The organism is Vogesella indigofera (genome assembly GCF_003633895.1).
In the GTDB taxonomy this organism is placed as follows: domain Bacteria; phylum Pseudomonadota; class Gammaproteobacteria; order Burkholderiales; family Chromobacteriaceae; genus Vogesella; species Vogesella indigofera.
Window position 1 is genome coordinate 1 of sequence record NZ_RBID01000019.1, and the last position, 56,011, is coordinate 56,011.

52 protein-coding genes, 2 rRNA genes, 1 other RNA gene and 2 riboswitches (1 of these 57 cut by a window edge) are annotated in these 56,011 nt (G+C 67.1%); of the genes, 36 read left to right on the top strand and 19 right to left on the bottom strand.

Going from position 1 to position 56,011, the window contains the following annotated elements:
* The 8 genes from rrf (C8E02_RS17845) to C8E02_RS15500 form a co-directional block, all read left to right on the top strand.
* Positions 1–90 (top strand): 5S ribosomal RNA (rrf, locus tag C8E02_RS17845); the annotation flags it as partial.
* Positions 91–164: 74 nt separating this feature from the next.
* Positions 165–278: ribosomal RNA gene (gene rrf / locus C8E02_RS15470) — 5S ribosomal RNA — on the top strand.
* 165 nt (positions 279–443) lie between these two features.
* A complete protein-coding gene (rfaE2, locus tag C8E02_RS15475; protein WP_120812569.1) occupies positions 444–941 on the top strand; it encodes a D-glycero-beta-D-manno-heptose 1-phosphate adenylyltransferase in 498 nt (165 codons plus the stop codon).
* A complete protein-coding gene (locus C8E02_RS15480; protein ID WP_120812238.1) occupies positions 938–1,903 on the top strand; it encodes a biotin--[acetyl-CoA-carboxylase] ligase in 966 nt (321 codons plus the stop codon). The genes rfaE2 and C8E02_RS15480 overlap by 4 nt, the downstream gene beginning before the upstream one ends.
* Positions 1,900–2,616: a type III pantothenate kinase gene (locus tag C8E02_RS15485; protein ID WP_120812241.1), complete on the top strand. Its 717-nt coding sequence runs from the start codon at positions 1,900–1,902 to the stop codon at positions 2,614–2,616. The genes C8E02_RS15480 and C8E02_RS15485 overlap by 4 nt, the downstream gene beginning before the upstream one ends.
* Positions 2,613–3,443 carry an SPOR domain-containing protein gene (locus C8E02_RS15490; protein ID WP_120812245.1) on the top strand — a complete coding sequence of 277 codons (831 nt, stop codon included), beginning with the start codon at positions 2,613–2,615 and terminating at the stop codon, positions 3,441–3,443. Before C8E02_RS15485 ends, C8E02_RS15490 begins: the two co-directional genes overlap by 4 nt.
* 49 nt (positions 3,444–3,492) lie before the next feature.
* Positions 3,493–4,299: a YoaK family protein gene (locus C8E02_RS15495; RefSeq protein ID WP_120812248.1), complete on the top strand. Its 807-nt coding sequence runs from the start codon at positions 3,493–3,495 to the stop codon at positions 4,297–4,299.
* 97 nt (positions 4,300–4,396) lie between these two features.
* A complete protein-coding gene (locus tag C8E02_RS15500) occupies positions 4,397–6,358 on the top strand; it encodes a PhoX family protein (RefSeq protein ID WP_120812251.1) in 1,962 nt (653 codons plus the stop codon).
* A gap of 127 nt (positions 6,359–6,485) precedes the next feature.
* On the opposite strand, the gene C8E02_RS15505 is transcribed toward C8E02_RS15500, so the two are convergent.
* Positions 6,486–7,400 (bottom strand): M48 family metallopeptidase, encoded by a 915-nt coding sequence (locus C8E02_RS15505; protein ID WP_120812253.1) that lies wholly within the window; start codon positions 7,398–7,400, stop codon positions 6,486–6,488.
* Complete coding sequence (locus C8E02_RS15510) at positions 7,394–8,500, bottom strand: YjgN family protein (RefSeq protein WP_120812256.1); 1,107 nt, start codon at positions 8,498–8,500, stop codon at positions 7,394–7,396. Before C8E02_RS15510 ends, C8E02_RS15505 begins: the two co-directional genes overlap by 7 nt.
* Positions 8,501–8,676: 176 nt before the next feature.
* Between C8E02_RS15510 and speB the strand changes: the two genes are divergently transcribed.
* Positions 8,677–9,645, top strand: coding sequence for an agmatinase (speB, locus tag C8E02_RS15515; protein ID WP_120812258.1), 969 nt, complete (start codon positions 8,677–8,679; stop codon positions 9,643–9,645).
* An 84-nt stretch (positions 9,646–9,729) separates the two neighbouring features.
* Here speB and C8E02_RS15520 read toward each other — a convergent pair whose 3' ends face one another.
* The 3 genes from C8E02_RS15520 to cobT form a co-directional block, all read right to left on the bottom strand.
* Entirely contained in the window at positions 9,730–10,533 is an 804-nt protein-coding gene (locus C8E02_RS15520) for an adenosylcobinamide-GDP ribazoletransferase (RefSeq protein WP_120812261.1), read from the bottom strand.
* A gap of 70 nt (positions 10,534–10,603) precedes the next feature.
* Entirely contained in the window at positions 10,604–11,212 is a 609-nt protein-coding gene (locus C8E02_RS15525) for a histidine phosphatase family protein (RefSeq protein ID WP_120812263.1), read from the bottom strand.
* The gene (cobT, locus tag C8E02_RS15530; RefSeq protein ID WP_120812266.1) at positions 11,209–12,249 is read right to left on the bottom strand and encodes a nicotinate-nucleotide--dimethylbenzimidazole phosphoribosyltransferase; all 1,041 of its coding nucleotides are present in this window, start codon (positions 12,247–12,249) and stop codon (positions 11,209–11,211) included. Before cobT ends, C8E02_RS15525 begins: the two co-directional genes overlap by 4 nt.
* A 116-nt stretch (positions 12,250–12,365) precedes the next feature.
* Positions 12,366–12,573, top strand: a riboswitch (cobalamin riboswitch).
* A 169-nt stretch (positions 12,574–12,742) separates the two neighbouring features.
* On the opposite strand from cobT, the gene C8E02_RS15535 reads away from it, so the two are divergent.
* The 8 genes from C8E02_RS15535 to C8E02_RS15565 all read left to right on the top strand — a co-directional run bounded on the left by C8E02_RS15535 (position 12,743) and on the right by C8E02_RS15565 (position 20,006).
* Entirely contained in the window at positions 12,743–14,716 is a 1,974-nt protein-coding gene (locus C8E02_RS15535; protein ID WP_120812268.1) for a TonB-dependent receptor, read from the top strand.
* 141 nt (positions 14,717–14,857) lie between these two features.
* Positions 14,858–15,067: riboswitch (cobalamin riboswitch) on the top strand.
* A gap of 126 nt (positions 15,068–15,193) precedes the next feature.
* A complete protein-coding gene (locus tag C8E02_RS15540) occupies positions 15,194–17,035 on the top strand; it encodes a TonB-dependent receptor domain-containing protein (protein ID WP_120812271.1) in 1,842 nt (613 codons plus the stop codon).
* An 86-nt stretch (positions 17,036–17,121) separates the two neighbouring features.
* Positions 17,122–17,655, top strand: coding sequence for a bifunctional adenosylcobinamide kinase/adenosylcobinamide-phosphate guanylyltransferase (cobU, locus tag C8E02_RS15545; protein WP_120812273.1), 534 nt, complete (start codon positions 17,122–17,124; stop codon positions 17,653–17,655).
* Positions 17,652–18,518, top strand: a complete 867-nt coding sequence (locus tag C8E02_RS15550) for a cobalamin-binding protein (protein WP_245961176.1) — start codon at positions 17,652–17,654, stop codon at positions 18,516–18,518. The genes cobU and C8E02_RS15550 overlap by 4 nt, the downstream gene beginning before the upstream one ends.
* A gap of 157 nt (positions 18,519–18,675) precedes the next feature.
* Complete coding sequence (locus C8E02_RS15555; protein WP_120812280.1) at positions 18,676–18,879, top strand: hypothetical protein; 204 nt, start codon at positions 18,676–18,678, stop codon at positions 18,877–18,879.
* Positions 18,876–19,190 (top strand): cell division protein ZapA, encoded by a 315-nt coding sequence (locus C8E02_RS15560; RefSeq protein WP_047968000.1) that lies wholly within the window; start codon positions 18,876–18,878, stop codon positions 19,188–19,190. The genes C8E02_RS15555 and C8E02_RS15560 overlap by 4 nt, the downstream gene beginning before the upstream one ends.
* A gap of 14 nt (positions 19,191–19,204) precedes the next feature.
* Positions 19,205–19,388, top strand: a non-coding RNA gene (ssrS, locus tag C8E02_RS17850) — 6S RNA.
* Between the two features lie 12 nt (positions 19,389–19,400).
* Positions 19,401–20,006, top strand: a complete 606-nt coding sequence (locus tag C8E02_RS15565; protein WP_120812283.1) for a 5-formyltetrahydrofolate cyclo-ligase — start codon at positions 19,401–19,403, stop codon at positions 20,004–20,006.
* A gap of 30 nt (positions 20,007–20,036) precedes the next feature.
* On the opposite strand, the gene C8E02_RS15570 is transcribed toward C8E02_RS15565, so the two are convergent.
* Positions 20,037–20,216: a hypothetical protein gene (locus C8E02_RS15570; protein ID WP_047967998.1), complete on the bottom strand. Its 180-nt coding sequence runs from the start codon at positions 20,214–20,216 to the stop codon at positions 20,037–20,039.
* A 90-nt stretch (positions 20,217–20,306) separates the two neighbouring features.
* On the opposite strand from C8E02_RS15570, the gene C8E02_RS15575 reads away from it, so the two are divergent.
* The 5 genes from C8E02_RS15575 (at position 20,307) to holA (ending at position 25,918) form a co-directional block, all read left to right on the top strand.
* On the top strand, positions 20,307–20,765 hold the full coding sequence (locus C8E02_RS15575; protein ID WP_120812286.1) for an EVE domain-containing protein: 459 nt from the start codon (positions 20,307–20,309) through the stop codon (positions 20,763–20,765).
* Positions 20,765–21,577, top strand: coding sequence for a sulfite exporter TauE/SafE family protein (locus C8E02_RS15580; protein ID WP_120812289.1), 813 nt, complete (start codon positions 20,765–20,767; stop codon positions 21,575–21,577). The genes C8E02_RS15575 and C8E02_RS15580 overlap by 1 nt, the downstream gene beginning before the upstream one ends.
* A 126-nt stretch (positions 21,578–21,703) precedes the next feature.
* Positions 21,704–24,319: a leucine--tRNA ligase gene (leuS, locus tag C8E02_RS15585; protein WP_120812292.1), complete on the top strand. Its 2,616-nt coding sequence runs from the start codon at positions 21,704–21,706 to the stop codon at positions 24,317–24,319.
* 89 nt (positions 24,320–24,408) lie between these two features.
* Positions 24,409–24,927 (top strand): LPS-assembly lipoprotein LptE, encoded by a 519-nt coding sequence (locus tag C8E02_RS15590; RefSeq protein ID WP_120812294.1) that lies wholly within the window; start codon positions 24,409–24,411, stop codon positions 24,925–24,927.
* Positions 24,908–25,918, top strand: a complete 1,011-nt coding sequence (gene holA / locus C8E02_RS15595; RefSeq protein WP_120812297.1) for a DNA polymerase III subunit delta — start codon at positions 24,908–24,910, stop codon at positions 25,916–25,918. The genes C8E02_RS15590 and holA overlap by 20 nt, the downstream gene beginning before the upstream one ends.
* A gap of 71 nt (positions 25,919–25,989) precedes the next feature.
* Here the strand turns inward: holA and C8E02_RS15600 are convergent, their stop codons facing one another.
* The 10 genes from C8E02_RS15600 to C8E02_RS15645 form a co-directional block, all read right to left on the bottom strand.
* Positions 25,990–26,664, bottom strand: a complete 675-nt coding sequence (locus tag C8E02_RS15600; protein ID WP_120812300.1) for a lytic transglycosylase domain-containing protein — start codon at positions 26,662–26,664, stop codon at positions 25,990–25,992.
* Between the two features lie 235 nt (positions 26,665–26,899).
* Positions 26,900–27,412, bottom strand: a complete 513-nt coding sequence (locus tag C8E02_RS15605) for a YcnI family copper-binding membrane protein (protein WP_047967991.1) — start codon at positions 27,410–27,412, stop codon at positions 26,900–26,902.
* A 130-nt stretch (positions 27,413–27,542) separates the two neighbouring features.
* Complete coding sequence (gene rlmH, locus C8E02_RS15610) at positions 27,543–28,013, bottom strand: 23S rRNA (pseudouridine(1915)-N(3))-methyltransferase RlmH (RefSeq protein ID WP_120812302.1); 471 nt, start codon at positions 28,011–28,013, stop codon at positions 27,543–27,545.
* 84 nt (positions 28,014–28,097) lie between these two features.
* Positions 28,098–28,475: a ribosome silencing factor gene (gene rsfS / locus C8E02_RS15615; protein WP_047967989.1), complete on the bottom strand. Its 378-nt coding sequence runs from the start codon at positions 28,473–28,475 to the stop codon at positions 28,098–28,100.
* 140 nt (positions 28,476–28,615) lie between these two features.
* Entirely contained in the window at positions 28,616–29,278 is a 663-nt protein-coding gene (gene nadD, locus C8E02_RS15620; RefSeq protein ID WP_120812305.1) for a nicotinate-nucleotide adenylyltransferase, read from the bottom strand.
* Entirely contained in the window at positions 29,259–29,825 is a 567-nt protein-coding gene (locus C8E02_RS15625) for a beta-class carbonic anhydrase (RefSeq protein WP_047967987.1), read from the bottom strand. Before C8E02_RS15625 ends, nadD begins: the two co-directional genes overlap by 20 nt.
* A gap of 125 nt (positions 29,826–29,950) precedes the next feature.
* Entirely contained in the window at positions 29,951–30,415 is a 465-nt protein-coding gene (locus tag C8E02_RS15630) for a GNAT family N-acetyltransferase (protein WP_047967986.1), read from the bottom strand.
* Between the two features lie 5 nt (positions 30,416–30,420).
* Positions 30,421–31,782 (bottom strand): acetyl-CoA carboxylase biotin carboxylase subunit, encoded by a 1,362-nt coding sequence (gene accC / locus C8E02_RS15635; RefSeq protein WP_120812310.1) that lies wholly within the window; start codon positions 31,780–31,782, stop codon positions 30,421–30,423.
* A 138-nt stretch (positions 31,783–31,920) separates the two neighbouring features.
* Positions 31,921–32,913 carry a DUF2804 domain-containing protein gene (locus C8E02_RS15640; protein ID WP_120812313.1) on the bottom strand — a complete coding sequence of 331 codons (993 nt, stop codon included), beginning with the start codon at positions 32,911–32,913 and terminating at the stop codon, positions 31,921–31,923.
* Positions 32,914–32,960: 47 nt separating this feature from the next.
* Entirely contained in the window at positions 32,961–33,821 is an 861-nt protein-coding gene (locus tag C8E02_RS15645; RefSeq protein WP_120812316.1) for an MBL fold metallo-hydrolase, read from the bottom strand.
* Between the two features lie 119 nt (positions 33,822–33,940).
* Between C8E02_RS15645 and C8E02_RS15650 the strand changes: the two genes are divergently transcribed.
* The 11 genes from C8E02_RS15650 to C8E02_RS15695 all read left to right on the top strand — a co-directional run bounded on the left by C8E02_RS15650 (position 33,941) and on the right by C8E02_RS15695 (position 48,717).
* Positions 33,941–34,264 (top strand): ArsR/SmtB family transcription factor, encoded by a 324-nt coding sequence (locus C8E02_RS15650; protein WP_047967982.1) that lies wholly within the window; start codon positions 33,941–33,943, stop codon positions 34,262–34,264.
* A 15-nt stretch (positions 34,265–34,279) separates the two neighbouring features.
* Positions 34,280–34,711, top strand: a complete 432-nt coding sequence (locus tag C8E02_RS15655; protein WP_120812319.1) for a YeeE/YedE family protein — start codon at positions 34,280–34,282, stop codon at positions 34,709–34,711.
* A 10-nt stretch (positions 34,712–34,721) separates the two neighbouring features.
* Positions 34,722–35,165 (top strand): DUF6691 family protein, encoded by a 444-nt coding sequence (locus tag C8E02_RS15660; RefSeq protein ID WP_120812322.1) that lies wholly within the window; start codon positions 34,722–34,724, stop codon positions 35,163–35,165.
* Positions 35,162–36,868 carry a SulP family inorganic anion transporter gene (locus C8E02_RS15665; protein WP_120812324.1) on the top strand — a complete coding sequence of 569 codons (1,707 nt, stop codon included), beginning with the start codon at positions 35,162–35,164 and terminating at the stop codon, positions 36,866–36,868. Before C8E02_RS15660 ends, C8E02_RS15665 begins: the two co-directional genes overlap by 4 nt.
* A 50-nt stretch (positions 36,869–36,918) precedes the next feature.
* Entirely contained in the window at positions 36,919–38,367 is a 1,449-nt protein-coding gene (locus C8E02_RS15670; protein WP_120812327.1) for a M48 family metalloprotease, read from the top strand.
* A gap of 347 nt (positions 38,368–38,714) precedes the next feature.
* Complete coding sequence (gene aceE, locus C8E02_RS15675) at positions 38,715–41,378, top strand: pyruvate dehydrogenase (acetyl-transferring), homodimeric type (RefSeq protein ID WP_120812330.1); 2,664 nt, start codon at positions 38,715–38,717, stop codon at positions 41,376–41,378.
* A 197-nt stretch (positions 41,379–41,575) separates the two neighbouring features.
* A complete protein-coding gene (aceF, locus tag C8E02_RS15680; RefSeq protein ID WP_120812332.1) occupies positions 41,576–43,264 on the top strand; it encodes a dihydrolipoyllysine-residue acetyltransferase in 1,689 nt (562 codons plus the stop codon).
* A 107-nt stretch (positions 43,265–43,371) separates the two neighbouring features.
* The gene (lpdA, locus tag C8E02_RS15685; RefSeq protein ID WP_120812335.1) at positions 43,372–45,168 is read left to right on the top strand and encodes a dihydrolipoyl dehydrogenase; all 1,797 of its coding nucleotides are present in this window, start codon (positions 43,372–43,374) and stop codon (positions 45,166–45,168) included.
* A gap of 172 nt (positions 45,169–45,340) precedes the next feature.
* A complete protein-coding gene (locus C8E02_RS15690) occupies positions 45,341–45,748 on the top strand; it encodes a hypothetical protein (protein ID WP_147424509.1) in 408 nt (135 codons plus the stop codon).
* Positions 45,749–46,433: 685 nt separating this feature from the next.
* Positions 46,434–46,811, top strand: a complete 378-nt coding sequence (locus C8E02_RS17285) for a hypothetical protein (protein ID WP_147424510.1) — start codon at positions 46,434–46,436, stop codon at positions 46,809–46,811.
* 382 nt (positions 46,812–47,193) lie between these two features.
* On the top strand, positions 47,194–48,717 hold the full coding sequence (locus C8E02_RS15695; RefSeq protein ID WP_120812340.1) for a cryptochrome/photolyase family protein: 1,524 nt from the start codon (positions 47,194–47,196) through the stop codon (positions 48,715–48,717).
* A gap of 110 nt (positions 48,718–48,827) precedes the next feature.
* Here the strand turns inward: C8E02_RS15695 and trxC are convergent, their stop codons facing one another.
* Both trxC and C8E02_RS15705 read right to left on the bottom strand, forming a co-directional pair.
* Positions 48,828–49,280 (bottom strand): thioredoxin TrxC, encoded by a 453-nt coding sequence (trxC, locus tag C8E02_RS15700; protein ID WP_120812343.1) that lies wholly within the window; start codon positions 49,278–49,280, stop codon positions 48,828–48,830.
* A gap of 204 nt (positions 49,281–49,484) precedes the next feature.
* Positions 49,485–50,255 carry a class I SAM-dependent methyltransferase gene (locus tag C8E02_RS15705; protein ID WP_120812346.1) on the bottom strand — a complete coding sequence of 257 codons (771 nt, stop codon included), beginning with the start codon at positions 50,253–50,255 and terminating at the stop codon, positions 49,485–49,487.
* A 224-nt stretch (positions 50,256–50,479) separates the two neighbouring features.
* Here C8E02_RS15705 and C8E02_RS15710 point away from each other — a divergent pair, with 224 nt between their 5' ends.
* The gene (locus C8E02_RS15710; RefSeq protein ID WP_245961177.1) at positions 50,480–51,328 is read left to right on the top strand and encodes a DMT family transporter; all 849 of its coding nucleotides are present in this window, start codon (positions 50,480–50,482) and stop codon (positions 51,326–51,328) included.
* Here the strand turns inward: C8E02_RS15710 and C8E02_RS15715 are convergent.
* Positions 51,325–51,717, bottom strand: coding sequence for a VOC family protein (locus C8E02_RS15715; RefSeq protein WP_120812348.1), 393 nt, complete (start codon positions 51,715–51,717; stop codon positions 51,325–51,327). The two genes, C8E02_RS15710 and C8E02_RS15715, sit on opposite strands and share 4 nt — an antisense overlap.
* A gap of 173 nt (positions 51,718–51,890) precedes the next feature.
* On the opposite strand from C8E02_RS15715, the gene C8E02_RS15720 reads away from it, so the two are divergent.
* Together C8E02_RS15720 and C8E02_RS15725 are read left to right on the top strand one after the other, a co-directional pair.
* Complete coding sequence (locus C8E02_RS15720) at positions 51,891–53,606, top strand: autotransporter assembly complex protein TamA (protein ID WP_120812351.1); 1,716 nt, start codon at positions 51,891–51,893, stop codon at positions 53,604–53,606.
* 104 nt (positions 53,607–53,710) lie between these two features.
* On the top strand, positions 53,711–56,011 hold the 5' portion of the coding sequence (locus tag C8E02_RS15725; protein ID WP_120812353.1) for a translocation/assembly module TamB domain-containing protein. It continues 1,437 nt past the right edge of the window; the window shows 2,301 of its 3,738 coding nt (coding positions 1–2,301); its start codon is at positions 53,711–53,713; its stop codon lies beyond the right edge, outside the window.

The following is a 56,011-nucleotide window of genomic DNA, read 5'->3' on the forward strand; positions in this document are numbered from 1 at the left end:
CCCACGCCTTCCCATTCCGAACAGGACCGTGAAACGCCTTAGCGCCGATGATAGTGCAGATACCTGTGTGAAAGTAGGACACCGCCAGACGCCCCATTCAGATGCCCTGACCTGATGGTCAGGGCATTGGTTTACCCGCCGAATGCCGGTAAACGACCAGTTTTTCTGGTGACCATAGCGAAGTAGTACCACGCCTTCCCATTCCGAACAGGACCGTGAAATACTTTAGCGCCGATGATAGTGCCCATTGCGGGTGTGAAAGTAGGACATTGCCAGAGCCCCATTAGCGCTGCGGAACATTCCGCGGCGCACAGAAAAGCCCAGACCCCGTGTCTGGGCTTTTTGCATGGCATTGGCGCTGCGGCAAGCGTGGCGGCAATGGTATCCTTGCCGCTTATCGTATGGTGTGCCGCGTGTCGTCGTGGCCGCAGCAAAGGAACCGCATGGCTTACCCGACTCCGCAGTTTGAAGAAAAAATCTGTCCCGCCGCGCAACTGGCCGCAAGGTTGGCCGCACTGCCGCGCCCGATCGTGTTTACCAATGGCTGTTTCGATATCCTGCACCGCGGCCATGTGACCTATCTGGCGCAGGCGCGCGCGCTCGGCGGTAGCCTGATCGTGGGGCTGAATAGCGATGCCTCGGTGAAGCGGCAGGGCAAGGGTGACGACCGCCCAATCAACAACGAGCTGAACCGCGCTGCGGTGCTGGCGGCACTGGAAAGCGTCAGCCTGGTGACCTGGTTCGACAGCGACACCCCGGCCGAGCTGATCGAATTGGTACAGCCGGATGTGCTGGTCAAGGGCGGCGACTGGACGGTGGACAAGATCGTCGGCAGCGCCGAAACGCTGGCCCGTGGCGGCGAGGTGCACTCCATTCCCTTCCTGTTCGATACCTCGACCACCGCCACCATCAAGAAAATCCGGACCGTGGACGGCCAATGAAAGACCTGGCGTTTTCGGTGTTGCGTACCCTGGCCGACGGCCGTTTCCACTCCGGTGAGGCGATGGCGCAGCAGCTCGGCTGTTCGCGCACCCTGGTGTGGCAGGCGGTGCACCATCTGGAGAACGAGTTCGGCCTGACCGTGTTCAGCGTGCGCGGCCAGGGTTACCGCCTGCCGGCGCCATTTTCGCTGCTGGAGGTGGCTGCGGTGCGCGCCGGGCTGGACGAGCGTGCGGCCAACGTGTTCACGCTGGCGCTGGCCGACGAGATCGACTCCTCCAATACCCAGCTCACCACGCGCGCTGCGCAGGGCGCGCCGCACGGCCTGGTGCTGGCGGCAGAGCGGCAGACCGCCGGTCGCGGTCGGCTGGGGCGGCGCTGGCAGATGCGGCTCGGTGCCGGGCTGACATTTTCCTTGCTGTGGCGCTTTGATCGCGGCCTGTCCGGTCTGGCCGGGCTATCGCTGGTGGTCGGCATTGCCATCGTGCGTGCCTTGCGCGAATTCGGCGTGCCGGTGGCGCTGAAATGGCCGAACGACGTGCTGCTCGACGGCCGCAAGCTGGCCGGTATCCTGATCGAATTGTCCGGCGATGCGCTGGGACCGGCGGCGGTGGTGATCGGCATCGGCCTCAATGTGGCGGCGCCGGGCGAGGTGGACCAGCCGGTGGCCAATCTCGCCGACGCCGGCTGCAAGGTTGGCCGCAATGCGCTGCTGGCGGCGCTGCTCAACCAGCTGGCACAGGTGCTGAGCCAGTTCGACAGTGACGGTTTTGCCGCCTTCCGCGACGAGTGGCACCAGCTGGCAGCCTTCATCGGCCAGCCGGTGCGCCTCAGCTTCAGTCATGGCGAGCCGGCCGATGGTGTTGCCGTCGGTGTCGACGACAGCGGGGCGTTGCTGGTCGACAGCGCGGCCGGCCGCCGCGTGTTTCACGTCGGCGAAGTCAGCCTGCGAGCGGCGCCATGAAGCTGCTGATCGATGCCGGCAACACCCGCGTCAAGTGGGCGCTGTGGGACGGCAGGCAGCTGCAGCAGCAGGGCGCGGTGGCGCACGCCGACATCGCCAGCCTGGCCGCACCGTGGGCGGCGCTGCCGCTGAGCGCGGTGCTGGCCGCCAGCGTGGCGCACGCCGCGGTGCGGCAGGCGATCGAGGCGGCTTCGCCGCTGCCGGTGCAGTGGCAGCGCGCGCAGGCGACGGCGTTGGGGGTACGCAATCACTACCGCAATGTGGCGGAGCAGGGCGCCGACCGCTGGCTGGCGGTGCTGGGCGCGCGCCAGCGCTATCCGGCTCAGGACGTGGTGATCGCCAGCGCCGGCACCGCGCTGACGGTGGAGGCGCTGACCGCCGAGGGCGACTATCTGGGCGGCCTGATCCTGCCCGGCTACCGGCTGATGCTGGCCAGCCTGGCGCAGAATACCGCCAATCTCGACCGGGCCGCCGGCCTGGCCTGCGCCTTCCCGCAGGGTACCGAGGATGCGCTGGCCTCCGGCACCATCGACGCGCTGTGCGGCGCCATCCAGCGCCTGCAGCAAAGGTTGGCCGCACACACTGGGCGGTCGCCGCTGCTGCTGCTCACCGGCGGCGATGCCGCTTTGTTGCAGCCGCACCTCCCGCCGGACACGCGGATGGTGGATAATCTCGTCATCTATGGATTAGCAAGCGTGGCAGACGGCTCATGAAGTGGTTTCTCGTAATCGTGGTGGTACTGAACGTGCTGGTCGGCCTCTATGGCGTGCTGAAGCAGAAACCGGTCGCCGACATCGGCGCGCAGGACATCAATGCGGCGCAGCTGACCATCCTGCCGGCCAGCTGGAGTCCGGCGTCTACACCGCTGGCACAGCCGGAAGCCAGCGCCGTCACCGCGCTGCCCGACAATCTCGACGCCAGCGTCGCTACCCCGGCGGCGGCACTGCCGGCAACCCTCGCCAGCCAGCCAGCCGTACAGAAGCCGGTCATGCCGAAGCCGGCGGCACCGCTCAAGACCGACACGCCGACCGTGGCCAAGGTTGAGCTCACGCCGGCGGCCAAACCGGTCGCGGCCGGGCAGTGCCTGGCGTGGGGCGCGCTGGACGCCAAGCAGTTGGCACGGGTGCAGGGCGGGCTGCCGGCGCTGAAGCTGGCCACCGCGCCGCAAAGCAGCGTCAAGGAAGAGGCGCGCGGCTCCGGCCGGGTGTGGGTGTTCTACCCGCCGCTGGCGACCAAGGCGGAAACGCAGACGCTGGTGGCGGAGCTGAAGGGCAAGGGTTTCGACAGCTACATCGTCAAGACCGAGGGCGAGTTCAGCGGCCACCTGTCGTTGGGCCTGTTCTCGAAAGAGGCGGCGGCGCAGGCACTGGTCACGCGGCTGAAGGCCGCCGGCTACGACAAGGCCAGGGTCGATGCCCGCAGCGAGCGCAGCCAGCTCACCACCCTCAGCTTCCGCGCGCTGGACGCGGCCCAGGCCGACAAGCTGCGTGCGCTGCAGCAGCGGCTGCTGCCCGGCATCCCGCTGCGCGCCTGCAGCTGATCGCGAACCCGAGGCAGACCGTGCGGTCTGCCTTTTTCTTTGGCCCGCCATGCATCGACAACACTTTTCCCGGCTGCTGGACCAGCGCGTCGCCACCCGCAGCCTGTACCGCGAGCCGCTGACCTGGTTGCTGGGCGGCGCGATGGCCTTCATCGCCGGCGCGCTCAATGCCGGCGGCTTTCTCGCGGTGCAGCGCTACACCTCGCACGTGTCCGGCGTGGTGTCGTCGATGGCGGACCACCTGGTGCTGGGCGACGTGTCGGCAACGTTGGCCGCACTGGCCGCGCTGCTGGCCTTCATCGCCGGCGCCGCCCACGCCGCGTGGCTGATCAACTGGGCGCGGCGGCAGCGCCTGCGCAGCGGCTACGGCGTGTCGCTGATCGAGGAGTCGCTGTTGCTGCTGCTGTTCGGCGTGTCCGGCGCCGCGCTGGCGATCGCGCCCGCGTTCTTCGCGCCGCCGATCGTGCTGCTGCTGTGCTTCATCATGGGCATGCACAACACCATCGTCACCAAGCTGTCCGGCGGCCTGCTGCGCTCCACCCACATGACCGGCATCGCCACCGACATCGGCATCGAGCTGGCTCGCGCCAGCTATTTCAACCGCGACCGCAGCAGCAAGGTGGCGCAGGTGCACGCCAACCGCGAACGGCTGCAGATCTACCTGCTGATCCTCGGCGCCTTCTTCGTCGGCGGCCTGGTCGGTGCGCTCGGCTTCAGCTACCTCGGCTACGGCTTCAGCGTGCCGCTGGCGCTGTTCCTGTTCGTGCTCGGACTGCGCCCGCTGTGGTACGACCTGCGTCTGCGCTGGCGCTGGTGGCGCCATAGCCGCAGCGCCGTGCCGCGTGAAAAGACATGAAACCGTCATCGAAGTGACATGGTTTCGTGATCTGGCTGTCACGGGACTGCCTTAAGGTAGGCGCGGTCAACAAACGCATGCCGCCACGAGGTTTATCATGTCCGACAGCTACAAATACAAACAATACGGTGTCGATGACACCTCCAACACCTGTGCCAACCCGGCGTTGTCCGAGGTGCTGGAAGCCCGCTTCTCCCGCCGCAGCCTGCTGCAGGGCACCGGTGCCCTCGGTGTGGCCGGCGTGCTGTCGGGCAGTTTCGCCACCCTGGCCGAAGCCGCCAGCGTGCCGTTCGCCAAGAAGACGCCGCTGCTGGGCTTCAAGTCCATCCCGTTCTCCAGTGACGACCGCGTGGTGGTGCCGGAAGGCTACAGCGCCGACGTGCTGTACGCCTGGGGCGACCCGGTCGGCATCAAGGGCAATATGCCGGCGTTCAAGCAGGACGCGTCCAACAGCGCCGCCGAGCAGGCGGTACAGGCCGGCATGCACCACGACGGCATGAGCTACTTCCCGCTGCCGCTGGCCGCGACCGGCTCCAAGCACGGCCTGCTGGCGATGAACCACGAATACACCGACGACGGCCTGCTGCACGTCGACGGCATGAAAAAATGGAATGCCGACAAGGTGCTGAAATCGCAGCACGCGCACGGCGTGTCGGTGATCGAGGTGGAAGACACCGGCAAGGGCTGGCGCGTGGTACGGCCGTCGAAGTACGCGCGCCGCATCCATGCCAATACCCCGATCGCGATCAGCGGCCCGGCGCGCGGCCACAAGCTGATGCAGACCGAGGCCGACCCGCAGGGCGTGGAAATCCTCGGCACGCTGAACAACTGCGCCAACGGCCAGACGCCGTGGGGCACCTACCTCACCTGCGAAGAGAACTGGGACGGCTACTTCGTCAACGACTCCGGCACCCTGTCCGCCAACGAGAAGCGCTACGGCATCAACAACAAGGGCGCCGGCTACAACTGGGCGGTGGAAGACTTCCGCTTCGACCTGCAGCTGAACCCGAACGAAGCCAACCGCTTCGGCTGGGTAGTGGAGATCGACCCTTTCGACGCCAGCGCCAAGCCGGTGAAGCACACCGCGCTCGGCCGCTTCAAGCATGAAGGCGCCACCGTCACCATCGCGCCGTCCGGCCACGCCGTGGTGTACATGGGCGACGACCAGCGCTTCGAATACATCTACAAGTTCGTATCCAGGAACAAGTACAACGCCAAGAACCGCAAGGCCAATATGGGCCTGCTGTCGGAAGGCACGCTGTACGTGGCGCGCTTCAATGCCGACGGCGCCGGCGAATGGCTGCCGCTGGTGCACGGCCAGAACGGGCTGACCGCCGAGAACGGCTTTGCCGACCAGGGCGAAGTGGTGATCATGGCGCGCCTGGCCGCCGACAAGGTTGGCGCCACCAAGATGGACCGTCCGGAATGGATTGCGGTCGATCCGCGTCGTCCGGGCAGTGTGTACTGCACGCTGACCAACAACAGCGACCGCGGCAAGGACGGCAAGCCGGGGGCCGATGCGGCCAACCCGCGCAATGGCAACCTGTTCGGCCACATCATGCACTGGCAGGAAAACGGCAGCGATGCCGCCGCCCTGGGCTTCAAGTGGGACATCTTCGTGCTGGCCGGCCGCCCCGACGCCGCCAAGGCAGAACACGTCGGCAACATCAAGGGCGACGCCTTCGGCAGCCCGGACGGCCTGAAATTCGACCACAACGGCGTACTGTGGGTACAGACCGACGTGTCCACCTCCACGGTGAACATGAAGGAGTACCAGGACATGGGCAATAACCAGATGGTGGCGGTGGTGCCGGAAACCGGCGAATTCCGCCGCTTCCTGGTCGGCCCGAAAGGCTGCGAGATCACCGGCCTCGCGTTCACCCCGGACATGAAGACCATGTTCGTCAACATCCAGCACCCGGGCGAGCCGGATTCCGAGCGCAACGACCCGGCCAAGCCGACCGCGATCTCGCGCTGGCCGGACGGCGCCAACGCCGGCCGCCCGCGTGCCGGCACGGTGGTGGTGCGCAAGCTGAACGGCGGCGTGATCGGCAGCTAAACCGCTGGCACCGCAGCGAAGGACAACAGCCCCGCGACTGCGGGGCTGTTTTTTTGCGGCCAACGTTGGCCGCAGTGCTGTCGGCGAGGTGTCATCCCCGTCAGCCTGCCCGCCAGGCGCGGGGCGTTCAGTCCGGCAGCGGCGGGCAACGCACGCCGTCCGGCTGGCTGCGCGCGGAGGTGTCCGGATGGCTGGCAAACCAGCTGCCGGGGCTGTTTTCGTCGTCGGTGGTCTGCGGGTGGGTGGCGGCTTCGATGCGTTGCAGGCTGTAACCCAGCAGGCAGGGTGACAGGCCGTGTGCCCGCAGGCGGGCGTAGGCAAAGCGGTCGGCTTCGCGCTCGTGGGCGCGCGAATAGTCGGCATTGGCCAGCGAGACCGGCAGCACCAGCAGCTCGTCATTGCGCTGGATCAGCGCCAGCAACTGGTCGGTGACGACGATCGTGCCGCCGGGCAGGGCAAAGGCATTGGGGCCGATGACTGCCGCGTCGCGCAGCAGCAGGCGGTAGCGGTAGCGGCTGTCGGGCAGCAGCACCTGCAGTTGTTGCTGCAGCCGCGCACGCCGCGCACGCCGTGCCTCGCCGTGGCGGCTGGGGCCGATGGCACCGCTCTGGTCCAGCCACTGCAGGGTGCTGTCCGCCAGCGCCTGCTCTACCGCTACCGGCACCAGCGGCGCCAGCGCCCCGGCGGCCAGCGGCAGCAGATGGCGATAGCCCAGCCACAGGGCTGCGATGGCCAGCAGCGCCAGCCCGGCCAGCGCGCGCCAGCTTTGTTGCAGCCAGTGGCCGCTGCGGTCGCCCCAGGACAGCCCGCCGATCAGGCGGCGGATGGCGATGCGGTCGGCCACCTCCAGCGTGCCGCCATCCGGCAGCTGCACGGTGTCCGGCAGATCGGCGACGCCGGCTTCCAGCCGGATATCGGCCAGGCGATAACGGTATTGCCGGCCATCGCGCAGCAGCAGCAGCTCGTCGTCGATGCGGCCAACGTTGGCCGCCTGCGCCTGCGGCGTTTTGCCGTCGCGCCATAAGGCCTTGATCGTCACCATCCCAGATCCAGCGCCATCAGCTCGGCCAGTTCGTCGCCACGGGCGTCGTCCTGCCGGTTAAGCGGGGTATGCAGCGGCAGTGCCGACAGGTCGCTGCTGCTGAGCAGGGACAGCGACTGCAGCTGAAGGCGGAGGGTACGGATGCGTATCCACGGCCAGGCCAGGCCCAGGCTGAGCAACAGGGCCAGCGTATTGGAAAAGTGCAGCCCCAGCATCTGGCGGGTGGGCAGCGACCAGACCAGGCGTGCTTCCAGTGTCGCCAGCTGCAGCGTAGTGTGGTTGATCAGCACGCGGCTGATCGCCATGCGCGCATAGCCCAGTGTGGCCATCGTCCACAGCGCCGCCAGCATACTGAAGAAGACGATGTCCAGTTGCGTCAGCGCCGCCCGGCCAAACTGCACGGCAATGCCGTGTGCGAAACCGCTGAGCGTGGCCACCTGCCAGATGATCCCTCCGATAATGCCGGCTCCCAGCAGATAGCAGATTGCGGCCAACGTGCTCCCCAGCGCCGCGCGATAGAGCGCGCCGGCGCAGGGCTGCAGCTGCAGCCTGGCCTGCCCCAGCGTGCTGTGTCCGGCGATAAACCGCTGCTTGATCTGCGTCGCCCACGGCCACGCCAGACCGAGGCTCAGGATCAGTAGCGCCCAGCTTTTGGCAAAGGCTTTATAGCTGTCGGCGCTGCTGCCGCTAAAACGGAAGCGCATCTGGTTCCAGCTGGTGTTGGCCAGCCGGAAACGCAGCGCCTGCACCCCCAGCCACGGTGCGGCGGCAATGGCGAGCAGCGCGATGGCCGCGTGCAGCAGCGGCAGGCTTTCGGAAAACGTCCACGCCGCCAGCGCCAGCAGCATGATGAGGCGGCCTTTCAGGATGGCGATCGGCTTGCCGTGGTAATCAAAGCGCCCGCCATCCAGCGTGGTGTGGCCGAGCAGGTATTTCTGGGTGCGGACTTTCGCCCACGCCGAGTAAATCCCCAGCGTGACGATGGTGAGCACCACATTGACCAGCCACAGCCGGTAGTACGCGCGCGTGGTGGCGGTGAAGGCAAACGGCAGCACGTATTTGCCGCCTGGCGGGGCCGGATGATGATCGCGTTGATTCATTGAGAACGTCTCTCGCTAAGTAGTTAATTCCACGGCAAAACTTGCTCTGTCTCCAGACACGCGGCACACTGCGCGCTGCGCACCGCGGGGTGCGCCAGCCTCAAACCGTCGGCTGTACAGATGGACGGTAATCGTCGTGGCGCGTCGCCGCGGCGTGCTCTTCTTGCGGAGCGAACATGTCTGACGATCAAATCAAGGGCGACGGCGCCATTCGCCGCCAGAGCCTGTACGGCTCCTCCATCGAAAATACCTACGCCGGCGTGCTGTCCTTCATGCGCCGCAACTACACGCGCAACCTCGACGGCGTCGATGTGGCGGTGTCCGGCATTCCGCTGGACCTGTCGGTGACCTACCGCTCCGGCGCGCGCCAGGGGCCGCAGGCGATCCGTGCCGCCAGCGTGCAGCTGGCCGAGCTGAAGCCCTACCCGTGGGGCTTCGACCCGTTCGACGACCTGGCGGTGATCGACTACGGCGACTGCTGGTTCGACGCGCACAACCCGCTGACCATCAAGCCGTCCATCATCGAACACGCGCGCACCATCCTCGCCTCCGGCGCCAAGATGCTGACCTTCGGCGGCGACCACTTCGTCACCTACCCGCTGTTGATCGCGCACGCCGAGAAGTACGGTAAGCCATTGGCATTATTGCACTTCGACGCGCACTGCGATACCTGGCCCGACGACGAGCCGGATTCGCTCAACCACGGCACCATGTTCTACAAGGCGGTGAAGGAAGGTCTGATCGATCCGGCCAAGTCGGTACAGGTCGGCATCCGCACCTGGAACGACGATTTCATGGGCCTCAACGTGCTGGGCGCGCCGTGGGTGCACGACAACGGCGTCGATGCCACCATCGCCGAGATCAAGAAAACCATCGGCGATGCACCGGTGTACGTCACCTTCGACATCGACTGTCTCGACCCGGCGTTTGCACCGGGCACCGGCACCCCGGTACCGGGCGGTCTCACCACCGCGCAGGCGCTGAAGATCATCCGCAACCTGGGCGACCTCAACATCGTCGGCATGGACGTGGTGGAAGTGGCGCCGAGCTACGACCAGAGCGAAATCACCGCCATCGCCGCCGCGCACATCGCCTGTGACATGCTGTGCCTGCTGCGCAACAAGAAGGTGGCCGGCACGCTGTAAGCCGTCCGCCTGCGGCCAACGTTGGCCGCAAACAAAAACCGCGCCGTGTGCAGACAGGGCGCGGTTTTTTCATGGGGAGCCGGTTCAGTGTGGGACGAGCAACAGCAGCAACAGCAGGCTTTCGCACAGCTCGATGCCGGCGCCGAGGCAGTCGCCGGTCATGCCGCCCAGTTTCTTTTTTAGGTACGCCCACCACCACAGCCCGGCCAGCGGTGCCAGCAGCAGCGCCGGCGCCAGCCACCACGAGGCCACGGCCAGCAGAGCGGCGCTCAGCCAGAACGATGGCCAGTGCGTGCGCCAGGCAAAGCGTTCGCCGCTGCCGGCAGCGAGGCTGGGCAGCGTTGCCGACCATGCCACGGTAAACAGCCGTGCCCACGCCGGCACCAGCAGCAGCGGTGCAAGGTTGGCCGCAAGCCCGGACAGGTAGCCCGGGTAAGCCGCAGGCGCATCCGGGAAATAAAGCGCACCTTGGGAAACCCCCGCCTCCGCCAGTGCAAACTTGACTACCAGCATCAGCAGCACCAGCTTGGCGATCAGCTGCATCGCCATGCTCATCACGCCGAAGCTGCCCAGGTGCGGGTCTTTCAGTACTTCCAGGAAGCGCTCGCGCGAACGGTGCGCCGCGCCCTGCGCATCGGCGAGGTCGGCGAGACCGTCCAGATGCAGGCCGCCGGTGACCCACAGCCAGGCCAGCAGGCCCAGCAGCGCGCCCAGCCACGGGTCGAGCAGGCTGCCGGCCAGCACCGCCAGCCACACCACGGCGCCGACCAGCAGCCCGACCGGCGCAAACCAGCGCGCGGCGTCGGCCAGCCACGCCGGGTCGAAGGTTTTCAGCTGCGGCGTGGGCAGGCGGGTGAGGAACTGCACGGCGAGGATCAGTGAGCGCATGGTCGGGTCGCAGAGGGGTGACAGGGGCTGTTGTGGATAACTTCCGGAAATGGGCGTGGCTGTGGATAACTTAGTTGCCGCCGTGATCCGGCGCTTCCAGCCGCGTGAGGTAGGCCGGATGGCCCTCCAGCATCGACAGCTGCGCGAAGCCGCCGCGCTGCACCGCCATCAGCCGTGCCACGTTGAAGTCGGTGCCCAGCAGCTCGGCCAGCAGCACGTTGATCACGCCGCCGTGGCTGACCAGCACGCGGTGGCTGCCGCGCGCCTGCTGCATCCAGTCGGCAAAGCCGGTCAGCACCCGGGTGCGGAACGCATCGAACGATTCGCCGCCCTCCGGCGTCAGCAGTCCGCGCGCCAGCAGTGTCTGCCAGTCCGGCGTGGTGGCGGCGATGTCGGCCAGCGGCCGGTTTTCCCAAGCGCCGAAGTGGCACTCGGCCAGCAGCGGTGCCACCTGTAGCGGCACGCCGCAGGCCAGTGCCTGTTGCACCGCGAATTCGCGACAGCGCAAGAGCGGCGAGGTGGCCATGCTGGTCACCGGCGCGTGACGCACGATGCGCTGCCAGCTGGCGGCCATGTCGGCGGCGCCGCGCTCGGTCAGCGGCAGGTCGGTGTGACCGATCAGCCGCCCCTGATGGTCGATGTCGCCGTGGCGCAGCAGGGTGAGGGTGTAGGGGTTCATGCCGGCTCCGATTTGCCGGCGACGCCGGCCTCGGCAAAGGTGGCCATGCCGGCGTGCAGTGCGATCGCCTGTTGCAGCAGCGGGATCACTGTCGCCGCGCCGGAGCCTTCGCCGAGGCGGAAACCGAGGTCGAGCAGCGGCGTCAGCCCCAGGGCCGTCAGCGCCAGCTGGTGGCCGGTTTCCTGCGAGCAGTGGCTGGCCAGCAGCCATGGTGCGATGTCGGCATCGATGGCCTGTGCCGCCAGCGCGGCGGCGGTGCTGATGAAACCATCCAGCAGCAACGGCACGCCCTGCGCCGCGCCTTCCAGATAGAAGCCGGCGATGGCGGCGATTTCCAGGCCGCCCAGTTCGGCCAGCAACGCGCGGCCGTCCAGCTTGGCCGCCGCCACGCGCGCCAGCGCGTCGGCCACCACCTGCCGCTTCAGCGCCAGGCCGGCGTCGTCGACACCGGTGCCGCGCCCGACGATGCTGTCCACACTGTGGCCAGTCAGGCGGCAGATCAGCGCCGCTGACGGCGTGGTGTTGCCGATGCCCATGTCGCCGGCGATCAGCAGCGTCGCGCCGCTGGCGATGGCACGCCGTGCCGCGTCGCGGCCAACGGCTAGCGCCTGCTGCACTTCGTCGGCGCTCATCGCCGCCTCGCGGCGGATATTGCCGCTGCCGGCGCGCACCCTGGCGTGCACGACGGGCAGGCCGTCAAGCTTGGCCGCGACGCCGGCGTCGACCACCTCCAGCCGCGCCTGGTTGACGCGCGCCAGCACGCTGATCGCCGCGCCGCCGTGCACGAAGTTGGCCACCATCGCGCCGGTCACTTCCTGTGGATAGGCCGACACCCCCTCGGCGCAGACGCCGTGGTCGCCGGCAAACACGGTGATCGCCGGCGACAGCGGCAGCGGCACCTCGCGCCCCTGCAGCGCGGCCAGCCGGCAGGCCAGGCTCTCCAGCTGGCCGAGGCTGCCGGCGGGTTTGGTCAGTTGCTGCTGGCGGGCCTGGGCGGCGGCGAGGGCGGACAGATCGGGGGGAGGAATGCGCGACATGATGGCTCCTGATACGAATGGGGCAGACCTTACGGCAGCGGCGGCCGTGCTGGCAACCGTCTTGAGCGGGAATAAGCAAATTGCCGCGGCGACGGGCGGGCGGCGGCGGGGACGGGTATAATCCTGCCCCTGCAGGTGTCCGGCCCGTCAACGACGAGCCGGGTGAAACGGGAAGCCGGTGCAAGTCCGGCGCTGCCCCCGCAACGGTAAGGCCTGATCGCGCGCCGCGCGATCCAGGAGCAACAATCGCCACTGTCCATCAGGACGGGAAGGCGTTGCCCCGCAAGGCCGAGCCCGGAGACCGGCCTGCAACGTGCCCGTGCGGCCGGAAGCGTGTCAGCGACACCCCGGCGGCACCGGGTGCTGCGACGTGGCGGAATCGCGTCGTGCTGGAGCATCGCGGGGAGGCGATCCGACAGAACGTTGGCCGCAATGGTCGGTGTATGTCCTTATTTCTCCGCACTCCCTTTATCTCACCCCGGAGTGTGTATTCATGTTCAAGAGCAAACCGTTGGCCGCGCTGGTCGCGCTGGCCTGTAGCCCGCTGGCCTTGGCCGCGACCCCCGTGACCCAGCTGGATGAAGTGGTGGTCACCGCCAGCCGCAGCCCGGACAAGGTCAGCGACCTGCCGGTCAACGTGTCCGTTATTAGTGCCGCCGACATTGCCAACAGCACCGCGCGTACGGTGCAGGACCTGTTGTCGACGCTGGCTGGTGTACACGTATTTAACAACACCGGCTCCGCCGACAGCGCGATGGTCGACCTGCGCGGCTTCGGCATGACCGGCATCAGCAACACGCTGATCCTGATCGACGGCGTCAAGCAAAACACCAATGATCTGCTCGCGCCGAACCTGGGTGTGGTGCCGCTGAGCGAGATCGAGCGCATTGAGGTGGTACGCGGCAGTGGCGCGGTGGCCTACGGCGGCGGCGCTACCGGTGGCGTGGTCAACATCATCACCCGCAGCGGTTTCAAGGCCGCCAACGGCGTGCAGGCCACGCTGACTGCCGGCAGCTACAACCTGAAAAAGCTGGATCTGTCCGGCCACCTCAGCGGCCAGCAGGTGGCGCTGGATGCCTTTGTGAAGTCACTGAGCAGCGACAATTACCGTGCCAACAGTGCCGAGCGCAACGACAGTGCCGGCCTGACGGCCACCGTGCGCCACCAGGGCGGCGACGTGCGCCTCTATGCGCGCAGCAGCAACCAGGATTTGCGCATGCCGGGTGCCCGTAGCGTCAACCCGGCCACCGGCGTCGACGAGTTCGGCAATGATCCGCGCGGCACCAGCAAGCCGAACGACTACATGGACATCAAGACCGATGCCTTTGGCGTGCAGGCGCGCCAGTCGCTGGGCGAAGGCATGCTGTCGCTGGACGTGGCCACGCGCGCGAAGCAGTCGCAGTCCGAGGCTTCCGGCTGGCTGGAGCAGCGCGATCTGGACGAACAGTCGGCCAGTTTGCGTTACGAGCAGGAGCTGGGTCGTCACCGGCTGGTGTTCGGCGTCGATACGCTGCAGAGCGATATGGACGTGAATAACGGCAGCCCCGCGACGCTGTCGACCCGCATCCGCCAGCGTCATGTCGGTGGTTTTGCCGACGTGCTGCTGCGCCCGCAGGCCGGCACCGCGATCAGCATTGGTGGTCGTACGCAGCGCATCGAGGATAGCGCCGCTGATTTCACCGGCTTTGCCAACAGCTACCGCACCAACAAGGAGCTGCACGCCTGGCAGCTGGGCGCTCGTCAGGCGCTGACCGGCCAGCTGGAGGCGTATGCCAAGGTTGGCCGCAGCTTCCGTCTGGCCAATGCCGACGAGCAGGCTTATGTGTCCTCGCCATTGCTGCCGCAGACCTCGCAGGACAAGGAAATCGGCCTGGACTGGAAGCAGGGGGGGCAGGCGCTGCGCGCGGCGTGGTTCCGTTACGACCTGACCAATGAAATCCACTTCAACAAGCTGGTCGGTTTCTTTGGCAGCAACGTCAATCTGGCGCGGACCCGTCGTCAAGGCCTGGAACTGGAAGGGCGCAGTCAGCTGGCGGCCAACCTCGAGCTGAGCGGCAACCTGACCTGGCAGCAGGCGACCTTCCGTCAGGGTGCGGCGGGTGGCGTCGAGCTGGCCGGCAACGAGGTGCCGATGGTGCCGCAGCAGCTGGCCACGCTGGGCCTGAGCTGGCTGCCGCAGGAGGCCAGCCGCATCGGCCTGCAGCTGCAGTATGTCGGTAAGCAGCGGCTGGACAACGACCAGGCGAACCAGTTCGACAAGCAGCTGGATGCCTATACCGTACTCAACGCCAAGTTCAGCCACCGCTACAGCAAGCAGCTGAGCGTGGCACTGGACGTCAACAACCTGTTTGACCGCCACTATGCCACTTACGGTATCCGCTCCGGTGCCACCGGCAGCAGTGGTTCCTACAATCTGTACCCGGCCGCCGGCCGCAACGTGCAGGCTTCGCTGACGGTCAACTACTAAGCCGTTCACGGCCGGCCGCCGCCCCGGCTGGCTAGATCCGCCCCTGTCGCCGCCCTCGTCGGGAGGCAACGGGGGCTTTTTCATGCCGTTGCCCGCAGGCGAAGGCTGGTGGCGGTAAATTGCATGTGCAGTGCACGCAGGTATAATCCCGCCCCTGCAGGTGTCCGGCGTGCCCCAAGCGCGCCGGGTGAAACTGGGAAGCCGGTGCAATTCCGGCGCTGCCCCCGCAACGGTAAGGTCTGGGCGCGCATGGCGCGCCCCAGGTGCAACACTCGCCACTGTCCCGCAGGGACGGGAAGGCGTTGCCCCGCATGACCAAGCCCGGAGACCGGCCTGCAACAGACGCGGCGGAATCGCGTCTTGCTGGAGCATCGCGGGGAGGCGAGCTGACAGTTCGCCTGCCGCAACGGCCGGCGCGCGTGTCTTTTGGTCCTGATTTCTCCGCACTCCCTTTTTCTCATCCCGGAGTGTGTATTCATGTTTGACAACAAAACCCTGGCCGCGCTGCTGGCGCTGGCCGCCGGCCATGCCGCCGTGGCCGCCAATCCCGTCACCACTGGCGAGACCGTGGTGGTCACCGCCACCCGCAGCGCGATCCCGCTCAGCCGCGTGCTGGCCGACGTTACCGTGCTCGGTCGCGAGGAAATCGAGCAATCCGGCAGCCTGAGCCTGCCGGAGCTGCTCAGCCGCCAGCCGGGGGTGGAAGCCTACAGCAACGGCGGCGAGGGCAAGTCCGCCACCCTGCTGCTGCGCGGCACCAAGGCCGATCACGTGCTGGTACTGGTCGACGGCATGCGCATCGCCTCGGTCACCACCGGCGCTACCGCGCTGGAACACCTGCCATTGGCGGCGATTGAAAAGATCGAGATCCTGCGCGGCCCGGCCTCCAGCCTGTATGGTGCCGACGCCATCGGCGGTGTGATCCAGATCTTCACCAAGCGCGGCGAAGGCGGGCCGGCAATGAGCTTCCATGCCGGCATCGGTGCCGAACACAAGCGCAGCAGCGGCGCCGGGCTGTCCGGCAAGGCCGGCAACACTGCCTTCAACCTCGCGCTGGAGCACAACCGTACCGACGGCATTTCCTCGCGCAGCTTCCAGCCGGGCAAGTACAACCCCGACCGTGACGGCTATGAGAACACCACCTATCTCGCCAGCGTGCAGCACGAGCTGGCCGCCGGCCACAGCCTGGGGCTGAACCTGTACCAGACCGAGGCCAGCAGCGCCTACGACGCCACCGTCAACAAGGCGGACGAGCTGCGTTCGCGCCTGCAGGGGCACAGCATCGAGCTGAAAAACCAGCTGCGGGCCAACTGGCAGAGTACCTTGCGCTACGCCGAGACCAATGACCGGCAGCACACCTTTACCAAGGGCAACTTCAGCAAGCCGTCCGCGATTGCCGCTACCCGCCAGCAGGAATGGCAGTGGCAGCACGACGTGCAGTGGCAGGGCGTCGGCCAGTTCAGCCTCGGCGCGGTGCGCACCGAGCAGCAGATCGAGACCCTGAACAGCTTCAACGGCACCCGCCGCAACGTGGATTCGCTGTTTGTCGCCTACCAGGGCAGCTTCGGCGCACACCGGCTGCAGGGCAGCCTGCGCCACGACGACAACTCGCAGTTCGGCGACAAGGCCACCGGCCAGCTCGGCTACGGCTACGCGCTGACGCCGCAGTGGCTGCTCGGCGCCGCCTACGGCACCGCGTTCAAGGCACCGACCTTCAACCAGCTGTACTGGAGCGGCTCCGGCGCCAGCTATCACGGCAATCCGGCCCTGCGCCCGGAAGAGGCGCGCAACCGCGAGCTGTCTCTGAAGTGGCGGCAGCAGGGTGACTACTTCAGCGTGATCGCGTTCGATAACCGGATCGACAACCTGATCGCCAGCAAATCGGCGACCGACGGGCTGCAGGTCAATATCGACGAGGCGCGCATCACCGGCCAGACGCTGGAAGCCGGCCGCAGCTGGGGCGATTTCAGCCTCGCCGGCAGCATTACCTCGCAGCGGCCGCGCAGCCAGCCCTCCGGCAAGCTACTGGCACGCCACGCCAAGCTGTTCGGCGCGCTGACGGCCGGCTGGCAGCTGGACCGCACCCGCCTCAGCGCGGAATGGCGCGCCAGTGGCCGCCGCTACGACGATGCAGACAACAGCGCCGACAAGGTGCTGGGTGGCTACGGCGTGCTCAATCTCGGCGCCGACTACCAGCTCGACAAGCACTGGCAGCTGAACACGCGACTGAGCAACGTCGCCGACAAGGACTATCAGACGGTACAGAACTACAATCAGCCTCGCCGCGGCTGGTTCGTCGGCGTACGCTACGCCCAGTAAGCCCGTCGGGCGCCGCCCCGGTGTGTAACGCAACACGACCGCCCGCCAGCCGGGCAGGTCGTTTTTGATTTCCAGCAGGAGCGAGCATGACCACGCATCTGATCACCGGCGGCGCCCGCAGCGGCAAGAGCCGTTATGCCGAGCAGCTGGCGCTGGCCCACGACGGGCCGGTGCTGTACGTCGCCACCGCCGAGCGGCGCGACGACGACAGCTTTGCCGCGCGCATTGCGCATCATCGCGAACGCCGTCCGGCAGCCTGGGGGCTGCACGAGGCCGGGCCGGGGCTGGCGGCGGTGATCGCGGCAGAGGGGGCGGCCGGCAGCCTGCTGCTGGTCGACTGTCTCGGCATGTGGCTGATGCGCTTTTTCGACGCCGACGGCCAGTTCCAGGTCGATGCCTGGCAGCGCGAACGCGCCGCGCTGCTGGATGCCTTGGCCGCGACACCGGCCGCGGTGCTGCTGGTCAGCAACGAGATCGGCTGGGGCGTGGTGCCGCTCGGCGCCGAGACCCGCCACTTCGTCGACGAGCTGGGGCGGCTGAACCAGGATATCGCCGCGCTGTGCCGGCGGGTGACGCTGGTGGCGTGCGGCCAACCTTTGTCGCTGAAGGCGCCGGCGTGAGGCTGGCGGCCTGCGCGCTGCTTGCCGCTTGGGCGCTGCCGGCCGCCGCGCAGCTGTCGGTGACCGACGGGCTGGGGCAGACGGTGACGCTGGCGGTGCCGGCGCGGCGCATCGTGGTGCTGGTGCCGCACGCGGTGGAAACGCTGTACGCGATCGGCGCCGCGGCGCAGATCGTGGCGGTGGTCGAGCACAGCGACCAGCCGCCGGCCGCCAGGCAGCTGCCGCGCGTCGGCAGTTACAGCGGCATCAGCCTGGAGGCCATCCTGCGGCTGCGTCCCGAGCTGGTGGTGGCATGGCGCGACGGCGGCCATCCGCGCGAGCTGGCGCGGCTGCGCGCGCTGGGCATTCCGCTGTATGTCAGTGCGCCGCAGGACGTGGCCGGTATCGCCCGCGAGATGCGCGCGCTGGGCACCCTCAGCGGCCAGCAGCGCGGTGCGGCGCAACAGGCGGCGCGCTTCGAGCAGCAATTTGCCAGCCTGCGGCAGCGCTACGCGTCGGCGCGGCCGGTGGCGACCTTTGTGCAGGTCGGTGACACGCCCTTGTTCAGCGTCAGCCGCCTCAGCTTTGTTGATAGCCTGGTGCGGTTGTGCGGTGGCCGCAACGTGTTTGCCGATGCCGCGGTGCCGGCGCCGCAGGTCAGCGTCGAGGCGGTGCTGGCGCGCCGGCCGCAGCTGATCCTGGCGTTCGAGGAACGGCAGCTGGCGTACTGGCAACGTTGGCCGCAACTGCCGGCGGTGGCGCTGGGCAACCTGTCGCTGCTGGCCGAGGACAGCATCAGCCGTCCCGGCCCGCGGCTGGCCGACGGCGCCCGCCAGCTGTGCCGCCAGATCGACGCCGCGCGGCAGCGTTTGCCGGCGGGCTGAGGCCGGCGTGGCCAATTTGCCGCGCCGCGGCATATTTTGCTGACATCGGCGCGCGGCAGGACGTAAAATTTGGCGGTCGCTGCGCCGGGCGCCCGTGCCGGGCGACGGCGGCAGACCCGGTTTGACGCCTCCACTACCCTTGGCTATCCTCGCCGTTATGGAACAAGAACTCGATTATCTGGAAGGCCGTGTGGTGGCGCTGATTGTGCGCATCCACGAGCTGGAAAACCAGAATGGCCGCTTCGCCGAGGTGCTGGCGCAGACCATGAAGGAAAATGCCGAAATGAAATTCGCGCTGGAGGAAACCCGCCACCGCGTTGCCGCGCTGATGACGCGCCTGCCGCAGGAGGATGCCGAATGAGCGAGATCGTACAGGTAGATGTGACCCTGCTCGGGCGCCAGTTCACCATCGGCACGCCGCTGGAAGAGCGCGACACGCTGGAGCAGGCGGTACGGCTGCTGGCGGACAAGATCCAGGCGATCCAGAGCGGCGGCCGCATCGTCGACGCCGACAAGATCGCGATCATGGCCGCGCTCAACATCGCCCACGACCTGCTGAAAGTAAAAGTCGGCGATGGTGGCTTGGAGATGGCGACAATCAGGCGTAAAATACAACACATGAGCGAGGCCGCTGACGAGGCGTTACGCCAGAGCCAGCAAAACCTGTTCTAAACGAATATCCGTTCAATCCCCTGCGGTGTTCGAGACGGCCCATAATTCCTTTGTACCAATGCGTTCGCTTTTGGTTGTCAGCATGAGTAGCAGGTGTGTCGCGTCCCTTTGCGGATGTGCCCGAAGCTACTGGCCGGCGACCCCCCCTGGAAACAGGGTACAAGCGAATTCGGCCCGATCGACTCTCGCGGGGGACTCCCCCTTCCGCCCATGACATCCTCTGCTGCCGCTGACAAGGCGCGTTTGCGCCGCGAGATTCGCCAGGCGCGCAAAGCCATTCCTGCCGCACAACGCCATCACGCCGAAAAGGCGATCAGTTACCATGCCCGCCGTTTTTTCCGCCATGGCCGCCGCATTGGCGCCTATGTCGCCACCGGCTCGGAGCTGGGGCTGGACGCGCTGATGGCGCGCGCGCTGGCGCACGGCTGCCGCGTGGCGCTGCCGGCGTTGCCGCTGCGCGGGCGCAAGATGCTGTTTTCGGTGCTGGATGCGCGCGGGCGCTGGTATCACAACCGCTACGGCATTCCGGAATTCGACGGCGCCAACTGGCGGGCCCGCGATCTGGAGATCCTGTTCGTGCCGCTGCTGGCGGTGGACGAGCAGGGTTATCGCATGGGGCAGGGCGGGGGTTTTTACGACACCACGCTGGCCTATCTCAACGGTTTCCGCCGCTGGCGGCGGCCGTTGCTGGTCGGCGTCGCCTTCGACTGCCAGCGGGTGGCGGCGGTGCCGAAAGAGGCGTGGGACGTGCAGCTGGATTACCTGCTGACCGAGTCCGGCCTGATCCGTTACCGGCGCCTGGCGGCGCCGGCGTAATGCGGCCGGCGGTTGCCGGCGCGGTGCTGCTTAGCGGCAGTTGCCTTTCTTGGCCTGGCCCGGCGGGCAGAACGAACCGCTGCCGCGATGGCCGTCGCCGATCTCGATTTCCAGCGGCTTGATTTCGATCGGCTTCACCGACACGCGCGGGCCGCTGATGGTACAGGCGGCAAGTAGTAGCGTCAGGCTGGCAAGCAGGACTGTTTTCATGACGTTGTCTCTTCTGGATGGTGGGAGGAAGGGAAGGTCGCATTATATGACATCGCGCCCGGTGGCGAGCACCGGCCACGGAGGACAGGCATGGCGTACTGGTTGATGAAGTCGGAGCCGGACGAGGTGGGCATCGACCACCTCGCGGCCAACCCCGAGCGCGTGTTCGAGTGGACCGGGGTGCGCAATTACCAGGCGCGCAATTTCATGCGCGACCAGATGCAGCCGGGTGACCAGCTGCTGTTCTGGCATTCGTCCTGCCCGCAACCGGGCATTGCCGGCATCGCCGAGGTGGTCGGCGCCGCGCACGCCGATTCCAGCCAGTTCGATCCCGCCAGCCCGTATTTCGATCCCAAATCCAGCCCCGAGCAGCCGCGCTGGCAGTGCGTCGACGTGCGCTTCGTGCGCAAGACCGCGCTGCTGTCGCCGGCCGCCTTGCGCCAGCATCCGGCGCTGCTGGAGATGACGGTGTTGCAACGCGGCAACCGGCTGTCGATCACGCCGGTCACGCCGCAACAATGGCATTACCTGATGGAGAACCTGCTCTGATGTTGTCGTTGACGCTGATTGCGGTATTGCTGGTCTGCGGCGTGGTCGCCGGCTTTCTCGCCGGCCTGCTCGGGGTCGGCGGCGGGCTGGTGATCGTGCCGGTGGTGGTCGGCGTGCTGGAGGCCGCCGGCCTCGGCGGCAACTACGTGCAGCATCTGGCGGTGGGAACCTCGCTGGCGGTGATGGTGTTCACCAGCGTGGCCAGCGTGCGCGCGCACCACAAGAAGGGTGCGGTGAACTGGGCCATCGTGCGCGGCATGGCGCCGGCGATGATGGTCGGCACCTTTGTCGGCAGCCTGCTGGCCGGCTGGATTCCCAGCAACGGCCTGCGCTGGTTCTTCGTGATCTACGCCTACGTGATCGGTGCGCAGATGTTCTTCGGCGCGGCACCGGCCGCCAGCCGCGAGCTGCCGGGTATCGCCGGCCAGAGCGCCGCCGGCGGCGTGATCGGCATGGTGTCGAGCTGGGTCGGCATCGGCGGCGGTTCGATGAGCGTGCCGTTCATGGGCTGGTGCAATGTGCGCATGCATACCGCCATCGCCACCAGCGCCGCGCTGGGCTGGCCGATCGCGGTGTCCGGCGCACTGGGTTACGTGGCGGCCGGCTGGCAGACGCCGGGGCTGCCGTGGGGCGCGTTCGGCTTCATCTACCTGCCGGCGATGCTGGCGCTGATGCTGATGACGGTGCTGTGCGCGCCGCTGGGCGCACGTGCCGCCCACGCGCTGCCGGTGGCCAAGCTGAAAAAGGGCTTTGCGCTGCTGATGGTGGTGATGGCCAGCGAGATGCTGCTCGGCCTGCTGCGCCAGGGCTAGGCGCCTTTCAAAGACCCTAGGCCGCGCTGCGGCCAACCTTTTCCGTGCAGCGCTTCGCGGCGATGGCAACTCGCCGCTATAATGTTGCGATTGAATTTTCACGCTTTTTTGCGCCTAGAGATCTCCATGCAAGAACAATACAGCCCGCGCGAGCTTGAAGCCGCCGCCCAACAGAAGTGGCAGGCCACCGCCGCCTTCAAAGCCGTCGAAGACACCACCCGCCCGAAATACTACGCGCTGTCGATGTTCCCGTACCCGTCCGGCAAGCTGCACATGGGCCACGTGCGCAACTACACCATCACCGACGTGCTGGCGCGCTTCAAGCGGGCGCAGGGCTTCAACGTGCTGCAGCCGATGGGCTGGGACGCCTTCGGCCTGCCGGCGGAAAACGCGGCGATGAAGAACGGCGGCGCGCCGGCGGCGTGGACCTACGCCAACATCGAGTACATGAAAAAGCAGCTGGACAGCCTCGGCTTTGCGCTGGACTGGGATCGCGAGCTGGCCACCTGCAAGCCCGACTACTACCGCTGGGAGCAGTGGCTGTTCACCCGCCTGTTCCAGAAGGGCATCATCTACAAGAAAAACGGCGTGGTGAACTGGGACCCGGTCGACCAGACCGTGCTGGCCAACGAGCAGGTGGTCGACGGCCGCGGCTGGCGCTCCGGCGCGCTGGTGGAAAAGCGCGAAATCCCGATGTACTACTTTGCCATCACCAAGTACGCCGACGAGCTGCTGAATGATCTGGACAAGCTGGACGGCTGGCCGGAACAGGTGAAAACCATGCAGCGCAACTGGATCGGCAAGAGCTTCGGCTCCGACGTGTCCTTTGCCTACGACACGGACAGCATCGGCCACGACGGCGTGATGAAGGTGTACACCACCCGTCCGGACACGCTGATGGGCGCCACCTATGTCGCCGTCGCCGCCGAGCATCCGCTGGCGACGCAGGCCGCTGCGGCCAACCCGGCGCTGCAGGCGTTCATCGCCGAGTGCAAGGCCGGCTCGGTGGCCGAGGCCGACGTGGCCAAGATGGAGAAGAAGGGCGTCGATACCGGCTTGTTCGTCATCCATCCGCTGACCGGCGCCAAGCTGCCGGTATGGATCGCCAACTACGTGCTGTGGGGCTACGGCGAAGGCGCGGTGATGGCCGTACCGGCGCACGACGAGCGCGATTTCGAGTTTGCCAACAAGTACCGCCTGCCGATCACCCAGGTGTACGCCCCGGCTGCCGGCGACGACAATTTCGACGCCACCACCTGGCAAGACTGGTACGGCGCCAAGGAAGGCCTGAAAACCGTGGGCAGCGGCAAGTACGACGGTCTGGACTTTGCCGCCGCCTTTGACGCCATCGTCACCGATCTGGAAGCCAAGTCCGCCGGCGCCAAGAAAACCCAGTACCGGCTGCGCGACTGGGGCATCAGCCGCCAGCGCTACTGGGGCTGCCCGATCCCGATCATCCACTGCCCGTGCTGCGGCGACGTGCCGGTACCGGCCGAGCAGCTGCCGGTGGTATTGCCGGAAAACGTGATTCCCGATGGCGCCGGTTCGCCGCTCGCCAAGATGCCGGAATTCTACGAAACCACTTGCCCGACTTGCGGCGGCGCGGCCAAGCGCGAAACCGACACCATGGACACCTTCGTGGAGTCCAGCTGGTACTACGCGCGCTACGCCAGCCCGCAGTGCGACACCGCGATGCTGGACAAGCATGCGGCCAACTACTGGCTGCAGGTCGACCAGTACGTCGGCGGCATCGAACACGCCATCCTGCACCTGTTGTACGCGCGCTTCTTCCACAAGCTGATGCGCGACGAAGGCCTGGTGGACAGCGACGAGCCGTTCAAGAGCCTGCTGACCCAGGGCATGGTGATCTGCGAGACCTTCTACCGCGACCTGCCCAATGGCAGCAAGGACTGGATCGCGCCGCAAGACGTGGTGCTGGAACGCGACGCCAAGGGCAAGATCGTGGGCGCGACCCACCGCGTGGATGGCCAGCCGGTGACGGTCGGCGGCATCGAGAAGATGTCCAAGTCCAAGAACAACGGCGTCGATCCGCAGGAATTCATCGAAAACTACGGCGCCGATACCGCGCGCCTGTTCATGATGTTTGCCGCACCGCCGGAGCAGAGCCTGGAGTGGTCCGACGCCGGCGTGGAGGGCGCGTTCCGCTTCCTGAAGCGGCTGTGGAAGCTTAGCCGCGAGCACGTGGCCGCCGGCATCAGCACCGCTTACGCCGGTGGCGAGCTAAACGCCAGCCAGAAAGAACTGCGCTTCAAGCTGCACAGCACCATCCAGAAGGTAGCCGACGACTACGGCCGCCGTCTGCAGTTCAACACCGCCATCGCCGCGGTGATGGAGCTGCTCAACACCTTTGACAAGGCCGATACCAGCGGTGACGTTGGCCGCGCCGTGGCGCAGGAAGTGCTGGAAGCGGTCACCGTGCTGCTGTCGCCTATCGTGCCGCACATCACCGAGGCGATCTGGAGCGAACTGCGTCCGGGCACCGAGCTGCTGGCGCAGGCCTGGCCGCAGGTGGACGAGAGCGCGCTGGTGAAGAGCGAGATCGAGCTGATGGTGCAGGTGTGCGGCAAGCTGCGCGGCAGCGTCACCGTCGCTGCCGACGCCGGCAAGGACCAGATCGAAGCCGCGGCGCTGGCGCACGACAACGTGATCAAGTTCATGGAAGGCAAGCCGGCCAAGAAGATCATCGTGGTGCCGGGCCGCCTGGTGAACATCGTCGTTTAATCCTGCTAGCAATACGCCGTAACGCAACAAGGCGGCTGACGGTATGCCCGTCAGCCGCCTTGTCACCGCGGCGCACACCGGAGTGTCGTATGAACCGACTGATCAAGAGCACGCTGCTGGCCGGCGCCCTGCTGGCGCTGAGCGCGTGCGGCTTTCACCTGCGCGGGCTGTCGGCGCCGCTGACGCCGCTGCCGTTTGCCAGCATCGCCATCCTGCAGGCCGGCAATCTCGCCGAGCCGCTGCAAAGCGCCTTGCAGCGCGATGGTCGCGTGCAGCTGCAAAGCCGTGCCGCCGACGCCGAGGTGGTACTGACCATCGACAGCACCGCCAATGCCAAGGACATCCTGACCATCAACCGTGGCGGCAAGGTCAACGAATACCTGCTCACCTACCGTGTCGAGGCCAGCGTGCAGCGCAAGGGCGACGAGCTGCCCCTGCCGCTGACGGTGGTGGTGCGCCGCGAGCTGAGCTACAGCGATAGCGCCGTGCTGGGCAAGGAGCGCGAGGAAGCGCTGTTGCTGGAAGACATGCGCCGCGATGCCGCCGAGCAGCTGATGCACCGTCTCGCCTACCTGCCGAAACCGGGCAATGCCAGCATTAAGCCCTGACGCCTTTATCACGCAGCTGGCGCGCACGCTGGCGCCGCTGTACGTGATCCACGGCGAGGAAGCGCTGCTGGCGCTGGAGGCCGCCGACGCGCTGCGTAGCCGCGCACGACAGGCCGGCTATGCCGAGCGCGAGGTGCTGACGGTGGAGGGCGCGCATTTCGACTGGTCGCAGCTGACTGACGCGATGAGCAGCGTGTCGCTGTTTGCCAGCCTCAAGCTGCTGGAAATCCGCATTCCCGGCGGCAAGCCCGGGGTGGAGGGCGGCGAGGCGCTGCAAAGGTTGGCCGCCAGCCCACCGCCGGACACCATCACCCTGCTGCAACTGCCCAAGCTGGACCGCAGCCAGCAGAAGAGCAAGTGGTTTGCCGCGCTGGAAAAGAGCGCGGTGATCACCGAGGCCAAGCCGGTGGGCCGCCACGAGCTGCCGGCGTGGATCGCGCGGCGGCTGCAGCGCCAGGGTCAGACCCTGGGCCATGACGCGGCCAGCTTCTTTGCCGACCGGGTGGAGGGCAACCTGCTGGCGGCGAAGCAGGAAATCGACAAGCTGGCGCTGCTGTACCCGCAGGGTGAGCTGAGCCTGGCCGACATCCGCGACGCGGTGGCCAACGTGGCGCGTTTCGACGTGTTCCATCTGTCGGAAAGCTGGCTGGCCGGCGACGTGGCGCGTGCCGCGCGCATGCTGGACGGGCTGGAGGCGGAAGGCGAGGCGCCGGTGCTGGTGTTGTGGTCGTTCACCGAGGACGTGCGCATGCTGATCAAGCTCGGCCGCGGCCTGAAGGACGGCCGTGGCGTGCGCGACATGGCGGGTGAATTGCGGCTGTGGGGTGACAAGCAGCGGCTGGCGGAGCCGGCGCTGAAACGCATCGGCGGCGTGCGGCTGATGCAGGCGCTGACCGAGTGTGCGCGCATCGACCGCCAGATCAAGGGCGTGGCGCAGGGCGACGCCTGGCACAGCCTGAAACGGCTGGCCGCCAGCCTCGCCGCACGCTGAGTCGCAATGCGCCGGCCAAACAAAAGCCCCTGTCCGCGGACAGGGGCTTTTGTTTGTGGCGGCTGGCCGCGTTACAGCGGGAACAGCGGCGGCGGCAGGATCAGCTGGAAGCGCGGCTGGCGCGAGGGCACCAGCGGCTGGCCGGCGCGCGACTCGTAGGACGCCAGCACCTTGGCCACGTATTCGCGGGTCTCGCGATACGGCGGGATGGTGTTGCGGTATTTGCCGACCGCACCCTCGCCGGCGTTGTAGGCGGCGATCACCAGCGTCATGTCCTGCTTGAAGTGGCCCTGCAGGAAGCGCAGGTAACGCGCGCCACCGCGCAGGCTCTGCAGCGGGTCCGCCGGATTGCGCACGCCGAAACGGGCGGCGGTGTCCGGCATCAGCTGCATCAGTCCCTGCGCGCCCTTGGGCGAGGTCGCCACCGGGTTGTAGCCGGATTCGACGGTGACAATGGCGTGCAGCAGCTGCGGGTCCAGCTTGTGCTCGCGCGCCACCTGATTGATCAGTTTGTTGAACAGCGCCGCCTGTTGCCGGTTGTAGGCCGGGGTCTTGACGGCCGGCACCGCGTCACCGCGTGACTCGGGCGCCGGCGGCGGTTCCGGCAGGGCATCGAAGCTGAGGGTGGCGCCGAGACCGGGGCGCACCGCGTCGGCGAGGAAATCATCGGTAGGCAGGGGACCGAGTGCCAGCACCGGGCTTGTGGCCAGCAGCAGCACGATGGTCAGTAACAGGCGGTTCGTCATGATGTAAAGAACTCAGGCTCAGGGTGAAGGAGCGATACCTTCATGTTACTGAGTGAAGTGGCCATTTTCCAGTTGCGTCGTCACCGGCGTAGTGGTCTTTTTTATGTCAATGACGTATGTCGAGCAGGGGCAGGGCGATGCCCGGGATCGGCTGTCCTTAGATTTGTTGTAAAAGTGTTTAAATTAAATGCGACAAATCGCGGCGACCGCTCGCCGCCGCCGCGCTTGTTAAGCGTTAGTGCACGTGTGCCGCCGCTGGCGCCGGCTGCAGCTTGACGCCGGTGGCGGGAAACTCGCCGTTGCCGCCGTCCTGCGGCAGCTGCTGCCAGCGGATTTCCTGGGTGCCGCACTGCTGGATCACCTTGAACCAGGCGGTTTCGCCGGCGCGGTCGGGCAGGGTGCCGCGGAACACGAATTCGTCGTAGAAATCGTCGCGCAGCTGGCCGCCGGACCACACGATCTCGCGCACGTCCTCACGCACCGTCTGGCCGTGGTTGTCGAATGGCGTCACCGCGGCGCGCACCGTCTGCAGCTGCCAGCCGGCTTTGGGCATCGGCTTGGCGAGGCGGAAGCCGTCCGGCAGTTGCACGCGCACGCTGGTGGTGGCGCTGCCGTTGCAGCCGTGCGGCAGGCGCAGTACGCCCTTGTAGCTGCTGCCGGCGACGGCGTCGCGGCTTTCCAGGGTGACGTGGGCGAGGGTGGTGCCGCTGGCAAGCAGCAGGCCGAGGGCGAGGAGCAGGGATTTCATGGTCGGTCCGGTATGGGGAAACAGGACGCCAGTCTAGGCGCGGCCGGCGCAGGCGGGAATGCGGCAAAATGTCGCAGCCTGGCGGCCGGCGGCGTGAGGCTGCGGCCAGGCTTGGCCGCAACCGGTGCGCTTATTCGCGGTGGTAGGGGTGGTTGTTGAGGATGGAGTAGGCGCGGTACAGCTGCTCGGCCAGCAGCACGCGCACCATGCCGTGCGGCAGCGTCATCGCCGACAGCTGCAGCATGATGTCGGCGCGGGCTTTCAGTTCTTGCGACAGCCCGTCGGCACCGCCGATGACGATGCAGATGTCGTCGCCGCCGGCCATCCATTCCTTCATCGCGCCAGCCAGCTGCACCGAGGTCCAGTTCTTGCCGCGCTCGTCGAGGATCAGCAGTTTGCTGCGAGGCGGGATGGCCGCCACGATGCGCTCGTGCTCGGCGGCGATGCCTTTCTCGGCGGTGACGCCGCCGCCGCGCTTCTCCGGCTTGATCTCTTTCAGCTCGAAGCTGATGTCGCGGCCAAAGCGCTTGGCGTAGTCGTTGAACGCTTCGTCCACCCAGCGCGGCATCTTGGTGCCGACGGCCAGCAGGGTAATTTTCATGGCAGGGCTACAGGGGCAAAAGGTTGGCCGCAAAGCACAACGCACCGCCTGGGCGGTGCGCTTGCGATCACGGCAGGGCGGGGATTACTCCGCTGCGGTGGCATCCCATGGACGACCGCCGACCGGCACGAACGACGGCTTCTGGCCGCCCCACAGTGCCTCGATGTCGTAGTAGTCGCGTACCGCCGGCAGCATCACGTGGATGACCACGTCGCCGGCATCGACCAGTACCCACTCGCCGCTTTCGTGGCCTTCGGTGCCGACCAGCTCGATGCCGGCGGCCTTCAGGTCCACGGCCACGTTGTTGGCCAGCGCCTTCACCTGACGGTTGGAGTCGCCGGTGGCGACGATCAGGTGCGAGAACAGCGAGGTCAGCTTGCTGGTGTCCAGCGAGACGATGTTTTTACCTTTAACGTCTTCCAGCGCGTTGATGGCCAGTTTGACGATTTCTTGAACTTCCATGTGCATCCTTGTGATTCGGTGTCAGGGGACGTGGCGACGCGTCAGCGCCCGGCGTGGCCAGAGGTTCCGCAAAAGAGCAAACGGCCGGCAACCGCCGGCCAGTGCAAATCCTGCTTGCCGCCGCGTGTTGCGCTGCCCGGCTAGCGGTAGAGCCGGTGCTGGCGGATATAGGCCAGCACCGCCGCTGGCAGCAGCGCGCTGCAGTCCTGCCCCGCCGCCAGTTGCTGGCGGATGTCGGTGGCAGAGAGGGTGATGGGCGGCAAGTCCAAGGCGCGGATTGTACCGGAAGGCGTTCGATTTGAAAAATCAGATACTTGCCGCGCCTGCCACAGGGTGGCGACGGCCGGATCGAGCCTGGCCGCAACAAAGCCGGGACGGATGGCGACGGCGAGGTTGGCCAGCTGCAGCAGTTGCGGCCAACGTTGCCAGGTGTGCAGCTGTTGCAGCGAATCGCCGCCGATCAGGAACCACAGCTCGGCCTTGTCGCCCAGCTCGTCGCGCAGCTCCTGCAGCGTGTCGACGGTGTAGGCGTGGCGCGGGCGGCGCACCTCGCGGTCGTCGCTGACCAGCCCCGGCGCTTCCTCGGCCAGCGCCGCGTCCAGCATTGCCAGCCGCTGTGCGGCGCTGGCGTGCGGGGCACGGTCGCGGTGGTAGGGCTGGCCGGCGGGGATCAGCCGGACTTGGTCCAGCGCCAGCTCGTCGCGAAAGGCGCGCGCCAGGCGCAGGTGGGCGGCGTGCAGCGGGTCGAAGGTGCCGCCGAACACGCCGATGCGCGGCGGGTGCTCAGCCGGGCTGGTTGCCATCGACGATCACGTCCAGCGCGCCGGTGGCCGGGTGGATCACCAGGCCGTGTACCGGGATGTCTTTCGGCATCAGCGGATGGCTGCGGATGGTGGCCACGGTGTGGCGCACGCTGTCCTGCACGTTGTCGAAACCCTTCAGCCACGCGTCCAGGTCGATGCCGGCGCCGCGCAGGGTGGCGATGGTGTCCGCCGACACGCCGCGTTCCTGCGCATGGTCCAGGATGCGGTTCGGATCGATGGCGCGCATGCCGCAATCGTGGTGCGCGACGATGCAGATTTCCTCGGCGCGCAGTTCGTACACGGCGACCAGTAGCGAGCGCATCACCGAGCCCCACTGGTGGGTGACCAGCGCGCCGGCGTTCTTGATCAGTTTGAAGTCGCCGTTCTTCAGCCCCATCGCCTTGGGCAGCAGTTCCACCAGCCGGGCGTCCATGCAGGACAGCACGACCAGGTTCTTGTCCGGGAATTTGTCGGTGGAGAATTGCTCGTATTCGCGCGCTTCGACGAAGGCGCGATTGTGTTCCAGCAAGCTGTTAAGCAGGCCCATGGTGTTCTCCTGTCTTGAAGTTTGCCCGCGGGTAGCAGGCAGGGTCACGGGATTGGTGTGTTTGCTCTATCGGGGTCGGGCGCCATGCTACCACGGGTTTTGGCGACGGTCTCGTGCCGGCTTTGTCAGCGGGGGGCGCCGTCCGATGCCAGGGTTTTGCGCAGCGTGAGCGAGGTTTTGACATGGACATAACCGTGCTGCCGGTAAAAGCGGTGCGCATCCTGGCGGTGCTCGGCGCTGCGCAGGCCGAGCTGGTGGATGCCCTGCGTTTTCGCCCACTGCTCGCATGCCGCCAGCAGCGCGCTGCCGATACCGTGGCCGCGTTGTGCCGCCGCCACGACCAGCCCGCCCAGCTCGACGCAGGTGTCGGACTCCAGCAACGGCCGCACAAAGCCGTGAATCCAGCCGCAGGTTTCCCCCTGCCATTGCGCGATGCAGACGAAGTGCTGTTGCGGTGCCGCCAGCAGTATGGCCAGCCGCTGTCGCAGTTGTGCCGCGCTGGCGGGATAGCCCAGCTCGCCGCTGAGACGGGCGAGGTCGGCGGCATCGTCGGGGTGCGCCGGGCGCAGTTGCAGCGTGGCGTCGGGCATCGTTTTCATCCTTGTGCCGATTGTTGGCGGGTGGCCAGCCATTGTTCCAGATAGTGGATGCTGGTGCTGCCGGCGATGACGCCGGGGTCGCTTAGCAGCAGCTGGTGCAGCGGGAGATTGGTGTCGATGCCGCTGATCGCCAGCTCGCGCAGCGCCCCGCGCATCCGCGCCATCGCCTGTGCGCGGTCGTCGCCGTAGGCGATCAGCTTGCCGATCATCGAATCATAGTGCGGCGGCACCTGATAGCCCTGGTAGATGTGCGAATCGATGCGGATGCCGGGGCCGCCGGCGGGGTGGTAGTGCTCGATGCACCCCGGCGACGGCCGGAAGCTGAACGCGTGCTCGGCATTGAGGCGGCACTCCATGGCGTGGCCGCGGAAGTGGATGTCCTGCTGCCGGAAGCGCAGCGGCAGGCCGGCGGCGACGCGGATCTGCTCCTGCACGATGTCGATGCCGGTGATCATCTCGGTCACCGGATGCTCGACCTGCACCCGGGTGTTCATCTCGATGAAGTAGAACTTGCCGTCCTGGTACAGGAATTCGAAGGTGCCGGCGCCGCGGTAGCCGATGCGGCGGCAGGCGTCGGCACAGGCCTCGCCGATTTTCTTGCGCTGGGCGGCGCTGATGCCGGGGGCGGGCGCCTCCTCGATCACCTTCTGGTGGCGGCGCTGCAGCGAACAGTCGCGTTCGCCCAGGTGCACGGCGTTGCCGTGCTCGTCGGCCAGGATCTGGATCTCGATATGGCGCGGCGCCGGCAGGTATTGTTCCAGGTACACGCTGCCGTTGCCGAAGGCGGCCTCGGCCTCGCGCTGCGTGGTCTGGATCGCCGCCAGCAGCTCGCCGGCGTACGGCACCACGCGCATGCCGCGGCCGCCACCGCCGGCGGCGGCCTTGATCAGCAGCGGGTAGCCGATCTTGGCGGCGATCTTCAGCACCGCCTTGTCGTTGTCCGGCAGCGCGCCGTCGGAGCCGGGCACGCACGGCACGCCGGCGGCCAGCATCGCCTGCTTGGCCGACACCTTGTCGCCCATCAGGCGGATGGTGTCGGCGCGCGGGCCGATGAACACGAAGCCGGATTCCTCCACGCACTGCGAGAAGTGGGCGTTTTCCGACAGGAAGCCGTAGCCGGGGTGGATTGCCTGCGCGCGGGTGACCTCGGCGGCGGCGATGATGGCCGGGATGTGCAGGTAGCTGTGTGCCGCCGGCGGCGGGCCGATGCACACCGATTCGTCGGACAGTTTCACGTACTTGGTGTCGCGGTCGGCCTCGGAGTGCACCACCACCGTCTTGATGCCCAGCTCGTGACAGGCGCGCAGCACGCGCAGCGCGATTTCGCCACGGTTGGCGATCAGGATCTTGTCGAACATGGTTGGCCGCACTCCAGGCAAGGCGCCGCAGCGGGACGGCCGCGGCCGCAGCCGGTAGACGGCTGCTCCCTGCATCATGAGACAGGCGGCACGGCGCAGCGTTCGCCGCCTGCGGCCAACGTTGGCCGCAGGCGGGGGCTACCAGCGCGAGTGGTGGTCTTCGGTGATGCCGAGCAGCTGCGACACCTCATGCGCGACGCCGGTGTGCGGGTGGATGATGCGGCCGCTGAAACAGCCGATCGGCTGCAGGTAGCGGCTGGCGGCAATCAGCAGGTCCTGGTCGTGCTGGCGCGCGCCTTCCGGGGTGAAGGTCAGCGCCACCGCGCCGTCGTCGGTGCGGATCTGCCACGCGGCCAGCGGCTGCGCGGCATCGAAGTCGAAGCGGGCAGCGCCGACGCGGTGCGGCACGCCGTCCAGCCACACCGCGTTTTCGGCGTCGCCCATATAGCCCTGCTGCAGGTTGAAGCCGATGCGGTGGTCGTGGGCGCTGGCCCAGCGCCACGCGGTGTCGCGCGCCAGCAGGCCGTTGGAGGCGTCGAGGCTGGCGATGGCGTCATCCAGCACCAGCTGCCGGCCGCCGCAGTCGGCAAAGCCGCTGATCGGCAGCGCGCTGCTCTTGTGGGTGGCGTGCGCCAGCCAGTTGGCGGGGGCGATGGCGGCCATCACGCTGTGCGGCGCCGGCAGCGCGATGTGTGCCGCCAGCTGCAGCGCCGGGGTGTTGACGGTCAGCTCCAGGCGCTTGTCGGCGCGGCGGAAGGCGATGCAGTTCTTGCCCTGGCGGAAGGTGGCGTCGCCAAAGCTGCGGTTCTCGATGCGGGTGGACACCAGTGGCAGGCCGTTGCTGCTGAAGCTGGCGACCAGCTCGCGGCGACGGCGGTCGAACAGGTAGGCAAAGGCGCTGCCGCACCAGCCGGTATCGACCACCGCCACGCCGATGAAGAAGTCGGCATGGCCGATGGCGGCGTATTGCCAGCGCTTGTGGTGCAGCTGGCGCGTCAATTGCTTGGCCAGTGGCGCCTTCAGCGCCTGCCACGACAGTTGTTCGACGGTGCCGCGGTACATGCCGAAGGCCGGCACGCCGCGTTCGTGCACCAGTCGCGCCGGTGCCGGGGGCAAGGGATAGGGGTCCATTAGTGTACGGGTCGCCGCGCGCCCGATGTCATCACGATGGCTGCAGTTTACAGCAGGTTCAGCGGAATCTTTAAGTAGGCGGTGCCATTGTCCTCGGCCGGCGGCAGCTGGCCGGCGCGGATATTGACCTGGATCGCCGGCAGGATCAGCACCGGCATCGCCAGCGTCGCGTCGCGCGCCTCGCGCAGCTGTACGAAGTCGGCCTCGCTGATGCCGTCGTGGACGTGGATGTTGTGCGCGCGTTGCTCGGCCACCGTGCACTGCCACTGCGGCGCGCGGCCTTCCGGCGGGTAGTCGTGACACATGAACAGCCGGGTGTGGTCAGGAAACGACAACAGCCGCCGGATGGAGCGGTATAGTGCCGCGGCATTGCCGCCGGGGAAGTCGCAGCGCGCGGTGCCGACATCGGGCAGGAACAGGGTATCGCCGACAAAGATCGCGTCGCCGATGTGATAGGCCATGTCGGCCGGGGTGTGGCCGGGCACCGCGATGGCCTGCGCCTGCAGCTGGCCGATGGCAAAGGTGTCGCCATCGGCAAAAAGGTGGTCAAATTGCCGACCGTCAGTGGCGAAGCCGGTTTCGAGATTGAAAATGCCCTTGAACACGCGCTGCACGCCGTCGATCTGCTGGCCGATGGCGATGCGGCCGCCCAGCTGCTGTTTCAGGTAGGCGGCGGCGGACAGGTGGTCGGCGTGGGCGTGGGTTTCGATGATCCAGTCCAGCGTCAGCTGCTGCTCGCGCACGAAGGCCAGCAGCCGGTCGGCGGCGGCGGTGGCGGTGCGCCCGGACTTGGGATCGTAGTCCAGCACCGGGTCGATGATCGCCGCATGGCCGCCGCGCCGGTCGTACACCACATAGCTGATGGTCCAGGTGACGGGATCGAAACTGGCGTGGACTTGGGGATTCATCGTGACTCCTCGTGGCAGGACAGGTAGTGCAGTCAATATATTGCGTAACATTATATTTGTAAATATAATAAAAACGCGCTGCGATAAAATAACAAGACAGACAGGAGGAAATACCCACCATGGATCTGAGTATCTTGCATGACAACGCGTCACGCGCCACCAGCCTGCTGAAAAGCCTGGCCAACGAAGACCGGCTGCTGCTGCTGTGCCAGCTGGTGGACGGCGAGAAGAGCGTGTCCGAGCTGGAACGGCTGACCGGTATCCGCCAGCCGACGCTGTCGCAGCAGCTGGGCGTGCTGCGTAACGAGGCGCTGGTCAACACCCGGCGCGAGGGCAAGTGGATCTACTACAGTGTAGCCAGCCAGGAGGCGATGGCCATCCTCGGCACGCTGCACAGCCTGTTTTGTGCCGATGACGCGGGGCCGAAACCGCCGTCACCCTGATCAAGGAGTCACACCATGAACATCATCTGGGATCCGGCGGCGCTGCTGGCGGCACTGGCCGGCGGCGTGCTGATCGGGCTGGCCGCGGCGTGGATGGCGCTGGGGCTGGGACGCATTGCCGGCATCAGTGGCCTGCTGGGCGGGCTGGTGGATGGCGCGCCGGACCGCGCCGTGCGCGTCGCCTTTGTCGGCGGCCTGCTGCTGGCGCCGGCGCTGTACCTGCTGCTGCGCGGCGAGCTGCCGGCGGTCCGGATGATGGTCGATACCCCGTCGCTGCTGCTGGCCGGGCTGCTGGTCGGCATCGGCACCCGCTTTGCCTCCGGCTGCACCAGCGGCCACGGCGTCTGCGGCCTGTCGCGGCTGTCGCCGCGCTCGCTGGTGGCGACGCTGTCGTTCATGGCCGCCGGCTTTGCCGCGGTCTACCTGCTGCGCCACCTGCTGGTGTGAGGAGAGAATCATGAAACATCATGCACAAGCGGGGCAGGCGTTCGCCATTGGCCTGCTGTTCGGCGTCGGCCTGCTGCTGTCGGGGATGAGCAATCCGCAGAAGGTGATCGGTTTTCTCGATCTCGCCGGGGCCTGGGATCCGTCGCTGGCGCTGGTGATGGGCGGCGCCATCGCCGTCGGCCTGCCGCTGTTCCGCCTCGCCGAGTCGCGCAGCCATCGCCAGCTGCCGTCGTGGTCGGGTGCGCCCATCCACCTGCCGGGCAAGAGCGGCATCACGCCGCGTCTGGTGCTGGGCAGCGTGCTGTTCGGCATCGGCTGGGGCATCGCCGGCATCTGTCCCGGCCCGGGGCTGGTGCTGCTGGGCAGCCTGCAATGGCCGGGGCTGCTGTTCGTGCTGGCGATGGTGGCGGGCATGCTGTTGTTCCGGCCGCTGGACAAAGCGCTGTCGCGATGAACTGGCTGCCGCGCTGGCTGCGTCACTACCGCCGTGCCGACCTGCCAGGCGATGTCAGCGCCGGGGTGATCGTCACCCTGCTGCTGGTGCCGCAGGGGCTGGCCTATGCGCTGGTGGCCGGCCTGCCGCCGGAAGCCGGCCTCTACGCCAGCCTGCTGCCGCTGCTGCTGTACGCGTTCAGCGGCGGCAGCCACGCGCAGTCGGTGGGGCCGATGGCGGTGACCTCGCTGCTGGTGGCGGCGACGCTGTCAAGGTTGGCCGCAGCCGGCAGCGACGACTACCTGCTGGCGGCCATCTGGCTGGCGCTGCTGTCCGGCGCCATGCTGTTCCTGTTCGGCCTGCTGCGCCTCGGTTTTCTGGCCGACGCGCTGTCGCAGCCGGTGCTGGCCGGCTTCACCGCCGCCTCGGCGCTGTTGATCGTGCTGTCGCAGCTGGCGCCGCTGGCCGGCTTCCGCGCCGGCGGCGCCAGCCTGCCGGACATTGCGCAGGCCTTCCTCGCCCATGTCGCGGCGCTCAATCCGCTGGCCTTGCTGCTGGGGCTGGCGGCGTTGCTGCTGCTGGTGCTGGCGCGGCGCTATCTGGCCAGCCTGCTGCACGCGCTGGGGCTGGCATCCGGCGTGGCGCGCACGCTGTCGCGCACCGCGCCGATGCTGGTGGTGCTCGGCGGCCTGCTGGCGGTGACGCTGGCCGACTGGCAGGCGCAACTGCCGGTGGTCGGCGTGGTGCCGGGCGGGCTGCCGGCGCTGCGGCTGGCGGCCTTGCCGTCGCTGGGCCTCGCGCCGCTGGTGATGCCTTCCTTCTTCATCGCGCTGATCAACTACGTGCAGAGCCTGTCGGTGGCGCAGATGCTGGCCGCGCCGCGGCGCGAGAGCATCGACCCCGACCGCGAGCTGCTGGCGCTGGGGCTGTGCAATCTCGGCGCCGGCCTTAGCGGCGGCTTTCCGGTCACCGGCGGCCTGACCCGCTCGGTGGTCAATGCAGACGCCGGCGCCAATACCCAGCTGGCGTCGCTGATCACCGCCGCGCTAATGGTGCTGCTGCTGAGCACCGCCACCGCGTTGCTGGCCAACCTGCCGCTGGCGGTGCTGGCCGCCACCATCATCGCCTCGGTGGCGGTGATGATCGATTTCCGCACCCTGCGCGCGGCGTGGCGCACCGAACGCGCCGACGCGGTGGCGTTTGCCGTCACCTTCCTGCTGGTGCTGGCGCTGGGCGTCGATGCCGGCATCGTCGCCGGGGTGGTGATCTCGCTGTCGGTGTGGCTGATGCGCAGCAGCCGGCCGCACATCGCGGTGCTGGGACGGGTACCCGGCACCGAACACTTCCGCAACGTGCTGCGCTACCACACCGAGCCGCTGCCCGGCGTGCTGCTGCTGCGCGTCGACGAAAGCCTGTTCTTCGGCAATGCCCGCCACGTCGGCAATGCCATCCAGCAACTGGCCGCCGCCAGCCCGGACAGCCACAGCCTGCTGCTGGTGATGAGCGCGGTCAACCGCCTCGACATGACCGCGCTGTCGATGCTGGAGCGCCTGGACGACGGCCTCGCCGAGCGCGGCATCCGCCTGCACCTGGCCGAGGTCAAGGGCCCGGTGCTGGACGTGTGCAAGCGCGCCGGACTGGCGGCGCGCTTTGACGGCCGCCTGCACCTGTCCACCCATATCGCCATCCAGCAGCTATGCCCCGGCAGCGACTACCAGATCTGAAAACCACGCGCCGCGTGCAACTTCCGGCCGCCGCTGGCTATCATAGCGGCATGAAACGACACTCCCGCCGTGCCCTGTTCGTCGCCAGCCTGCTCGCTGCCCTGGCCGCGCCGCCGCTGTTTGCCGCCAACGACCTGCCCAGCCTCGGCACGGTGGCCGAGTCCGCCTTGCCGCAGGCGGAGGAAAACCGCATCGGCCGCGACATCCTGCGCTCGCTGCGCGGCGACGGCGACGGCGACGTGATCGACGACGCCGAGGTCAACGCCTACCTCGCCGACCTCGGCGGGCGCTTGGCCGCCGGCGCGCAGCTGCCGGGAATGCGCTTCGCCTTCTTCGCCGTCAACGACCGCAGCATCAACGCCTTCGCGCTGCCCGGCGGCGTGATCGGCGTGCACAGCGGCCTGCTGCTGGCGACGCAGAGCGAGGGTGAGCTGGCCTCGGTGCTGGCGCACGAGATCGCCCACGTCAGCCAGCGCCATCTGGCGCGGATGCAGGAGGGCGAGGGCAACCGCCACCTGCTGATGCTGGCGGCGATCCTGGCCGGGGTGCTGGCGTCCAATGCCTCCAACGGCGACGTCAGCGCCGGCATGGTCAACGCCGGCGTCGGCCTCGCCGCCAGCCGCCAGCTGGCCTATTCGCGCGATTTCGAACGCGAGGCCGACCGCATCGGCATGCAGTACCTGACCGCCGCCGGTTTCGACGCGCGCAGCATGGCCGGCTTTTTCGACCGTCTGCAGCAGACCCACCGCCACAACGACAACAACGCCTTCGGCTTCCTGCGAACCCACCCGCTGACCGGCGAGCGCGTCAGCGAGGCGCAGAACCGCGCGCAGGGCTATCCGCTGCGCATGCGCGCCGACAGCAGCGATTTCCTGCTGATGCGCGAGAAGCTGCGCCTGGCCACCCTCGGCGCCGCCGAGGCCGAGCGCCACTACCGCACCGCGCTGGCCGCCGGCCGCTTCCTGCAGCCGGGCGCCACCTATTACGGCCTCGCGCGCGCGCTGCTGCAGCTGGGCCGCTACGACGAGGCGCAGCAGGCGCTGGCCAGCGCGCAGCGGCAACTGCCGCCGCATCCTGCGCTGCTGCTGCTGGACGGCGACATCCAGCGCGCTGCGGCCAACCTTGACGGCGCGCTGGCGCGCTATCAGCAGGCGCTGCAGCAATTCCCGTCCAACGACGCGCTGTGGCTGGCGCGCATCGACACCCTGCTGCAGGCACGGCGCAGTGCCGAGGCGCGGCAGCAGATCGAGCTGGCGCTGAAGCGCGCGCCCGACAATGCCGCGCTGTGGCGGCTGGCGGCGCGCAGCTACGGCGAGGGCGACGCGCTGCGCTACCACGCTGCGCTCGGCCACGCGTTCTATATCGAACAGGAGTTTGAATCGGCGCGCATCCAGTACCAGCTCGCCAGCCGCGCCGGCGGCGACGACTTCTACCTGCGCTCCACCGTCGAGGCGCGTTTGCGCGAAATCGACAGCCAGCATCCGGCCAAGCCGCGCTGACGCCTGCCCCGCCTCCGGCCACGCCCCGCAGCGTGCGCCGGCGCTTTTTGCCCCGCCTGCCGTCGTTCCGCGAATAATCGCAAAAAAACAACATATTGCAGTGCAATATCGCTGCCGAAAAAGCCGATTTTGAGTGATATCCCCAATTGCCCACTTCGCGTGGAAATCGGCAGGATTTACACTCTGCGCTATGTAAGAAACTTTTCACTTTCGCAAATTTTATTTGCGGAATTGTTCGATTATAATCCGACGCAGTTCTGTAAAGCCTTTACCAAGGCACCCAATGTCATGACAGCAGACGCTGCCCAACCGGGTAGTGAACTGAAAATAAAAAGTGAGGATGTGAGATGGCAGCAATCTACCCTGACGATATCGATCCGGTTGAAACGCACGAATGGACCGATGCGCTGGAGTCTGTACTGGATAGTGACGGCGCCGAGCGTGCCCACTTCCTGCTGGAGAAAATGGTCGAACGTACCCGTCGCCGTGGCGCACACCTGCCGTTCGAGGCGACGACTGCATACCTGAATACTATCCCGGTGGGCAAAGAGCAAAAGTCCCCCGGCAATCACGAGATGGAGCACCGCATCCGCTCCATCAACCGCTGGAACGCGATGGCCCTGGTGCTGCGCGCCGGCAAGAAAGACTTGGAACTGGGTGGCCACATTGCCTCCTTCCAGTCCTCCGCCACCCTCTACGACGTCGGCTTCAACCACTTCTGGCGCGCCCACAACGACGAGCAGGAAGGCGATCTGGTGTACTTCCAGGGTCACATCTCCCCTGGCGTGTATGCGCGTGCCTTCCTTGAAGGCCGTCTGTCCGAGGCGCAGCTGGACACCTTCCGTCAGGAAGTGGACGGCAACGGCCTGTCTTCCTACCCGCATCCGTGGTTGATGGAAGACTTCTGGCAGTTCCCGACCGTCTCCATGGGCCTGGGCCCGTTGATGGCCATTTACCAGGCACGTTTCCTGAAGTATCTGGAAAGCCGTGGTCTGGCCAAGACCCTGGGTCGTAAAGTGTGGTGCTTCTGCGGCGACGGCGAGATGGACGAGCCGGAATCGCTGGGCGCGATCGCGCTGGCAGCCCGCGAAGGCCTGGACAACCTGGTGTTCGTGATCAACTGCAACCTGCAGCGTCTGGACGGCCCGGTACGCGGTAACGGCAAGATCATCCAGGAACTGGAAGGCGACTTCCGCGGTTCCGGCTGGAACGTGCTGAAAGTGGTATGGGGCTCGCGCTGGGACCCGCTGCTGGCGATGGACACCAAGGGCCTGCTGAAAAAGCGCATGGACGAGTGCGTCGACGGCGACTACCAGACCTTCAAGTCCAAGGACGGCGCCTACGTTCGCGAACACTTCTTCGGCAAGTACCCGGAGCTGCGCGAGATGGTGGCCAACATGTCCGACGACGAGATCTGGGCACTGAACCGTGGCGGCCACGACCCGCACAAGGTGTACGCGGCCTACCACGAAGCCACCCACAACGCCAACGGCCGTCCGACCGTGATCCTGGCCAAGACCATCAAGGGTTACGGCATGGGCTCCAGCGGCGAGGCACAGAACGTGGCCCACCAGGCCAAGAAAATGGCGCTGGACAACCTGCGCAAGTTCCGCGACCGCTTCGGCATCCCGGTATCCGACGCCGATCTGGAAAGCGTGCCGTACTACAAACCGGCCGAAGACAGCCCGGAAATGCAGTACATGCGCGAACGCCGCGCCGCGCTGGGCGGCTACCTGCCGGCCCGCAAACCGGTGAAAACGCCGCTGGCCATCCCGGGCCTGCACGTGTTCGACAGCCAGTTCAATGATTCCGGCGAGCGCGAGTTCTCCACCACCATGGCCTTCGTGCGCCAGCTGGGCATCCTGCTCAAGGACAAGAACATCGGCAAGCAGATCGTGCCGATCGTGCCGGACGAATCGCGTACCTTCGGTATGGAAGGCATGTTCCGCCAGTACGGCATCTGGTCCACCCAGGGTCAGAACTACGTGCCGCAGGACGCCGACCAGCTGATGTTCTACAAGGAATCCAAGGACGGCCAGATGCTGCAGGAAGGCATCAACGAGCCGGGCGCGATGTCCTCGTGGATTGCGGCAGCGACCAGCTACGCCAACCACGGCATCCCGATGATTCCGTTCTACATCTACTACTCGATGTTCGGCTTCCAGCGTATCGGCGACCTGGCCTGGGCAGCAGGCGACATGCGCGCCCGCGGCTTCATGCTCGGCGGCACCGCCGGTCGTACCACGCTGAACGGTGAAGGCCTTCAGCACGAAGACGGTCACAGCCACATCCAGGCCGGCCTGATCCCGAACTGCATCAGCTACGATCCGACCTTCGCCTACGAACTGGCGGTGATCCTGCAGGACGGTCTGAAGCGCATGTACGTGGAACAGCAGGACGTGTTCTATTACATCACGCTGATGAACGAGAACTACACCCACCCGGCAATGCCGCAGGGCGCCGAAGACGGCATCCTGAAGGGCATGTACCTGTTCAAGGACGGTGGCGACGCCGCGGTGAAAGTCCAGCTGATGGGCTCCGGCACCATCCTGCGCGAAGTGATTGCCGCCGCCGACCTGCTGCGCAACGACTTCGGCATCGCGTCCGACATCTGGAGCGTGACCTCGTTCAACCAGCTGCGCCGTGACGGCATGGAAGCGTCGCGCCACAACCTGCTGCACCCGGTAGGTGAGCAGCGCCAGTCCTACGTCGAGCAGCAGCTGGCCGGCCGTTCCGGCCCGGTGATCGCCGCCACCGACTACATCCGCAACTACGCCGACCAGATCCGTGAATACGTGCCTGGCCGTTACGTGGTGCTGGGGACCGACGGTTACGGCCGCTCCGACAGCCGCGCCAAGCTGCGCGAGTTCTTCGAAGTGGACCGCCGCTACGTCGCCGTGGCCGCGCTGTCGGCACTGGCACGCGACGGCAAGATCGACGCCGCCCGCGTCCAGGAAGCCATCACCAAGTACGGTATCAACGTCGCCAAGCTGCCTAGCTGGAAGGTATAAGGCGCGGCCGTTGCGGCCAACCCTGATACCGGCGAAAGTCACCCGCGTGGCTTTCGCCGCTCCTGCAGCAACGCGCGATCCGGCCGCCGCCAGACGGCAGCCGGGATACCAAGCCGAATGTTGGCGGAGCCCGCCGCCGGCAAGGCGTCACGCCTTGCCCGTCACGCGGGCCTCCGCCCTACGATGTGGATAGAGCCATGAGCAATCTGATCGAACTGAAAGTGCCCGATATCGGTGGGCACAACAACGTAGACGTCATCGAAGTCTTCATCCAGCCGGGCCAGACCGTCGCCATCGACGACAGCCTGATCACGCTGGAAACCGACAAAGCCACCATGGAAGTACCGGCCGAAGCCGCCGGCGTGGTGAAAGAAGTGCGCGCCGTACTCGGCGGCAAGATTTCCGAAGGCGACGTGATCGCCATCATCGAAGTCGGCGCCAGCGCCGCCGCACCGGCCCCGGCTGCTGCGGTAGCCGCCCCGGTAGCGGCTGCGCCCGCGCCGGTAGCTGCCCCGGCACCCGCTGCTGCGCCAGCTGCTGCGCCGGCACCGGCCCCAGTTCCAGCCCCGGCTGCCAACGTTGGCCGCAGCGAGATCCGCATCCCCGACATCGGCGGCCACAACGGCGTCGACGTGATCGAGGTATCGGTCAAGGTCGGCGACGAGATCAAGGTCGACGACAGCCTGATCACCCTGGAAACCGACAAGGCGACCATGGAAGTACCGGCCACCGCCGCCGGCCGCGTGGTGGAAGTGAAAGTGAAAGTGGGCGACAAGGCCAGCGAAGGCGACCTGATCGTGGTGGTCGAAGGTGCCGGCGCCGCCGCCGCACCAGCCGCCGCGGCTGCTCCGGCACCGGCTCCCGCCGCTGCTGCGCCAGTTGCTGCCGCTCCGGCTGCCGCCGCCGCGCCGGTAGCAACACCGGTTGCCGCTGCCGTCGCTGCCGCCTTCAACGAAGCCGGCTTCGCCAAGTCGCACGCCGGCCCGTCGGTACGCAAGCTGGCACGCGAACTGGGTGTCGACCTGTCCAAGGTGACAGGCTCCGGCCGCAAGGGCCGTATCGTCGAGGACGACGTGAAGGGCTTCGTGAAGACCATCATGCAGAACCCGGCGGCGCTGGCCCCGGCCGCCGCGCCGGCAGCCAACGGCGGCGGTCTGGACCTGCTGCCGTGGCCGAAGGTCGATTTCGCCAAGTTCGGCCCGATCGAAACCAAGCCGCTGACCCGCATCCAGAAGCTGTCCGGTGCCAACCTGGCCCGCAACTGGGTGATGATCCCGCACGTCACGTTCAACGACGACTGCGACATCACCGAGCTGGAAGACTTCCGCAAGACCATCGGCAAGGAATGGGAAAAGTCCGGCCTCAAGATCAGCCCGCTGGCCTTCATCATCAAGGCCGCCGCCGAAGCACTGAAGGCGTTCCCGAACTTCAACAGCTCGCTGGACGGCGACAACCTGGTGCTGAAGCAGTACTACCACATCGGCTTTGCCGCCGACACGCCGAACGGGCTGGTGGTACCGGTGATCAAGAACGTGGATCAGAAGGGCATCAAGCAGATCGCCAAGGAACTGACCGACCTGTCCGCGCTGGCGCGTGACGGCAAGCTCAAGCCGACCGACATGCAGGGCGCCACCTTCACCATCTCCAGTCTGGGTGGTATCGGCGGTACCGGCTTCACGCCTATCGTCAACGCACCGGAAGTGGCCATCCTCGGCGTGTGCAAGTCGCAGATCAAGCCGGTATGGAACGGCAAGGAATTCGCGCCGCGCCTGATGTGCCCGCTGTCGCTGTCCTTCGACCACCGTGTGATCGACGGCGCCGCTGCCGCCCGCTTCACCGTGTACCTGGGCAAGCTGCTGTCCGACGTGCGCCGCCTGATCCTGTAATGGTCGCAGCCGGAAGGTTGGCCGCGGCCAACCTTCGGCTGCCAGCAAGCCATCGTGCCGAATACCGGCGGCGTGCCCTGCGCGCCGCCACCACATGGATGTGAACCATGAGCAATCTGATTGAACTGAAAGTGCCGGACATCGGCGGCCACAGCAATGTGGACGTGATCGAGGTGTTCGTGAAAGTCGGCGACACCGTAGCCAAGGACGACAGCCTGATCACGCTGGAAACCGACAAGGCCACCATGGAAGTACCGGCCGAAGCGGCCGGCGTGGTGAAGGAAGTGCGCACCGCCGTCGGCGGCAAGATCTCCGAAGGTGACGTGATCGTGGTCATCGACGCCGCCGGTGCGGCCGCTGCGGCCAACCCTGCGCCGGCTGCGGCACCTGCTGCTGCTCCGGCAGCGGCTGCCCCGCAAGTTGCGGCACCGGTTGCCGCCCCTGCTGCGGCCACGCACAGCGGCACCGCCGACATCGACTGCGATGTACTGGTACTGGGCGCCGGCCCCGGCGGTTACTCCGCCGCCTTCCGCGCCGCCGACCTGGGCCTGAAAGTGGTGCTGGTTGAGCGCTACGCCACCCTGGGCGGCGTGTGCCTGAACGTGGGCTGCATCCCGTCCAAGGCGCTGCTGCACAACGCGGCGGTGATCGACGAGGTGAAACACCTGGCCGCCAACGGCATCAAGTTTGCCGCGCCGGAAATCGACATCGACATGCTGCGCGGCTACAAGGAAAAGGTCATCGGCAAGCTGACCGGCGGTCTGGCCGGCATGGCCAAGGCGCGCAAGGTGCAAGTGGTGCGCGGCGTCGGCCAGTTCCTCGACCCGTACCACCTGCAGGTGGAAACCACCGACGGCACAGGTCAGGACAAGACCGGCGCCAAGCAGGTGATCAAGTTCAAGAACGCGATCATCGCCGCCGGTAGCCGCGTGGTGAACCTGCCGTTCATCCCGCAAGACCCGCGCATCGTCGATTCCACCGGCGCGCTGGAACTGAAAGCCGTGCCGAACAAGATGCTGGTGATCGGTGGCGGCATCATCGGCCTGGAAATGGGCACCGTGTACTCCACGCTGGGCGCGCGCCTGGACGTGGTGGAAATGATGGACGGCCTGATGCAGGGCCCGGACCGTGATCTGGTGAAGGTATGGGAAAAGTACAACGCCCACCGCTTCGACAACATCATGACCGGCACCAAAACCGTGGCCGTGGACGCCCGCGAAGACGGCATCTACGTGACGTTTGAAGGCGCCAAGGCCCCGGCCGAGCCGCAACGCTACGACCTGGTACTGGTCGCCGCAGGCCGCGCGCCGAACGGCAAGCTCATCGGCGCCGAAAACGCCGGTGTGGCCGTGACTGATCGCGGCTTCATCGAGGTCGACAAGCAGCAGCGTACCAACGTACCGCACATCTACGCCATCGGCGACATCGTCGGCCAGCCGATGCTGGCGCACAAGGCGGTGCACGAGGCGCACGTGGCAGCGGAAAACTGCGCTGGCCACAAAGCCTACTTCGACGCCCGCGTGATTCCAGGCGTGGCCTACACCGACCCGGAAGTCGCCTGGGTAGGCGTGACCGAAGAGAGCGCCAAGCGTGACGGCATCAAGATCGAAAAAGCGGTGTTCCCGTGGGCAGCCTCCGGCCGCGCCATCGCCAACGGTCGCGACGAAGGCTTCACCAAGCTGATTTTCGACGCCAACACCCATCAGGTGATTGGCGGCGCCATCGTGGGCACCCACGCCGGCGACATGCTGGGCGAAATCTGCCTGGCCATCGAAATGGGCTGCGACGCCACCGACATCGGCAAGACCATCCACGCTCACCCGACGCTGGGCGAGAGCATCGGCATGGCCGCCGAAGTGGCACACGGCAGCTGCACCGACCTGCCGCCGCAACGCAAGAAGTAAGCGTGTGACTGCGGCCAAGGTTGGCCGCAGCGCAGACGAGAAAGGGCAAGCCTGATGAGGGCTTGCCCTTTTGTTATGGCTGTTGTTTATGCCAATACATTAAAATGCTTGCTGGTCAGCACTTGTGGGCGAGTCGTTCGTCCGACAGATAGCGCAGATTAAGGAGGGAAGGATGAGTGTCGGGTCCTTGTTCAGCCGTGGTGTGGTCCTACTGGCATGGGCGTTTTTTATGTTTCTGTTTAGCCTCGGCGATTCTCCATCGTATGGCGCAATGATTTTCGTCACCATCTTTGCGGTACTTTTTCTTGCCGGGATGCAGCTGTCGCATTATCCGAAGGGTGGCTATGACCCTAAAGCCTTGATCTATTGCGAAATCCTTGTCGTATGCGTGGCGAGCATCATTCTGGGTTTACTAGGCCTTATCGTCAGCCACGTTCTGCACGGCAGGTTGAATACCGCGGGTGGCTTGGTTATTTTGCTGGCCGCATTTTTGTCGAAGCTGAGTGTGGCCTATGTGGAGATCAAGACGTGGTGGTTTTGGTACCTGACCCAGCACCGCTGGTGGCACCGACCACGCTAGCTGCCGCTGCAGCACAAGAAGTAAGCATGTGAATACGACCAACGTTGGCAGCAGGAGACGAGAAAGGGCAAGCCTGATTAGGGCTTGCCTTTTTTCATTGCTGCTTGTGATGGTGTATCGCCCTTTGGGATATGTAACCTGCACTCTGGCAGAGTAAAAATTTATCTAAGCCATTGAAATACAAAACAAGAGCCATACATGCATATTGCTAGTCGGCTGAGTTGTCTAGTTTGAAGATTGATGCGTCACCCCCTCCTTACCGAGGGACGTGATGTACCAAAAGTATTTTGTAGTACCGCTGCTATCGCTGATTCTGGCGATGGCTAAAAATCCGATCGTTTTTTATCACCTGTGGGAGGCCATTAGCGAGCAAGACTATCTACGTATCGCATACCACGGCTGCCGGTGTGCACGGTACTGGTGGCAGCAATCACAAACAGTCAAAAGCTGGATAGCAGAGAGGAAAAGTATGAAAAATACCGATAAAACCTGATCACCCGATGAAGATATCAACTATTCAACGAGAACCAAGCCGTATCAGATGACCCGATCATTCGCTGTTAACGCCTGATCAATCTTCAAATCGGGGTGCGCACAAGGCGCAACCCACAACCGAACTAGCAGAAAGCCCAGACGTATCAGCTAAGACTGTCATGAGAGTGAAACCAAGAGCCAACATGGAATAATGACTGATCAACTATTTGCAAAAGAAACGCTGCCCATAAGCCTGGAAGAAGAGATGCGTAGATCCTATTTGGAATACGCCATGTCTGTCATCGCAGGCAGAGCACTACCTGACATTCACGTAGTGCATGCCAGCATTGCAAAATTTGATCCCACTCTGCTTTTGGCGAGAACCTCGTCGCTCATTGAGCGATTAGAGATGTGTACTAACGACGTAAGTGGGCGTCATTACTACGCTAGTTTTCATGACAAGTTGAAACACCGTCTGGCCATTACCCTCCCGCTGGGGATTAGAGCCCCACCTGGTCAATACGTACCAGCAAAAAATACGCCCCACATAGGGGCGTTTTGCTTTTTAGCACTTACCAATTCGCTCTAACCTTGTTTTTATCTGAGGTATCCGCTGCGCGGATGTTTTTTATCTGCCGCTTTCCGCGCGGCGGCGGGTGACTTTCTTTTGCTTCGCCAAAAGAAAGTCACCAAAGAAAAGGCGACCCGACGGCGCAGGAATTCCCGTAGCAGCGGCCACCATCCCGGCGCCGCCCATACGCTGCGCTCAAAAGAGGGCGGCTTGTTTCCGGACTGGCGGCCGCTGCTACGGCCTGTGCCAACGGGGATGGGGTGCATCGGTTCGATGTTGGCTACCGCACGCGCTTTCATGGCCAACCTTGTGTTATCGGCACGCCGTCGCGCGGCGACCTGGCCTGATGGCATCATGCAACGGCTCGCCATGCTGGCGGGCCGTTTGTCTGGGAGACTGCATGCAACTGCGCCTGATTCTGGGGGACCAGCTCAACGCTGGCCACGGCTGGTACCGCGAACGCCGCGACGATGTGGTGTACGTGATGATGGAAATCCGCAGCGAAACCGGTTACGTGCGCCACCACGCGCAGAAGGTGCTGGCGCTGTTTGCCGCCATGCGCGGCTTTGCTAGCGCGCTGCAGGCGGCCGGCCATCGCGTGCACTATTTGCGCATCGGCGATACGGCCAACCGGCACGACTTTGCGGCCAACCTGGCATGGCTGGCCACACACTATGGCGCCAGCAGCCTGGCCTGCCAGCTGGCGGACGAGCGTCGCGTCGATGCCTTGCTGGCCTCGCTGCCGCAGCAGCTGGGCCTGCCGTTGAGCGTGGTCGATAGCGAGCATTTCTACACCGCGCGTGACGAGGCGGCAGCGCTGTTTGGCAGCAAGGGCTGGCGCATGGAAACCTTCTACCGCCACATGCGCCAGCAGCACGGCGTGTTGCTGGATGGCGCCGGCAAGCCCGAGGGCGGGCAGTGGAACTACGATGCGGCCAACCGCGAGCCGTATCGCGGCGAGGTGGCGCTGGCGCCGTGGCTGTTTGCCGGCCACGACCTGCGCGCGCTGTGGCAGGAAATCCTTGATGCCGGCGTGCAGACGCTGGGCGAGCCGCAGGCTGAGGCACTACGTTGGCCGCTGACCCGGCGCGAGGCGCGCGCCTGGCTGGCCGATTTCATCCGGCAGCGGCTGCGACACTTTGGCCGCTACCAGGACGCGCTGGTGCACGGCGAGGCCTGGCTGTTTCACAGCGGGCTGAGTTTTGCGCTGAATACCAAGATGCTGTCGCCGCACGAGGTGGTGCACGCCGCCGAGGCCGCCTGGCGCAGCGATCCGACACTGCCGCTGGCCAGCGTGGAGGGCTTCATCCGCCAGATCCTGGGCTGGCGTGAATACGTGCGCGGCGTGTACTGGGCGCGGCCGGATTTGGGCAGCGTGAACGCCTTGCAGCACAGCCGGCCGTTGCCGCGCTGGTTCTGGGATGGCGACACCGGCATGGCCTGTGTGGCGCAGGCGGTGCGCGGCAGCCTGCAGCACGCCTACGCCCATCACATCCAGCGCCTGATGGTCACCGGCAACATCGCCCTGCTGCTGGGCTGTCACCCGGACGAGGTGGACGCCTGGTATCTGGGCATCTACATCGATGCCTTCGAGTGGGTGGAGCAGCCCAACACGCGCGGCATGAGCCAGTGGGCCGACGGCGGCTTCATGGCCAGCAAGCCCTATGTGTCCGGCGGCGCCTATCTGGCGCGCATGGGCGACCACTGCACGCACTGCCGCTATACGGTCAAGCAGAAAACCGGGCCGCAAGCCTGCCCGTTCAACAGCCTGTACTGGCACTTTCTGGCACGGCACGAGGCGACGCTGGCGGCCAACCCGCGCCTGGCCATGCCCTACGCCAGCTGGCGCAAGATGGATGTGGCGACGCGGCAGGCGTTGCTGGCGCAGGCTGACGCCTGTATCCGCGACGCCGATACGCTGTAGCAATCATCCCCGGATGCGCTATCGCTTATCCGGGCTACCTGTTGTCATGGCCGCCAAGCCTGGCCGCAAGCGGTGTCGGGTTACGCTGCGCCAACCCGACCTACACACGGTTACCGCCCCGCCTTCTGCAATCCTGCCGCGATCCAGCGCTGGATGCTGGCGGCGTCCATGGCGCCGGCCTGGCGCTGGATTTCACGGCCGCCGACAAACAGGATCAGCGTGGGGATGCTGCGGATGGCGAAACGCTGGCCGAGGGTGGTTTCGGTCTGGGTGTTGATCTTGGCGAAGCGCACCTGCGGCAGGGCGGCGGCGGCCTGGGCGAAGGCGGGGCCCATCATCTGGCACGGGCCGCACCATGGCGCCCAGAAATCCACCACTACCGGGATGTCGTTGCGCGAGATGTGGCGCTCGGCGTGGTCGACGGTCAGTTCCAGCGGCTGGCCGGTCAGCAGCGGCTGGTGGCACTGGCCGCAGTTGGGGCCGTCGGCGAGGCGGCTGGCGGGGACGCGGTTGAGCGCGTGGCAGTGCGGGCAGGCCAGGTGCAGGGCGGTGGGGGTGTTCATGGCGGGCTCCAGGGGTGTCTGCTGGCCATATCGGTGCGGCGTGGCCACTTTCAAGGCTGGGCGCCTGCGGCCTGCCCACTGCCGGTCGGTGCGGCCAGCCGCCTGACGCACTGGGCTGACCTTAGCCGGGCACCTGCCGCAGCTCAGGCCGCAAGGTTGGCCGCAGGCGTTACCGCCTTGCGGCCAACGTCAGCGTGTGGCCGCTCAGCCGGCGCGCTGGCCCCACCACAGCCCGGTGCGGGTGGTGAAGCTGCCGTCGGCTTCCAGTTGCAGCGCGCTGGCGACTTCCTGCGGCGCCTCCTGCTGCAACTGGCGCAGCATGGCGACTTTTTCCGGCGGCGTGCGCATGCGGCTGACCCAGCTGCCGAACTCCAGCCGCAGTGGCCAGCGCTGTTGCTGTTGCAGGGTGATGCCGGCGTCGGCCAGCAGCTGGCGCCATTCCGTGTCGGAGCGGTCGCGGATGTGGGAGCGGTCGCGCAGCAGTTCCCAGCACTGCAGATGGGTGTCGACCAGCGCGTCGGCGTCGGTTTCCACGTCGATCAGCAGCAGGTAGCCGCCCGGGCGCAGCACGCGGCACATTTCCTGCACGCCGGCGGCGAGGTCTAGCCAGTGGTGGGCGCTGTAGCGGCTGGCGACCAGATCGAAGCTGGCGTCGGCAAACGGCAGCGCGGCGGCGTCGCCCTGTTGCGTGGTGATATTGCCGTGACCGTTGCTGGTGGCCGCCGCGGCGACGGTGGCCAGCATCGCCGGCGCCGGGTCCAGCGCCACCACTTCGCCCAGTAGCGGTGCCAGCGCGAAGCTGAGGTGGCCGGCGCCACAGCCGACATCCAGGCCGCGGCTGTGGCGCGGCAGGTGGGCGGCGACCAGCTGCTGCGCGGCGGCGAGGTCGGGGCCGGCGGCGTGCACCGCGCTGGTGAGGTAGGCTTGCGCCTGCGGATCGAACTGTTGCCGGGTGGCCTGCTGATGGCTGCTCATGTCGGATGCTCTGCAAGATGGAGTCATGACCTTAACCGCTGCCGGATAGGGGTACAAGATAAGCAGTTATCATGGTATCCGTGCTACCTGCCTGCCGCCGTGGCTCTGGCCCGTGCACGCGCCGGCGCCGCAAAAAACGGCTATGGTAGGCAGCACCCACTGCTGGCGGCGCTCGCCAGTGACCTATCCCGATCTCTTGCCCGATCCCTATTAAAGGAGCCGCCGTGACCGCACGCGCACAGACCCTGTGGCTGACCTGGCTGGCGATGCTGGCCTTTGCCGGCAATTCGCTGTTGTGCCGGCTGGCGCTGAGCAGTACCGGCATCGACGCCGCCAGTTTCACCGCGATCCGCCTGCTGTCCGGCGCGCTGATGCTGGCGGCGCTGGTGGTGTGGCAAACGCGGCAGTGGCCAGCGGCCGGCAGCTGGCGCGGCGCGGCGGCGCTGTTCGTCTACGCCGCCGCGTTCTCGTTTGCCTATCTCAGCCTGCCGGCTGCCAGCGGCGCGCTGTGCCTGTTCGGCGCGGTGCAGGCGACCATGATCGCCTGCGGCTGGTGGCAGGGCGAACGGCTGGCCGCCCGCCAGTGGCTGGGCTTTGTCGCGGCGCTGGGCGGGCTGTTGCTGCTGCTGTTGCCGGGGGCGTCGGCGCCGCCGCTGGGCGGCATGTTGCTGATGCTGCTGGCTGGTGTGGCGTGGGGTGCGTATTCGCTGCTCGGGCGCGGCGCCGGCGATGCTACCGCGGTGACCGCCGGCAATTTCCTGCGTGCGCTGCCCCTGGCGCTGCTGCTGTGGCTGTGGCAGGCGCCACCGCTGTCGCCGCCGGCGGCCGGGGTGGGGTACGCGGTGGCGTCCGGGGCGCTGGCGTCCGGCCTCGGCTACGCGATCTGGTATCGCGCGCTGCGCGGGCTGAGCGCCAGCAGCGCGGCCACGGTGCAGCTGAGCGTGCCGCTGCTGACGGCGCTGGCCGGCTGGCTGCTGCTGGCCGAGCAGCCGGGCTGGCGCCTGCTGCTGGCGGCACTGGCGATACTCGGCGGCATCGCGCTGGTGATCCGCGCGCGGCCGGCGCGCACCTAGGCGGATTTCAGCTGCAGCAGGTCCCAGCGGTTGCCGTAGAGGTCCTCGAACACCACTACCGTGCCGTAGGCCTCCTCGCGAGGGGACTCGCAGAAGTGCACACCGCGTGCCTGCATCGCGTGATAGTCGCGCCAGAAGTCGTCGCTTTCCAGAAACAGCCATACGCGGCCGCCGGCCTGGTGGCCGATAAATGCTGCCTGCTCCGCCGTCGAGGGCTGCGCCAGTACCAGTGCGCAGTGACCGGCGCCGCGCGGGCTGACCACGACCCAGCGCTTGTGTCCCTGCGGCTGGTCTTCCAGCAGCTCGAAACCGAGCTTGTCGACATACCAGGCAATGGCGGTATCGTAGTCGCGCACCAGCAGTGCGACGCGGGAGAGGTGCTGTGCCATGAGTGGCTCCGTTGAGGGTTGGCCGCACAGTATGCGTGCCAGTGGCCGCGACGGGAACGGCGCGCGCCGGCGGCGGTCTGATCTACGGCGCCGCTCGTGTGAATGTCATTTTTCATTGCGCGGCAACTGCACTACCATGGGCGCTTGCCCGCCCACCTGCTGACTATCCGCCCATGTATCGCGTCCTGTTGTTACTTGCCTGCCTGCCCCTGACCGCCCACGCGCTGGATTACCGCGTCGAGCTGGCGGCGCCGTCGGAACTGGACGCGCTGCTGCGCGGCAACCTCGACCTGTACACGCTGCAGCAGGATGAGGCGCTGACGGCGCAGGATCTGGACAGCATCGTGGCCGGCACGCCGGCCGAGGCGCGCGCACTGCTGGAGACCGAGGGCTATTTCGGCAGCGAGGTGCAGGTCAGCCGCGACGGCAACACGGTGCGGGTGCAGGTCAGCGCCGGCGCGCCGGTGATCGTCAGCGCGGTCGATGTCACGCTGCAGGGACCGGTGCGGCAGCAGGCGGACTACAGCCGATTTCTTTCCAAGGTGATGGAAGACTGGGCGCTGCCGGAGGGCGCGGTGTTCCGCCAGGACGACTGGGACAACAGCAAGAAGGCGGCGCTGCGCCCCTTCCTGCTCGACCGTTTCCCGCAGGCCAGGCTCACCGCCGCGCAGGTGCGCATCGACCCGGCCAGCCGCCAGGCGCGGGTGACGCTGACGGTGGACAGCGGGCCGCTGATCCGCTTCGGCGACTTCCGCATCGACGGCCTGCAGCGCTATCCGGCGAGCATTGTCAGCAGCATGGCCGATTTCGCGCCCGGCGCGCCGTACTCGCAGCCGTCGCTGGTGGCGTTGCAGGCGGCGCTGGAGAACGACCCGCACTTCACCGGCGTGGTGGTGGCGCCGCTGTGGGAACAGCTGCACGACGACACGGTGCCGCTGGGCATCACCCTGAGCGAGCAGCAGCGGCAGAAGCTGGAGGTCGGCCTCAACTACAGCACCGGCGACGGCGCCGGCACCCGCCTGGGTTACGAACACTACAACCTGCTGCGCCGCGGCTACACCGGCTCGGTGGCCTACGACTGGAAAAAATCGCGGCAGCAGCTGGATCTCGGCCTCGGTTTTGCGCGCGGCAGCGACGGCTACGCGCACAGCCTCAACCTGCAGCAGCGCCACGCCGAGCAGAACCTGACCATCACCGACGCCACCGAGCTTGGCCTGTTCCGCGTGCGCCAGCGCGGCGAGATCGAGGCCCGCTTCGGCGTGGAATACCTGATCGAACGCGAGAAGATCGAGGGCGAGGCCACCCGCGACAACAAGGCGCTGATCCTGTCCTACGGCTGGGCGCAGCGCGCGGTGGACAACCCGCTGCGCCCCGGTTCCGGCTATCTGCTGGAGGGCCACCTGTCCGGCGCCGGGCTGGCGGCGGACACCCGTTTCCTGCGCGCCTACGGCCGCGGCGCGCTGTACTGGAGCCCGTCCTTCATGCGCGGCACCTGGCTGACGCGGCTGGAGCTGGGCCAGGTGTGGGCCGACGACGCGCTGCAGGTGCCGGCGTCGCGCCTGTTCAAGGCCGGCGGCGTCGGCAGCGTGCGCGGCTACGACTACCAGAGCCTCGGCATCGTCAGCCCCGACAGCGGCGCGATCACCGGCGGCCGCGTGCTGGCGACCGCGACGCTGGAATACCAGTACCCGCTGACGCCGGCGTGGCGGCTGGCGGCGTTCGTCGACGGCGGTGACGCCGCTGACAGCTGGCAGAGCTGGCGCCTAGCGCGGGCGCAGGGGGTCGGCGTGCGCTGGCTCAGTCCGCTGGCGCCGCTGGCCTTCGACATCGCCTATGGCGCGCGCGACCAGCGCTGGCGCTGGAACCTCAACCTGGGGCTGGCCTTCTGATGGCGCACACCGAAGACCTGCTGCCGTCGTCATCCCTGCGGCCTCCGTCCCTGCCATCGGCGGCGGCGCCAGAGAACCCTGAACCACCTGCGCCGCGTCGCCGCATGCGGTGGCTGCGCTGGCTGCTGTTGCTGAGCCTGCTGCTGTTGCTCGGGGTCGGTGGCGCGCTGGCGTGGTTCACCGCCACGCCGGCCGGCTTCGCCAGCCTGTGGCCGCTGCTGGAGCGCGCCAGTGGCGGCCAGCTCAAGGTTGGCCGCAGCCACGGCACGCTGTGGCGCGGCTTCGTGCTGGAAGACCTCCGCTGGCAGACGCCGCAACAGCAGCTGGCGCTGAGCCGGCTGCAGCTGGCGTGGTCGCCGCAGCGGCTGTGGCAGCGCCAGTTGCAGATCGAACAATTGCACCTCGGCGTGCTGCGCTATCACAGCAGCAAGCCGTCCGACGGCAGCCCGCCGCAGCTGCCGGCCCACCTGCGCCTGCCGCTGGACGTCGCCATCGACAGTCTGCGCCTGGACGCGCTGCAGCTGGGCGACGCGCCGCCGCTGCTGAACGCGCTCGACGCCGGCTACTACTACCAGCAACAGCAGCACGCGCTGGTGTTGCGCCGGCTGGACAGCCGCTGGGGGCGGATGTACGCCAGCGTGGCGCTGGGCAGCAGCGCCCCGTTCGCGCTCGGCGGGCGGCTGGAATACGACGGCCAGCTGGAAGGCGTCGCCAGCCGCGGCGTGCTGACACTGCAGCAGTCGCTGCTGGCGCCGCGTGTCAGCGGCACCGTCAGCGCGCTGGGCCTGTCGGCCCAGCTGAGCGCACGGCTGCGGCCGTTCGCGCCGCAGGCCTTGCAGCGCCTGCAGCAGCTGGACGTACGCGTCGGCGGCATCAACCCTCAGGCCTTGCAGCCGGGTTGGCCGCAGGCACGGCTGGGTCTCGCGCTGCAGCTGGCGCCGGGGGCGGGCGGCGTGCTCGACGGCGGCGTGTCGCTGATCAACTACCAGCCCGGCGCGCTCAGCGCGCAGCGGCTGCCGCTGTCGCTGCTGTACGGCCCGTTCCAGATCCGAGACGACACCCTGCTGCTGAACAATCTGGTGGCGGAGCTGGCCGAGGGCCGCGCCACCCTCAACGGCCGCGTCAGCGCCAGCGCGCTGGCACTGGCGTTGCGGCTGGACGGCATCCACAGCCAGGCGCTGCTGGCCAACTTACCGTCGCACCGCATCGGCGGCGACATCCGCGTGTCCGGCAGCCCGCGCGCGCCGCGGCTGGCCCTGGCGCTGGCCAGCGGCAAGCTGTCGTTGCGCGGCGGACTGGCGCTGCCGGCGCCGCAGCAGTGGCAATTGCAACAGCTGCAGCTGGGCACCGGCGCCGGCCGGCTGCTGCTGGACGGCAGGCTGGCGCTGGGCGCGGTGCCGCAGCTGGACGCGCGCGGCAAGCTGCAGGCGCTGAACCCGGCGGCGCTGTCGCCGCAGCTGCCGGTGGGCAATATCAACGGCAATTTCAGCGCCAGGGTACGGCTGGCGCAGGCGCCGCAGGGCGAGCTGCAGTTGCAGCTGACGCCGGGCACGTTGTCCGGCGCGCCCTTGTCCGGCCGGCTGCAGGCCAGCTGGCAGGCGCAGCGGCTGCGCACGCTGCAGGGCCGCCTGCAACTGGGCGGCAACAGCCTGCGTCTTGCCGGCAGCTACGGCAAACCCGGCGACCGGCTGCAGATGCTGCTCGACGCGCCGCAGCTGGGCCTGCTCGGCCCGGCGTTCTCCGGGCGGGTGCGCGGCGAGCTGGATCTGGGCGGGGTGCCGGCGCGGCCACAGGTGCGTGCCGACCTGCAGGCCAGCAACCTGCGCCTGCCGGGGGCGCTGGCGGTGGCCAGCCTCAGCCTGCAGGGCGAGAGTGGCATCGCCGACGACAGCCCGTTCCGTATCCGCCTCGACGGCCGCACGCTGACGCTGGGCGACAGGCAGCTGGCGCGGCTGAGCCTGCAGGCCGACGGCAGCCGTCTGGCGCACCGGCTGCAGCTGAGCGCCGACGGTCGCCTGCAACAGCATGAACAGCAGCTGGCACTGCAGCTGAGCGGTGGTTTCGAGCGCGGCAGCAGCAACTGGCGCGGTACGCTGCAGCAGCTGGAGGGCAGCGGCTGGCTGCCGCTGCGCCTGCAGCAGCCGGTGGCGCTGCGCGCGGGGGCGGCCAACGTTTCGCTGGCGGCCAGCCGCTGGCAGGCGCTGGGCGCGCAGTGGCAACTGGGCGAGAGCAGCTGGCAGCGTGGCGGCGGCTGGCGCAGCGAGGGCCGGGTGCAGGGATTGGCGCTGTCGGCGCTGGCGCCGTGGTTCACGCCGCCCTTGCGCCAGACGCTGGTGTTCGACGCCGGCTGGCAATTGAACGGCGCGCAAGGTTGGCCGCAAGGCAGCGTGCAGCTGCAGCGTACG

Coding starts and splice junctions, on each gene's coding strand:
- rfaE2 (WP_120812569.1), top strand. CDS start 444: ATGGCTTACCCGACTCCGCAGTTTGAAGAAAAAATCTGTCCCGCCGCG.
- C8E02_RS15480 (WP_120812238.1), top strand. CDS start 938: ATGAAAGACCTGGCGTTTTCGGTGTTGCGTACCCTGGCCGACGGCCGT.
- C8E02_RS15485 (WP_120812241.1), top strand. CDS start 1,900: ATGAAGCTGCTGATCGATGCCGGCAACACCCGCGTCAAGTGGGCGCTG.
- C8E02_RS15490 (WP_120812245.1), top strand. CDS start 2,613: ATGAAGTGGTTTCTCGTAATCGTGGTGGTACTGAACGTGCTGGTCGGC.
- C8E02_RS15495 (WP_120812248.1), top strand. CDS start 3,493: ATGCATCGACAACACTTTTCCCGGCTGCTGGACCAGCGCGTCGCCACC.
- C8E02_RS15500 (WP_120812251.1), top strand. CDS start 4,397: ATGTCCGACAGCTACAAATACAAACAATACGGTGTCGATGACACCTCC.
- C8E02_RS15505 (WP_120812253.1), bottom strand. CDS start 7,400: ATGGTGACGATCAAGGCCTTATGGCGCGACGGCAAAACGCCGCAGGCG.
- C8E02_RS15510 (WP_120812256.1), bottom strand. CDS start 8,500: ATGAATCAACGCGATCATCATCCGGCCCCGCCAGGCGGCAAATACGTG.
- speB (WP_120812258.1), top strand. CDS start 8,677: ATGTCTGACGATCAAATCAAGGGCGACGGCGCCATTCGCCGCCAGAGC.
- C8E02_RS15520 (WP_120812261.1), bottom strand. CDS start 10,533: ATGCGCTCACTGATCCTCGCCGTGCAGTTCCTCACCCGCCTGCCCACG.
- C8E02_RS15525 (WP_120812263.1), bottom strand. CDS start 11,212: ATGAACCCCTACACCCTCACCCTGCTGCGCCACGGCGACATCGACCAT.
- cobT (WP_120812266.1), bottom strand. CDS start 12,249: ATGTCGCGCATTCCTCCCCCCGATCTGTCCGCCCTCGCCGCCGCCCAG.
- C8E02_RS15535 (WP_120812268.1), top strand. CDS start 12,743: ATGTTCAAGAGCAAACCGTTGGCCGCGCTGGTCGCGCTGGCCTGTAGC.
- C8E02_RS15540 (WP_120812271.1), top strand. CDS start 15,194: ATGTTTGACAACAAAACCCTGGCCGCGCTGCTGGCGCTGGCCGCCGGC.
- cobU (WP_120812273.1), top strand. CDS start 17,122: ATGACCACGCATCTGATCACCGGCGGCGCCCGCAGCGGCAAGAGCCGT.
- C8E02_RS15555 (WP_120812280.1), top strand. CDS start 18,676: ATGGAACAAGAACTCGATTATCTGGAAGGCCGTGTGGTGGCGCTGATT.
- C8E02_RS15560 (WP_047968000.1), top strand. CDS start 18,876: ATGAGCGAGATCGTACAGGTAGATGTGACCCTGCTCGGGCGCCAGTTC.
- C8E02_RS15565 (WP_120812283.1), top strand. CDS start 19,401: ATGACATCCTCTGCTGCCGCTGACAAGGCGCGTTTGCGCCGCGAGATT.
- C8E02_RS15570 (WP_047967998.1), bottom strand. CDS start 20,216: ATGAAAACAGTCCTGCTTGCCAGCCTGACGCTACTACTTGCCGCCTGT.
- C8E02_RS15575 (WP_120812286.1), top strand. CDS start 20,307: ATGGCGTACTGGTTGATGAAGTCGGAGCCGGACGAGGTGGGCATCGAC.
- C8E02_RS15580 (WP_120812289.1), top strand. CDS start 20,765: ATGTTGTCGTTGACGCTGATTGCGGTATTGCTGGTCTGCGGCGTGGTC.
- leuS (WP_120812292.1), top strand. CDS start 21,704: ATGCAAGAACAATACAGCCCGCGCGAGCTTGAAGCCGCCGCCCAACAG.
- C8E02_RS15590 (WP_120812294.1), top strand. CDS start 24,409: ATGAACCGACTGATCAAGAGCACGCTGCTGGCCGGCGCCCTGCTGGCG.
- holA (WP_120812297.1), top strand. CDS start 24,908: ATGCCAGCATTAAGCCCTGACGCCTTTATCACGCAGCTGGCGCGCACG.
- C8E02_RS15600 (WP_120812300.1), bottom strand. CDS start 26,664: ATGACGAACCGCCTGTTACTGACCATCGTGCTGCTGCTGGCCACAAGC.
- C8E02_RS15605 (WP_047967991.1), bottom strand. CDS start 27,412: ATGAAATCCCTGCTCCTCGCCCTCGGCCTGCTGCTTGCCAGCGGCACC.
- rlmH (WP_120812302.1), bottom strand. CDS start 28,013: ATGAAAATTACCCTGCTGGCCGTCGGCACCAAGATGCCGCGCTGGGTG.
- rsfS (WP_047967989.1), bottom strand. CDS start 28,475: ATGGAAGTTCAAGAAATCGTCAAACTGGCCATCAACGCGCTGGAAGAC.
- nadD (WP_120812305.1), bottom strand. CDS start 29,278: ATGGCAACCAGCCCGGCTGAGCACCCGCCGCGCATCGGCGTGTTCGGC.
- C8E02_RS15625 (WP_047967987.1), bottom strand. CDS start 29,825: ATGGGCCTGCTTAACAGCTTGCTGGAACACAATCGCGCCTTCGTCGAA.
- C8E02_RS15630 (WP_047967986.1), bottom strand. CDS start 30,415: ATGCCCGACGCCACGCTGCAACTGCGCCCGGCGCACCCCGACGATGCC.
- accC (WP_120812310.1), bottom strand. CDS start 31,782: ATGTTCGACAAGATCCTGATCGCCAACCGTGGCGAAATCGCGCTGCGC.
- C8E02_RS15640 (WP_120812313.1), bottom strand. CDS start 32,913: ATGGACCCCTATCCCTTGCCCCCGGCACCGGCGCGACTGGTGCACGAA.
- C8E02_RS15645 (WP_120812316.1), bottom strand. CDS start 33,821: ATGAATCCCCAAGTCCACGCCAGTTTCGATCCCGTCACCTGGACCATC.
- C8E02_RS15650 (WP_047967982.1), top strand. CDS start 33,941: ATGGATCTGAGTATCTTGCATGACAACGCGTCACGCGCCACCAGCCTG.
- C8E02_RS15655 (WP_120812319.1), top strand. CDS start 34,280: ATGAACATCATCTGGGATCCGGCGGCGCTGCTGGCGGCACTGGCCGGC.
- C8E02_RS15660 (WP_120812322.1), top strand. CDS start 34,722: ATGAAACATCATGCACAAGCGGGGCAGGCGTTCGCCATTGGCCTGCTG.
- C8E02_RS15665 (WP_120812324.1), top strand. CDS start 35,162: ATGAACTGGCTGCCGCGCTGGCTGCGTCACTACCGCCGTGCCGACCTG.
- C8E02_RS15670 (WP_120812327.1), top strand. CDS start 36,919: ATGAAACGACACTCCCGCCGTGCCCTGTTCGTCGCCAGCCTGCTCGCT.
- aceE (WP_120812330.1), top strand. CDS start 38,715: ATGGCAGCAATCTACCCTGACGATATCGATCCGGTTGAAACGCACGAA.
- aceF (WP_120812332.1), top strand. CDS start 41,576: ATGAGCAATCTGATCGAACTGAAAGTGCCCGATATCGGTGGGCACAAC.
- lpdA (WP_120812335.1), top strand. CDS start 43,372: ATGAGCAATCTGATTGAACTGAAAGTGCCGGACATCGGCGGCCACAGC.
- C8E02_RS15690 (WP_147424509.1), top strand. CDS start 45,341: ATGAGTGTCGGGTCCTTGTTCAGCCGTGGTGTGGTCCTACTGGCATGG.
- C8E02_RS17285 (WP_147424510.1), top strand. CDS start 46,434: ATGACTGATCAACTATTTGCAAAAGAAACGCTGCCCATAAGCCTGGAA.
- C8E02_RS15695 (WP_120812340.1), top strand. CDS start 47,194: ATGCAACTGCGCCTGATTCTGGGGGACCAGCTCAACGCTGGCCACGGC.
- trxC (WP_120812343.1), bottom strand. CDS start 49,280: ATGAACACCCCCACCGCCCTGCACCTGGCCTGCCCGCACTGCCACGCG.
- C8E02_RS15705 (WP_120812346.1), bottom strand. CDS start 50,255: ATGAGCAGCCATCAGCAGGCCACCCGGCAACAGTTCGATCCGCAGGCG.
- C8E02_RS15715 (WP_120812348.1), bottom strand. CDS start 51,717: ATGGCACAGCACCTCTCCCGCGTCGCACTGCTGGTGCGCGACTACGAT.
- C8E02_RS15720 (WP_120812351.1), top strand. CDS start 51,891: ATGTATCGCGTCCTGTTGTTACTTGCCTGCCTGCCCCTGACCGCCCAC.